Source organism: Rhizobium sp. 18065, assembly GCF_902706095.1.
In the GTDB taxonomy this organism is placed as follows: domain Bacteria; phylum Pseudomonadota; class Alphaproteobacteria; order Rhizobiales; family Rhizobiaceae; genus Allorhizobium.
Genome location: NZ_CACSJP010000010.1, coordinates 115,344 through 173,014, shown reverse-complemented (window position 1 = coordinate 173,014; position 57,671 = coordinate 115,344). Strand labels below are relative to the sequence as shown.

The window sequence follows — 57,671 nt, the reverse complement described above, 5'->3', positions numbered from 1 at the left end:
AAGCGCCAGGCGCGAGCTGGAAGCGATTGCATTCCATCTGGTTGCGCCCCTCGGCCAGAACCTGAATCGCGACACCGGACGAAGTAGCGGGCCAGGATGGCCACTTTCCTTCACGAATGAGCGACTCACCTCCCTGCCCCTGCTCCTGGCCACTCAGGGACGCGACCGTGGTTCCGAGACAACTGGCGACCTCGTGCAGGGCCGTAAAGGAAAGCCCCTGCGAGGTGCGCTCGAACGTCGAGAGCTGCGACACCGACACGCCGGTTTTCTGCGCCACCGCTTCCAATGTCTTGCCAGCCTCTCGGCGCAAGCGGCGGATCTTCAGACCGACGGGAAAACTGGCTGGATCGCCCATCTCTTCCGGCTCGAATGTTGCGATCTCAGGCTCTGCGGCGAGAAGCTCGCCTCGCAGGCTCTCCCGGATAGCCGCCGGGTTCAGTCCTTTTTCACTCCGCAACCAGGAAATCGTTTTCAACCGATCCACAAGTGCGCGATCATAAAGCCGCTGGCCCTTCGGCGTACGGATCGGCTGGATCAGATCCTGTGTTTCCCAAAGCCGCAATGTCGACGGCGAAACACCCGCCATCCTCGCGGCCTCGGCAATCTTGAAACGGATATCATCCATGAATTCAGGTCCTACCGCATAACATCATTGCGCCCGGTAATAATTGCGGGAAACCATATTGCAAGTCTACAGAAAAAATGTAGGAAATATGCCAGAGCAATGATCGGACCGAAGAACCGACGCCGATGGCCCATCTGGAGAGGACCTTTACGATGAAGAATTCCGAAATTTCAGCGCGCAAGAACGACGCCATCTCGCGCGGCGTCGGCATGACGACGCAGATTTACGCAGACAAGGCCGAGAATTCGGAAATCTGGGACGTTGAAGGCAATCGCTATATCGATTTCGCTGGCGGCATTGCCGTGCTCAACACCGGCCATCGCCATCCGAAGGTGATCGACGCGGTGAAGAAGCAGCTCGACCGCTTCACCCATACATGCCATCAGGTCGTGCCTTACGAAAACTACGTCGCGCTGGCCGAGCGCCTGAACGAGCTGACCCCCGGCAAGTTCGAAAAGAAAACGATCTTCGCCACCACCGGCGCCGAAGCTGTCGAAAATGCCATCAAGATCGCCCGTTGCGCCACCGGCCGCTCTGCCGTGATCGCTTTCACCGGCGGTTTCCACGGCCGTACCTTCCTCGGCATGTCGCTGACCGGCAAGGTGGTCCCATACAAAGTCGGTTTCGGCCCGATGATGGGCGACGTCTACCACGTTCCCTTCCCCGTTGAGATGCACGGCATCAATGTCGAAACCTCGCTCGATGTGCTCGACAAGCTGTTCAAAGCCGACGTCGATCCAAAGCGCGTTGCCGCGATCATTCTGGAACCGGTGCAGGGCGAAGGCGGCTTCTACGAAGTCCCGCGCGCGCTGATGAAGGCATTGCGCGAAATCTGCGACCAGCACGGCATCCTGCTGGTGGCTGACGAAGTGCAAACCGGTTTTGCGCGGACTGGCAAGATGTTCGCCATGGACCACTATGACGTGGTTCCGGACCTGACCACGATGGCGAAGAGCCTGGCCGGCGGCTTCCCGCTCTCGGCTGTCACCGGCCGCGCCGAGCTGATGGATGCGCCCGGCCCCGGCGGCCTTGGCGGCACCTATGCCGGCAACCCGCTGGCGGTCGCGGCTGCCCATGCCGTTCTGGACGTCATCGAGGAAGAAAAGCTCTGCGATCGCGCCAACCAGCTTGGCGGCCGCCTCAAGCAGCGCCTCGAAAGCCTGCGCGGAGACGTTCCGCAGATCATGGACATCCGCGGCCTCGGCTTCATGAATGCCGTCGAGTTCGGTCTGCCGAATTCGCACAAGCCGGACGCCGATTTCACCAATGCCGTTCGTCTGAAGGCGCTCGACAAGGGGCTGATCCTCTTGACCTGCGGAGTTTACAGCAACGTCGTGCGCTTCCTCGCGCCGATCACCATTCAGGATGAGGTCTTCAACGAAGCTCTCGACATCATCGAAGCATCGATCCGCGAAGTCGCAGTGGAGGCAAAGGCATGACCATTTCGAACCTGCTGACCTCGAAACTGAAAGATACGACCCTTGTCACCGACAAGGCGCTTGTCGGCGCCGAATGGGTCGCCAAGGCATCCGACGGCAAGACCTTTGACGTCACGAACCCGGCAACCGGCGAAATCGTCGCCACGCTGCCCAATCTCGGCAAGGCCGAGGTGGTGAAGGCCATTGATGCCGCCCATAGCGCCCAGAAGGCGTGGGCAAAGAAGACCGGCAAGGAACGCGCCACCGTCCTCAAGAAGCTCAACGACCTGATGGTCGCCAATGCCGATGACCTTGCCACCATCCTGACCATGGAAATGGGCAAGCCGTGGCCGGAAGCCCGAGGCGAGATCCTCTACGGCGCATCATATGTCGAATGGTTCGCCGAGGAAGCCAAGCGCGTCTATGGTGACGTGATCCCCGGCCACCAGCCCGACAAGCGCATTCTGGTCATCAAGCAGCCCGTCGGTGTCGTCGGCGCCATCACCCCGTGGAACTTCCCCAACGCGATGCTCGCCCGCAAGGTCGCCCCGGCGCTTGCCGTCGGCTGCGCCATGGTCTCCAAGCCCGCCGCCCAGACGCCGCTTTCGGCTTTGGCCATCGCCATTCTTGCCGAGCGCGCAGGCCTGCCGGGCGGCCTGTTCTCCGTCCTCACCTCGACGGATGCGGCCATGGTCGGCCAGGAATTCTGCGCCAACGACAAGGTCCGCAAGCTGACCTTCACCGGCTCGACCAATGTCGGCCGGATCCTGATGCGCCAGGGTGCGGACCAGATCATGAAGCTCGGCCTCGAACTCGGCGGCAATGCACCCTTCATCGTCTTCGACGACGCCGACCTCGATGCGGCCGTCGAAGGCGCGATGATTTCCAAATACCGTAATGCCGGCCAGACCTGCGTTTGCGCCAACCGTCTCTATGTGCAATCCGGCGTCTACGATGCCTTTGCCGCCAAGCTCGCGGAGAAGGTCAACCAGTTGAAGGTCGGTGACGGCTTTGCCGAAGGCGTGACGACAGGCCCGCTGATCGACAGCAATGCGATCAAGAAGGTCAAGGAACACGTCGCCGACGCCGTCTCCAAGGGTGCCAAGGTCGCGCTCGGCGGAAAAAGCTCGTCTGCAGGTGATCTTTTCTTCGAACCGACGATCCTGACCGGCGTCACGACCGACATGAAGGTCGCAACCGAGGAAACCTTCGGCCCTGTCGCACCGCTGTTCAGGTTCGACACCGAAGAGGAAGTCATCGAACTCGCGAATGCCACCGAGTTCGGCCTTGCCTCCTATTTCTATTCGAAGGACATGGCCAAGATCTTCCGCGTCGCCGAAGCCCTGGAATATGGCATGGTCGGCATCAATACCGGCCTGATCTCCACCGAGACAGCCCCCTTCGGCGGCATCAAGCAGTCCGGCCTTGGGCGCGAAGGCTCGAAATACGGCACCGATGACTATACCGAGATCAAGTACATGTGCCTCGGCGGCATCAACTAAAACGAAGAAGCCCGGCGTCGATGACGCCGGGCTTGTCAATTCAGGCTCGCCGAACCGAAATCAGTTCTTGGCACGCTCGACGTAGGAATTGTCTTCGGTCGCGATGACCACGCGGATGCCGGCGTCGACATGCGGCGGCACCATGGTGCGGATACCGTTCGACAGCATGGCCGGCTTGTAGGAAGACGACGCCGTCTGGCCCTTGACGACCGGCTCGGTCTCGGTGATTTCGAGCGTCACGTGGCGCGGCAGCTGCAGCGCAAGTGCTGTGCCTTCATACATGGACAGGATGCAGACCATGCCTTCCTGAAGATAGGCCTTCTGCTCGCCCATCGTGTCCACGTCGACCACGATCTGGTCGTAGTTTTCCGGGTTCATGAAGTGGAAGCCCTCACCGTCCTCATAGAGGAACTGGTGGTTGACGTCCTCGACGAAAGCGCGCTCGACCTGCTCGGTCGTGCGCCAGCGTTCCGACACCTTCACGCCATCGACGATGCGGCGCATGTTGACCTGGGTCACAGGCGTACCCTTGCCCGGATGGAAGTTTTCCGCCGTGAGGACGACGTAGAGCTTGCCGTCGACGTCGATGACATTGCCCTTGCGGACGGAAGAGGCGATAACCTTGACCATTGGAATTCCTTGTATCTGCGATAGACCCGTCGTAAAGGACGACCCGCCGTCCGTTGTGACGTCTTCGAATTTCTTGGGCGCACGTAACCTAAATTCGGCAAAATAGCCAGCCCACGTTGAGATAAGGACCGAGAAACCGGAATGACTGACCGTCGCCGTTCATCGCCTGCGTGGTGGACCCCTTCGGCCCATGCCGACAGGCGGCCCTTGCTGCTTGGCCGCAATCGGATCCAGGCCGCCTTCCGCAGTCATTTTGCCGACCGTGACTTCATCGAGGTCGACACGGCCACGCTGCAGGTCTCTCCCGGCAATGAAGCGCACCTGCATGCTTTCGCGACAAACGCGATCGGCAATGACGGCACGTCCGCACCTCTCTATCTGCACACATCGCCGGAGTTTGCCTGCAAGAAGTTGCTGGCCGCAGGCGAAACCCGCATAACCTGCTTCGCCCATGTCTACCGAAATCGGGAGCGCGGGCCACGCCACCACCCTGAATTCACCATGCTGGAATGGTACCGCGTTGGCGAAAGCTACGAGGCGCTGATGGCCGACTGCAGCAAACTTCTGGCACTCGCGGCCAAGACCGCTGGCACTACAAGCTTTACATATAACGGCATGAGCGTCGATCCTTTCGCTGAGCCCGAGCGTCTTTCGGTCGCCGATGCGTTCACCCGCCATGCCGCCATCGATCTGCTTGCCACCATATCGACGGCCGGGGAGACCAACCGGCAGGCTCTTGCGGATCAAATGCGCCTCGCTGGCATCCGCATTGCCGATGACGATACCTGGGCTGACCTGTTCAGCCGCGTGATCGTCGAGAAAATCGAACCCAGGCTCGGCATCGGCCGTGCCACCATTCTCGATCGATATCCGGTCGCCGAAGCGGCCCTTGCCCGCCCCTGCGCCGATGATGCGCGTGTAGCTGAGCGTTTCGAGCTCTATGCCTGCGGCGTCGAACTGGCCAATGCCTTTGGCGAATTGACCGATCCGGTCGAACAGCGTCGCCGCTTTGAAGCCGAAATGCTTGAGAAGCAGCGCGTTTACGGCGAAACCTATCCGCTGGACGAAGATTTTCTCGACGCATTGGCCATCATGCCGGAAGCCTGTGGCATCGCGCTCGGCTTCGATCGCCTCGTCATGCTGGCAACCGGCGCCTTGCGCATAGAGCAAGTCATCTGGGCGCCCGTCGCGGAGACCCACCTTGATTGAAACCTCGCTCCGCAGTGTCGAAGACCTGAAAGCGGCGGGCCTTGTTGCAGCCGGCGCAACGGATGCGCTCGATGAAGTCGCTGCGCGCTATGCCATCGCGCTGACGCCGACCGTCGCCAGTCTGATCAACCCGAACGATCCCAATGACCCGATTGCCGCACAATATGTTCCGCAACCCGCCGAACTGATCGAGACTGCAGGCGAACGCGCCGACCCTATCGGCGACCATACTCACTCGCCGGTCGAAGGCATCGTTCACCGCTATCCCGACCGGGTGCTGCTCAAGCTGGTGCATGTCTGTCCGGTCTATTGCCGTTTCTGCTTCCGCCGTGAGATGGTCGGGCCACAGGGCGACGGAAGCATGTCGCCTGAGCAGCTTTCCATCGCGTTCGACTACATCCGGTCGCATCCCGAAATCTGGGAGGTCATCTTGACCGGCGGTGACCCGCTGATCCTTTCGCCGCGTCGACTGCGGGATGTCATGCGCACACTTTCCACGATCGAACACGTCAAGATCGTCCGCATCCACACCCGGGTTCCCGCCGTCGATCCCGCCCGCGTCACCGCCGAACTGATCGACGCTTTGAATGCCAGCGAAAAGACCGTCTACGTCGCGCTGCACGCCAATCATCCGCGCGAAATGACCCCAGAGGTCCGCGCCGCTTGCGCGTGGCTGATCGATGCAGGCCTGACCATGGTCAGCCAGAGCGTGTTGCTCAAGGGTATCAACAACAATGCCGACACCTTGGCGGAACTGATGCGCGCCTTTGTCGAGACACGGATCAAGCCCTACTACCTGCATCATCCCGACATGGCGCCGGGCACAGGCCATTTTCGCCTGCCACTCTCGGAAGGCCAGGCGATCATGCGCGAACTGCGCTCCAAGGTTTCCGGCCTCTGTATTCCACATTACATCCTCGACCTGCCGGGCGGGTTCGGAAAGGTGTCCGTCGGTGAAAATGCGCTCAGCGAGACTGCACCAGAACGATACACTATCGTCGACCGCCACGGCGACGAGCACGCATATCCAGAGAATTAGCGCCCACAAACGTGCTGTATTGCTGATAGACCTGCATTTTCGCCGCTCAACCGTGGCAAGTAAGTCAAATTTTACTAAACCACTTAGCGAAACCTTCGTCTTTCCTCTGTAAGAAATCGCTCAATAGATTTGAGCATTCGTTATGGAGGAATTAGATGAACGAGACCATTCGCACGCTTCTGGCCAAGCTTGGTGGACTGCCTGTCGCCGTGGACACCATCGCGGACAATGCAGACCTCTACGCCGTCGGCCTCTCTTCTTTTGCCTCCGTACAGCTGATGCTCGGCCTCGAAGAATCCTTCGACATGGAATTCCCCGACCATCTCCTCAATAGAAAGTCCTTCGCCAGTATCGCGGCGATCGAGACCACGGTTCAATCGATCCTCGAGGATAGAAAGGTCGCCTGATGGACCTCTCCGCCAAGGTGGCAGACCAGAGTCTCAAGGCTCGCGCCACGCGTGTCGCAGCGATTGCCGCCGCCTATGCCGATGAAGTCGACAAGGCGGGACGCTTTCCAGGCGAAGCCATCGATGCACTGAAGTCCGAGCGGCTGATGGGCATCCAGATCCCGGTCGACTGTGGCGGCGAAGGCCGAAGCACGTCCGAGATCGCCGAACTCTGCACCATCATCGCCCAGTCATGCGCCGCCAGTGCGATGATCTTCGCCATGCACCAGATCAAGGTATCCAGCCTCGTCTCGCATGGCGTGGACGCCGGATGGCACCGCACATTCATGCAGAAGATCTGCACCGAACAACTGCTGCTCGGTTCGGCGACGACCGAAGGCGGGATCGGCGGAAATCTGCGCAATTCCATTTGCGCGATCGAAGTTGATGGCGATCGCTGTCGGCTGGAGAAGGATGCAACCGTCATTTCCTACGGCAAGCATGCCGATGCCATCCTGATTACCTCGCGCAGCCACAAGGATGCCCCGCCGACCGACCAGGTCATGACGGCCTTTCTGAAAGACCAGTATACGCTTGAGCAGACCCATGTCTGGGATACGCTCGGCATGCGCGGCACCTGCTCCGACGGCTTCCTCTTCAAGGGCGAGGCACCGGCAGAACAGATTCTGCCGAAACCCTTTGCGGAGATCGCCGCCCAATCGATGCTGGCAAGCTCGCATCTGCTGTGGAGCGCGCTCTGGTATGGCATCGCCGTCGATGCCTTTACCAAGGCCCAGACCTTCGTCCGCGCCGCCGCCCGCAAGGCGCCCGGCACAACACCTCCAGGTCTCGTACAGCTCGCAGAAATGTCGAGCCAGTTGCAGGTCATTCGCTCGAACATCAAAGCTGGCCTGGGCAACTATGAACAGGCGCTGAGTGATCCGGACCGGCTGTCCTCGATGGGCTTCGCCGTTGCGATGAACAACGTCAAGATCGCCTCGTCGGAGATGATCCTGCCGGTCATTCACCAGGCGCTCAGGATCTGCGGCATCATGGGCTACAAGAACGGCACGCCGTTCAGCCTCGGCCGCCATCTGCGCGATGCCCATTCGGCAGAACTGATGATTTCCAACGACCGCATCCTCGGCAATACGTCGACGATGCTTCTCGTCCACAAACAAGAAACCGGACTTTTGGGGTAACGGATATGGATATGCAGGTAAGCTTTCTGGACCGCCTCTTCGAGAGCGGCCTTCTGATCGAGACGGGTGTTGACGGGCTCTACGGCCGCAGCGGCCGATTTGAAGACGTGATCGCCGCCTTCGAGCGCCTGATCGACACATTCGGCGGCGCCGACGGCGCCGAGGCCATCCGCTTCCCGCCAGGCATGAACCGCGCCTATTTCGAAAAAAGCGGCTACATGAAGAGCTTCCCGCAGCTCGCCGGCACCGTGCATTCATTCTGCGGCAACGACCATGACCACCTGAGCCTGCTCCAGTGCATGGAAGAGGGCAAGGACTGGGCCAAGGATCAGAAGGCGACCGACATCGCACTGACCCCTGCCGCCTGCTATCCGCTTTATCCGACGGTTGCCAAGCGCGGTCCGCTCCCGGCAGAAGGCGGCCTCTACGACCTGCAGTCCTACTGCTTCCGCCATGAGCCGTCCAAGGATCCCGCCCGCCAGCAGTTGTTTCGCATGCGCGAATATGTCTGCATGGGCACGGAAGCCCATGTCACCACCTTCCGCCAGACCTGGATGGATCGAGGCGTCGAGATGATGAAGGCTGTCGGCCTGGACGTCGAACTGGACGTGGCCAACGACCCGTTCTTCGGTCGCGCCGGTCGCCTGCTCGCCAACAACCAGCGCGACCAGAACCTGAAGTTCGAACTGCTGATCCCCGTCACCTCGCAAACCAACAAGACCGCCTGCATGAGCTTCAACTATCATCAGGACGCGTTCGGCACGAAATGGGGTCTCAACCTCGCCGACGGCTCGGTTGCCCATACCGCCTGCGTTGGTTTTGGTCTGGAGCGAATCGCATTGGCACTCTTCGCGGCACATGGCCTGGACACGGATCAATGGCCGGAAAACGTCCGCAAGGCGCTCTGGGGCTGATCCATCGATGATAGCCGTCTTTCCCGGACTGGATCCGGCAAATTATGCACGACATGCGCTCCATTCCAGCGAGCGCATGTGGCCGGAAACCAATTGCTACGTCGACCTATGGATCGAAGTGCTCGCCTCGCAAGGGCTTGCACCGGAAGCGATGCTTGGCTTCACGCTGACGCAGGACTTCGAGGGCGACCAGTTCACCTTTTTCAAGGTGCCGCTGGAAGACCTCGAGGAGCTCTACGACATCCGCGTCACCGAGCTTGCCATCTTCGACAGCGTCGAGAGCCACGTTGCCGAACAGATCGGTCGCGGCCGTCTCTGCCTCGTCGAGATGGACAGCTATTTCATGCCCGACACGCAAGGGGTCGGCTATCGCAACGAGCATGGCAAGACGACTGTCGGTATCAACCGTCTGGATCTTGCAGCCCGGGTGATGGACTACTTCCACAATGGCGGCTTTTTCCGTCTGCAAGGCGACGATTTCGACGGTGTCTTCCAGCACGATCTGCCGGAAGGAGCTTTGCCATTCCTGCCCTACACCGAATTCGCCAAGTTCCCCAGGCAGGCAACCTCGAATGCCCATCAGCGCGAGGTCGCAAGCCGCTTGCTGAAACGCCACTTCATGCGTCGGCCGGATGCCAATCCGATTGCGGCCTTTGCTGCAGTCTTCCCGAGACAGGTCGAGGTCGTTGCCGAAAAGCCCTTCGGCTATTTCCACAAATACGCCTTCAACACACTGCGGCAGTTCGGTGCCAATTTCGAACTGCTTGCCAGCCATCTGGTATGGCTGGACGACGCCGGTTACGAAGCGTCGATCGTCGAGGCGCTGAAGATCAGCGAATGCGCCAAGACGGCGCAGTTCCAGCTTGCCCGCGCCATTGCCCGCAAGAAGTTCGAACCGCTGGCGACAGCCCTTGACCCTGCGATTGCAGCATGGGATCGGCTGATGGATGATCTGGGCGCAAGGCTCGGCTGAGGGGTAAGATATGGCGGCGGGCACGATCTATCTGGGAGCGGATATCCGCCCGCTGGAAATGGGCTGGACACTGCTCGTCACCGAAGCCGGCCGCCATGCCGATCCGACAACGATCCACCGTCCCGCCGCCCGCATTGCCGCCCCGGTTCCGGGAACCGTCGCTGGCGCCCTGGCCGATGCCGGTCTGTTCGATCGGGAACGTCCGCACGCCCTGCATGACAAGGATGCCTGGTACTTCCGCTCGCTCGAAGGCGAAGCGCCGGGGCCGGCGATCCTTCGTTTCGAAGGCTTGGCAACCATTGCCGAAGTCTACCTGAATGGTGAGCTTAAACTCTCCTCGGAGAGCATGTTTGAAGCCAATGATCTCGCCTTTGAGATCACCGGCCGCGATGATCTGGCGATCTGCTTTCGCGCTCTGACCCCGCATCTCGACAAACGTGGGCCTCGCGCCCGCTGGCGCCCGCAGATGATGGACCATCAGGGGCTGCGACTGACCCGGACGACAGTGCTGGGACATATGCCGGGCTGGTGCCCGGAGGTCCAACCCGTCGGTCCCTTCCGGCCGATTGCGCTGATCCGAACCGGCGAAAGAGAGATCTCCGACCTGCGCATCAATGCCGATCTCGACACCGACGGCAGCGGTCTGTTGACCACCAGTTTCCGTCTGCAGGGAGCGGCTGAAAAGGCCACCATCGAGTGCTGTGGCAAGCGTATTGAACTCGCCGTGTCTGCCGACGGCTCGATGACCGCCGCTCTGCGGATCCCGAATGTCGACGCCTGGTGGCCGCGAACCCATGGCCGCCCGGCCATGCACGATCTTCGCCTGCTCATCGATGGCAAGCCCCATTCCCTCGGTCTGGTCGGCTTTCGCCGCATCGAGATCGACAGAGGAGCAGACGGCAAGGGCTTCGGCTTGAAGGTCAACGGTCAGTCTGTCTTCTGCCGTGGCGCAGTCTGGACCAATGCCGATATCCTGCGCCTGCCGGGCACGGCGGAAGCCTACGCACCCTGGCTGATGAAGGCGGCCGAAGCGAACATGAACATGATCCGCATTGGCGGCACCATGACCTACGAGAGCGCCGATTTTTTCCGCCTCTGCGACCAGCTCGGCATCATGGTCTGGCAGGACCTGATGTTCGCCAATTATGACTATCCGGCCGCAGACGAGACTTTTTCGGCCCATGTCGAGCGGGAGGTCAAGCAGTTGCTGGAAGGCCTTCAGGGACATCCATCGTTGGCCGTCGTCTGCGGCGGTAGCGAAGTCTTCCAGCAGGGCGCCATGCTCGGCCTTCCCGAGCGGATCTGGAGCGGCGACCTCTTCAACGAGACGCTGGCAATCCTGACAGCTACGCTCAGACCGGACACCGCCTATGTCGCCAATTCGCCCTGTGGCGGTGCCATGCCTTTTTCGCCGAATGAAGGCGTCACCCACTATTACGGCGTCGGCGCCTATCAGAGACCTTTGGAAGACGCGCGCCGTGCCGAGGTCCGTTTCGCCGCCGAAAGCCTTGCCTTCGCCCATGTCCCGCAACAGCGTACCCTCGACAGCCATCTGCCGGTCTCACCTGTTCACGATCCGCGCTGGAAGGCCCGCGTGCCCCGCGATCGCGGTGCATCCTGGGATTTCGAAGATGTCCGCGACCACTATCTCCAGGATCTCTACGGCTTCGATCCGGCACGCCTGCGCCGTGAGGATGGCGGCCGCTATCTGAATTTCTCGCGCGCGGTGACCGCCGAAGTCGTGACCGAAACCTATGCCGAATGGCGCCGGGCATCATCGTCTTGCCGCGGCGCACTCACATGGACTTTTCAGGATCTCGCTGCCGGGCCGGGCTGGGGCGTGATCGATTCGACCGGCGAGCCAAAATCCGTTTGGTACGCCCTGAAGCGCGCCTTCCGTCCGCTACAGGTGACGCTGACGGACGAAGGCACCAATGGTCTCGATGTGCATGTCATCAACGAAAGCGGGCAGGACGAACCCGTCACACTGGAACTCGTGTGCCTGCGCGACGGACGGCAAGCCGTCGTCAGCGGCAGGCGCGACCTGACACTGGCAGCGCGCAGCAATCAGCGCATTCCGGCAACCGATCTTTTCGGTGCCTTCTTCGACACCACCTATGCCTTCCGCTTTGGCCCGCCATCGCATGACGTGACAGTGGCCCGGCTTCATTCCGCAAGCGGCGCCCTGTTGGCAGAGGCTTTCCATTTCCCGCTGGGCAGGACTGCCGCCCTGCATGCCGCAAACTTCGAACACAGGCTGCTGCAGGAAAACGGCACATGGCTGCTGGAATTGTCCTCTGGCGTTCTAGCTCAATCGCTTCATCTGGCCCTGGAACACCATCGTGCCGAGGATGACTGGTTCCACCTCGCGCCCGGCATGACGCGTCGGCTTAAGCTTTTGCCAAGAGACGGTGCCGACCCGGCAACAGCACCAAGCGGCACGATCAGCCAACTCGGCAGCGGTAACCTGTACCACTTCTCCTGACCGGGTCTCAGCAGGTCCACGTCAAACAACGACGGGGATGCGCTTGCCGAAGACGCAACGGGAACGGAATTTTCCTTCGCCTCGCATAAGCTTGCGACATCGAGGCGGGAAGACACGTGCCAGATGCGATCCACCGGACCTTTCCGGTGTGACACAACTGCGATAGACAACACGGCGCAGCCCGGGTCCAGGAGAAGAGAGCCTATGACGAGCCATGTATTGACCGTTTCCTGCCAGTCGACGCGCGGGATTGTCGCCGCGATTTCCGGCTATCTAGCCGGCAAAGGCTGCAACATCGTCGATTCATCGCAGTTCGATGATCTTGAAACCGGCATGTTTTTCATGCGCGTCTCCTTCATCTCGGAAGAAGGCACCAGCCGTGCCGAACTCGACCAGGGTTTTGCGCCTATCGCCGAGAAATTCGGCATGACCGCCGAGATGCATGACAGCACGCATCGCGTGAAGGTCATGCTGATGGTCTCGCGCTTCGGCCATTGTCTCAACGACCTGCTCTACCGCTGGAAGATCGGCGCCCTGCCGATCGAGATCGTCGGCGTCGTCTCCAACCATTTCGACTATCAAAAAGTGGTGGTCAATCACGACATTCCGTTTCACCACATTCCGGTGACCAAGGCCAACAAGCCGGAAGCCGAAGCCCGCATCATGGCCATCGTCGAGCAGAGCGGCACCGAATTGATCGTGCTGGCCCGCTACATGCAGATCCTGTCCGACCAGATGTGCCAGAAGATGTCCGGCAGGATCATCAACATCCACCACTCCTTCCTGCCGAGCTTCAAGGGTGCGAACCCCTACAAGCAGGCATTCGAACGCGGCGTGAAGCTGATCGGGGCCACGGCTCATTACGTCACCGCCGATCTCGACGAAGGTCCGATCATCGAGCAGGACGTTGCCCGCATTACCCATGCCCAGTCCTCGGAAGATTATGTCTCGATTGGCCGCGACGTCGAAAGCCAGGTTCTGGCACGCGCCATTCACGCCCATATCCATCACCGCACCTTCATCAACGGCAACCGCACCGTCGTCTTCCCGGCAAGCCCGGGCTCCTATGCTTCCGAGCGCATGGGCTGAGGCACGCTATCCAGGCAGGGGCCAATGTGCCTCTGCCGCCTTGCCGATCGTGCTCATATCCAGCACATGCAGCCACGGACGGCAGCCTCAATGAGCGGGATAGACGCAGGCACGCTCTCTGCTAATCTCTCGATTGTGATTCCGAGGGAAAACAAGCATGGCCGATTCCGCTCTCTTCCAGCGTGCAGAGCTTCCGCGTCCGAATTTTTCGGAAGCGGATGCGACCCGAATCCTGAGCGATATCTATGGCTTCAACGGCCCGATCCGCGAATTGGGCAGCCAGCAGGACCGCAACTATCTGATCGATACCGGTCCTGAGCGCTTCGTCCTCAAGATTTGCCGCGCGGAATATGCAGGCGACGAGCTTGAGGCGCAGAATGAAGCCATGCGCCATCTGGCCCAATGCGGTCTCGATCTGCGCGTTCCCGAGTTGATACCGGCACTCACCGGCGAGGAAATCCTCTCCGTGGAGGTCAACGGGGAGGACTACCGCGCCCGCGTGCTGACCTATCTCGATGGCGAACCCCTCACCCGCCACAAGCACTTGGCGCCGGAAGTCGTCGCGGCATTCGGCGATGTCGCGGCCTCCGTTGCACTCGGATTGCGAGATTTTTCGCATCCGGGCCTCGATCGCGATCTGCAATGGGATCTGCGGCGGGCCGGCCCTGTCGCCCTGCATCTGCTGAAATCGGTGACCGACCACCAGCGCCGCGATCAGATTGCCAAGGCGATGATCCTTGCGGTCAAGCATATCCAGCCACTGGCAGCCAGCCTGCGCATCCAGCCCATCCACCACGACATCACCGACGACAATGTGGTCACGCGCCGCAATGCCAATGGTCGCCTGATCCCCGATGGCGTCATCGATTTTGGCGACATCCTCAACGGCTGGCTGGTCGCGGACCTCGCCGTGACCTGCACGGCCCTTCTGCATCATGCCGATGGCGATCCCTTCTACATTCTCCCTGCCGTCACGGCCTTTCAGGAGCGCTACCCCCTGACCAAGGAAGAGTTGATGGCGCTCTGGCCGTTGATTGTCGCACGGTCCGGCGTTCTCGTCGCCAGCACCGAGCAGCAACTGGCCATCGATCCCGACAATGACTATGTGATCGGCAATGCGGCCCATGAACGGGAAATGTTCGAGGTCGCGACCTCCGCCCCGTTCTCATTGATGGAAACGGCTATCCTCAAGGCAGCCGGTTTCGAATTGACCGGCCCCGAACTCGTCTTTGCACATCCGCTGCTGCCGGGCATCACCCCTGACCAGATGCGCCTGACCGACCTCAGCGTGACAAGCCCCGATCTCGTGCGCGACAACTGGGCCGATCAGGAGATCGACTGGAAACTGTTGGCCCGCGCCGCCGCTGAGACTGGCATAGCCTCGACACGTTACGGCGAGTATCGCCTCTCCTATACCCGCACCCTGTCTGCCACAGCGCCGGCGACCTTCGCGCTTCACATCGACATCTGCCTGCCGGCTGCGACCGAAGCAGTCGCCCCTTTCGATGCGACGATCATTCGCGACGGCCACCATCTCATTCTGTCGAGCCAGAACGTATCCCTGCATCTCGATGGCATCGACTGCGCCCTGGACGACGGCACGGCTGTAAACGCCGGCGACAGCATCGGTGTCGTTGCAGGGGCTGAGGGCGGCATCGGCGGACTGCGCATCCAACTCTGCCGCGACCCCGACCTTGTTCCGCCGCTGTTTGCCAAACCGCACCAGAGCGACGTCTGGCGCAAGATCTGCCCATCACCCTCCCTGATGCTGGGCGTTGGGGTCGATGCGCCCGACCTGCAAAGCGAGACCTTGCTCGTGCGCCGGCAGAAAAGCTTCGCCAAGCCGCAGAAGAACTACTATGCCGAGCCGCCACAGATCGAACGTGGCTGGAAGGAGCATATGTTCGACGTAAAGGGCAGGTCCTATCTGGACATGGTCAACAACGTCACCATTCTCGGTCATGGTCACCCGAAGCTTGCCGCAGCCGCCGGCCGGCAATGGTCGATGCTCAACACCAATTCCCGTTTCCACTATGCGGCTGTTGCCGAATTTTCCGATCGCCTTGCCGCGCTCGCGCCCGATGGTCTGGACACCGTCTTCCTGGTCAACAGCGGTTCCGAAGCCGTGGATCTGGCCCTCCGGCTGGCCTGGGCGTATAGCGGCCACCGCAACATCGTCAGTCTTCTGGAAGCCTATCACGGCTGGACAGTCGCCAGCGACGCCGTCTCGACGTCGATTGCTGATAACCCACGCGCCCTGGAAACCCGTCCAGGCTGGGTACATCCGGTGCTCTCGCCCAACACATATCGCGGCAAATTCCGTGGCGAGAACGCAACGGAAGGCTATGTGACGGCGGTAGAAGAGAAACTCGCTGAAATCGGGGAAAGCGGTCAGGGTCTCGCCGGTTTCATCGCAGAAAGCGTCTATGGCAATGCTGGCGGCATTCCGCTACCTGCCGGCTATCTCCGGCAGGTCTATGCCAGCATCCGTGAACGCGGTGGCCTATGCATCGCCGACGAGGTGCAGGTCGGCTATGGCCGCCTGGGTCATCATTTCTGGGGTTTCGAACAGCAGGGCGTCGTTCCGGACATCATCACGACCGCCAAGGGCATGGGAAACGGCCAGCCACTCGGCGCGGTCATCACCCGGCGCGAGATTGCCGACAGCCTGGAGAAGGAAGGCTATTTCTTCTCCTCGTCGGGTGGCAGTCCGGTCAGTTGCGTCGTCGGCATGACCGTTCTCGACATCATGGCCGACGAAAAGCTGCAGCAAAATGCCCGCGACGTAGGCGACCATCTGAAGCGACGGCTGGAGGCACTTGGCCAGCGCTTCCCCCTTGTCGGCGCCGTCCACGGTATGGGCCTTTATCTCGGCCTCGAATTTGTCCGCGATCGCGAAACGCTCGAACCGGCGACCGACGAAACAGCGAACATATGCGACAGGTTGCTGAACCTGGGCGTCATCATGCAACCCACAGGCGACCATCTTAACGTTCTGAAAATAAAGCCGCCTCTTTGCCTCACGGCTGAAAGCGCCGACTTCTTCGCAGACATGCTGGAAAAAGTGCTTTCCGAGGGCTGGTGAGCCGGCAAGACAGTCCAACAAATGCTTCCAACCAGCTAACGCCGGTCAGCGAAATGCACTGGTCGGCGAAACAAAGCGAAAAGCTAGAACCAGACGAAACGAAAAGCGATCTTCACATCGCTTGAAACTGTGGTCTATCGTCATCTCCGACCGACATGGCGAAAGACACAGCATGCCCACCCTGCCCGAGCAAATATCGACCCACTGGATGATCTGGGGCCTCGTCCTGTTCCTCGTCAAACAATGGGTGGCTGACTTTCTGCTGCAGACGGCCTGGATGGCCAAAGGCAAGGAACGCTCGCAAGACTGGGTTTTGCCGCTGGCGATTCACGTCGCGATCCATGGGCTGGCAACACTGCTGATCACGCTGGCAATCGCGCCCGGCCTCGCCTGGCTTGCCCTTGTCGATATCGTCATTCACGGCCTGATCGATCGCGGCAAGGCCCGGATCCAGCTGCACATGACCATGACGCCTGACCGCTCCTGTTTCTGGTGGCTGCTCGGCATCGACCAGACGCTGCATCATCTGACCCATCTGGGCTTCGCCCTCTTGCTTGCTACCGCGAAGACCGCGAGCCTGGCCGCATAAAGCCCTCGCTCTATTGCGCCTCTATTGCGTGCCGGCCAGTTCCCGCACAATCCACTCGCGGAACGTGACCAGTGGCGGATACGCCGCCCGTTCCCGCGGAAACGCGAGATAGTAGCGTTGGGCACTCTGCATCGGGCGGTCCACCGCCGCCACCAGTTCTCCGCGCTTCAACTCCTCCTGGATCAGGAATGTCGGCAAAAGTGCAACGCCCAGTCCGCCGATCGCTGCCTGCGAGGCGGTTGCGAACTGATCGAACAGCATGCCATGCACACTGTCGAAACCGACGCCGTTTTCGGTGAACCAGCGCTCCCACGCATCCGGCCGGGTGGTCAGATGCAACAACGGCACCGACAAAAGATCCGCCGGCTCGGCAATGCCATGTGCTTGCCGGAATTGCGGACTGCAGGCCGGCAAGGTCTTTTCCTGCATCAGAAACGTCAGTTCAGCGCCCGGCCAGGCCGGATCGCCGAAATGAATGGCCGCATCGATCGAATCCAGCCGGAAGTCGAACGGCGATAACCGCGTGACCAGATTGATCGTGATGCCCGGATGGGCAGCCAGGAACTGTCCGAGGCGCGGAGCAAGCCAGCGCGCGCCGAAGGTCGGCAGAATCGCCAGGTTCAGCGTGCCTCCGTTTGGATTGGCGCGCAGGTTCAGCGAAGCGCTGGAAATGCGCCGCAGCGCCTCGCGGATCTCGCGCGCATAACTCTCGCCAGCCATCGTCAATCGTATGGTCTGGCGTTCGCGCAGAAAGAGTTCGACGCCGATCTGGTTTTCCAGCGCCTTGATCTGACGGCTGACCGCACTCTGGGTGAGGTCGAGCTCGCGCGCCGCCGCCGTGATACTGCCGGTACGGGCGGCGGCCTCGAACGCCGTAAGCAATGACAAAGACGGAAGAAAGCGCCGGGGCGACAGCATGGTTATGCCTTTTAGGAATGATCTCTTGAGTAATTATCGCTGGAACGCGTTAGTTTCCTCTTCTAGATATCTCAAGACTGTACGGATCGGAATGATGTCACCAAGAATCCGCAGGCGGATCTCGACATTTTCGACCCTGCTTTCTGCCTGAGACCGACACCACACCTGCTGACCCCAAGGCCCGCCATGCTGAATGATCCGCGATCCCACGGTCTTTGGGAAAAGACCGCTCCCGCCGCCCCGAAGACGACAAAGCTGGTGGGCGAGCACAAGGCCGACGTGGTCATCGTCGGCGGCGGCTATACCGGCCTGTCTGCCGCGCTGCATCTCGCTGAAAGCGGCACCAGCGTCATCCTGCTTGAAGGCAAGGAGATCGGTTTCGGCGGTGCGGGTCGCAATGTCGGATTGATCAATGCCGGCATGTGGGTCATGCCCGACGATCTGCCCGGCGAACTTGGCGCAATCCATGGCGAGCGCCTGCTGGATCTGCTGGGAAATGGTCCCGCCGCCGTGATGGACATTATCGACCGGCATGGCATTGCCTGCGAGTTGGAGCGCGCAGGCACCCTGCATTGTTCCGTTGGCGCCACAGGCCAAAAGGAAATCGAGGCACGTGCCGAACAGTGGCAGCGTCGCGGCGCGCCGGTGGAACTGCTGAGTGCTGGCGAAACGGAACGCAAGATCGGCACCGGCGTTTATGCCGGTTCACTGCTCGACAAACGGGCAGGCACCTTGCAACCCCTCGCCTATGCCCGCGGCCTGGCAACTGCCGCCATGAAAGCGGGCGCCACGCTGCACACGTCGAGCCCCGTCACGGGCTGCGACCGCCGTAGTGACACACACGGCAATGGCTGGCGCGTCGCAACCGCCGACGGCAGTGTCACGGCGCAATGGGTGATCGTTGCGACCGATGCCTACAGCGAAGGGCCGTTCAAGGCCGTGCGCGAAGAGCAGGTCCACCTGCCCTATTTCAATTTCGCCACCGTTCCGCTCAGCGACAACCTGCGCAAGACAATTCTTGCCGAGCGCCAGGGCTGCTGGGACACCAAGGACATCCTGTCCTCGTTTCGCATGGATCAGGCCGGACGACTGGTCTTCGGCAGTGTCGGCGCCTTGCGCGGCAGCGGACTGACCGTGCATAAATCCTGGGCCCACCGCGCTTTGAAGTCGATTTTCCCGCAAATCGGCGACATCGCCTTTGAATGCGAATGGTATGGCAAGATCGGCATGACCAGCAACGCCCTGCCGCGTTTCCACAAATTCGCTCCCGGCGTCATCGGATTTTCCGGCTACAACGGCCGCGGCATCGCGCCCGGGACAGTCTTCGGCAAAACGCTGGCAGGCCACATTCTCGGCCAGATCAGCGAAGAGCAATTGCCGCTGCCCCTGACCGATCCGCAAGCGCCTGCCTTCCGCACCCTGAAGGAAGCATGGTACGAAGCCGGCGCCCAGGTGGCGCATCTGGCCGGCGCACGATTTTGAACTCACTCGATCTGAAAAGACCTGACGGAAGGACCACCATGACCCTCGCAAACCTCAACCTTGCGGCAGAAACCGTCTCGCTGATGGCAACCTTTGGCGTCGACGCCAAGGCGCTCGAAGGCGGCACGCTCACCGTCCGCTCGCCGATCAATGGCGAAAAGCTCGCAGCCCTCGTCGAAATCTCCGCCGGCGACACGAAGACGGCCATCGACGCCGCGCATCAGGCATTCCTCGAATGGCGTCTGGTTCCTGCACCGCAGCGTGGCGAACTGATCCGCCTGCTCGGCGAGGAACTGCGCGCCGCCAAAGATGCCCTTGGCCGCCTCGTGTCGATCGAAGTCGGCAAGGTCACATCCGAGGGACTGGGCGAAGTCCAGGAAATGATCGACATCTGCGATTTCGCCGTCGGCCTGTCGCGCCAGCTCTACGGCCTGACCATCGCCACCGAGCGCTCCGAGCACCGGATGATGGAAACCTGGCACCCGCTTGGCGTTACCGGCATCATCTCGGCCTTCAATTTCCCGGTTGCCGTCTGGTCGTGGAACGCGGCGCTGGCGCTGGTTTGCGGCAATTCCACTGTCTGGAAGCCGTCGGAAAAGACCCCTCTCACCGCCATTGCCACCCAGGCAATCTTCGACAAGGCCGTCAAGCGCTATGTCGCCCAGGGCGGCAAGGCTCCGGCCAATCTCTCGACCCTGTTGATCGGCGGCCGTGACATCGGTGAAGTCCTCGTCGACAACCCGAAGGTTCCCCTCGTCTCCGCGACCGGCTCGACCGTCATGGGCCGCACCGTCGGTCCGCGCGTCGCGCAGCGTTTCGGCCGCAGCATTCTCGAACTCGGCGGCAACAATGCCGCGATCGTCGCCCCGAGCGCCGATCTCGACCTCACCCTGCGCGGCGTCGCCTTTGCCGCCATGGGCACCGCCGGTCAGCGTTGCACCTCGCTGCGCCGCCTCTTCGTCCACGAAAGCATTTACGACACGTTGGTCCCGCGCCTGATCAAGGCCTATGGATCGGTTACCATCGGCAACCCGCTGGAAGCCGGCAAGCTGGTCGGTCCGCTGATCGACAAGGGCGCCTATGAGCGCATGCAGAAGGCACTCGATGCGGCGAAAGCAGCTGGCGGCAAGGTATCCGGCGGTGAGCGCGCGCTCGCCGACGAGGCACAGGACGCCTACTACGTTCGCCCGTCGCTGGTCGAAATGCCGGAACAGACAGGTCCGGTCGTCGACGAAACCTTCGCCCCGATCCTCTATGTCATCAAATACAAGGACTTCGACGACGCGCTGGCTTTGAACAACGCCGTTCCGCAGGGCCTGTCCTCGTCGATCTTCACCAACGATATTCGCGAGGCCGAAGCCTTCGTTTCCGACCGTGGCTCCGATTGCGGTATTGCCAATGTCAATATCGGCCCGTCGGGTGCGGAAATCGGCGGCGCATTCGGCGGCGAGAAGGAAACCGGCGGTGGCCGCGAATCCGGCTCGGACAGCTGGAAGGCCTATATGCGCCGTGCGACGAACACCATCAACTACGGACGCACCCTGCCGCTCGCCCAGGGCGTCAAGTTCGATATCGAATAAGCTGAAATCGGTCCGGCGGCATCTCATTGCCGCCGGACCGATTTTTATCTGAACGACAGCCGCCGGACCCCGCTCTGGCCATCACCGCTGAAATCGGCGAAGCTCCTGCATCGGAATGCGCTTGCAGGTGAGCATATGGAAATCCAGGACCAATCGGCTGTCATTGCCTTTCTCAGCAAGCCGGAAACCTATGGTGCTTCGGATGCCGTCGAGATCATCGAGACGCACATCTCGATCGTCTTTCTGGTCGGCGACCGCGCCTTTAAGCTGAAGCGCGCCGTCAAACTGCCTTATGCCGATTTTTCGACCTGCGCCCTGCGTCACCATTTCTGTGAACGCGAGCTTGAGCTCAACGGCCGGGCAGCGCCGGAAATCTATCTTGGCGTTCGGACAATCAGACAAACTGCGGAAGGCACGTTGCATTTTGGCGGAGACGGCACGCCGCTCGACTATGTGGTCGAAATGACGCGATTTGCGCAGGACGACCTATTCGACCGCATGGCCGCTGGTGGACGACTGACGGCAGCGCTGCTGGAGGAAACCGCAGAACGCATCGCCGCCTTTCACAAGGATGCCCCGGTCAGTCATGCGGAACGTGGCGCGGCGAACATGGCCGGCGTGCTCGACATCAACGAGGCAGGCTTTGCCACCGGTACGATCTTCGAGCCTGCCGCGCTTGCAAGCCTGACATCGGCATTCCGGCATGCCTGGACCCAATACGCGGCCCTGCTGGATCAGCGGGAGAGACAGGGACAGGTCCGGCTCTGCCACGGTGACCTGCATCTGCGCAATCTCTTCCTTGGTCCCGAAGGTCCGCGCATGTTCGACTGCATCGACTTCAACGAAAAGATCGCCACCTGCGACGTGCTCTATGACCTCGCCTTCCTGTTGATGGATCTCTGGCACCGCGACTTTCCACACTTCGCCAATGTCGTCGTCAATCGCTACCTCGATCGCACCGGCGATGATGCCGGCTTTGCATTATTGCCCTTCTTCATGGCCGTGCGCGCCGCCGTTCGCGCCCATGTGACCGCCACCCAGATCGCCGAAATCGGTGATGCCTCAGGCGCAGCAAAGGCTAGCGCGCGCTCCTACTTCCACCTTGCGGAAAAACTGCTCGCAGACACCAGCCCCTGTCTCGTGGCGATCGGCGGCTTCAGCGGCTCGGGTAAGTCAACGCTCGCCGAAGCTCTGGCGCCGGTCTTCGGCGCACCGCCTGGCGCGCGCATCCTTGAAAGCGACCGGATCCGCAAGGCGATGTTTTCCACCAACCACAGCGAAACCCTTCCGCCCGAGGCCTATCGCCCGGAAATTTCCCGCAAGGTCTACGATCAGCTGAACGAAAAGGCGCGCGCCATCGTCTTGGCCGGGGGCAGCGTCCTGGTCAATGCCGTGTTTGATCGCCAATCCGATCGCCAGGCGATCGAAGCCATGGCCACCGAATGCAAGGTGCCGTTCATCGGTATCTGGCTCACGGCCGATGCAGAAATCCTGCGGGCACGGGTCGCGGCAAGGCCCAAGGGCGATTCCGATGCCACGCCCGATATTCTGGATCTGCAGTTAACCCATGACACCGGCGCCATCACCTGGCACCAGCTCGATGCAAAGCGCACGATCAACGCTCTCGTTGACGAGATCAAATCAAGGATCGACGCCCAGACTTTAAAGATTGGCTAAAAAGCCGTGCCGTCGGACAGCAGCCAGCGCAGCATCCGGGCCAGATCACGTGCCACCCAGCTGCCATTGCGCCCGCCGGAAGCACCGAGATCCATGTCATCGAAAAAACAGACAAGCCGGTGGCTGTCGACGGCATGAAGGCGCCAGCCAATCTCCGTCGCTCCGACAGTGGTCGCCGCCACCTTGTCTGCAAGGAATGTCTCCGGGACGGAAGAGCCGGCAATGACGACCACGGTGCAGCGCGTGGTATTGGCATGAACCAGTAACACTGCCTCTAAGCCGTCACCCTCAGTGATACGCCACCAGCGTTCGTCGCGCGAAACTGCCGTCACATGGCGTGGAGGAACATCGGGAGCAATTGCAAGTCTGGCATCGGCGCAGGCCCTTGGAAAGACTTCATCCAGCCAGCTTTCGATCAGCGCATAGTCGGCTTCATACGCCTGCAGCAAATTCATTCAGACCTCGCCCACATTCCCTGATCCCGTTAAATTGGATGAACAGGAAAGCCGGCACAAGTCAGCAAATATAAATTTAGCGAATATTGAAACGCACAGGAGCCGTGATCGTCTTGTTCACACCGGCCGGCGGTGCCGGAACCGGGGAGGCGTTCTGGACCATGGCCAGGACAGCATTGTCGAGCGACGGATAACCGGACGAACGCGACAGGGAGACGGAGAGCACATTGCCGGAATCATCGATGCGGAAGCGCACATAGACCGTGCCTTCTTCTCGATTGCTGCGCGCTTCCGACGGATATTTTTTCCGCCGTTCAAGATGCGACATCAGACGTGACTGCCATTTGGCCGGCGTTACGCTGCGTCCGGCACCGCTGCTGACCGCCTTCGCCGCATTGCGGTTGGACTGTGTAACATCCGCCTTGGCTTGCCGCGCAGCTTGAGAGGCAGGCGGCGTCTGCTGCTTCTTCACCACCTTCTTCGGCTTGGCTTCCTGCTTCTTTTCTACCGGCGGCTCTGGCACGGGTGGCCGCACCATGGGGATCGGCACTTCGACATTGTCGAGTTGCGCCATCACCATCTGGTCAATCGGGTCTATTTCCTCGACGGGCTCAGGCAGCGGCTCGGGCATGACAGGCGGCGGCTCGACAATCTGCTCGACCACCTCTTCCTCGACGACAGGTTCAGGCGGCGGCGGCTCCGGCAAGGGCTGGACCGGCGGCTCTTCCACGGGTTCAGGCAAAGGTTCGTTGGACGCCGTCTTGATTTCCTCGGCATCGACCGTCTCGCTCGACACCTCGGTTTCCTCGGTGATCACGGCTTCCGGTTCCGGCGCCAGTTCGATCATGATGGCGGCCGGCGGGGCTCCATCGGCAAGCTCGATCGGCGGCTCGCGCAGCATCAGCGCCACAGCGCCGGCATGGGCCGCAAGAACCGTCAGTCCCGCCGTCGTCCACAGCAGCCATTCGCCGATCACTCGTCCGCGAGATCTGGGCTCGCCATTGATGTTCATGGCTGCGGCTCCGCCGTTGGCGCGCCCTCGTCTGCGCTCTGCGGCGTGGGCAGGGTCTCGAGCCCGACCAGGGCGATCTTGAGGTAGCCCGAGTCCCTCAGCAGGTTCATCACTTCCATGAAGTTGCCGTAGTCGACCGTCTTGTCGGCACGCAGGAAAATCCGCGCATCCTTGTTGCCGGTCGTCAGGCGGTCGAGAGCGCCGCCAAGCGCTTCCCGCGTCACCACGTCATTGCCGAGCGCCAGGCTCATGTCGCTTTTCAGGGTGACATAGACCGGTTCATCCGGGCGTTGCGCCGGCTTGGCCGTCGAGGCAGGCAGATCGACATTGACATCGACGGTCGAGAGCGGTGCCGCCACCATGAAGATGATCAGCAGAACCAGCATGACATCGATGAACGGCGTGACGTTGATCTCATGATTTTCGCTGAGATCGTCACCCGAATTGTTATCGCGAATCCCGCCAGCCATGACCTTACTCCGCAGCCAGCGTCATCTTGTCGGAACGCGTATCCCGCAACGCCGTCTTGCGGAAATCCAGATCGCGGCTGATCAGCCGCTCGATTCCGGCTGACGCGTCGGAGAGCAACTGGCGATAGCCGGTGACCGAGCGGGCAAAGACGTTGTAGATGATGACCGCCGGAATGGCCGCAACCAGACCGACTGCGGTCGCAAGCAGGGCTTCCGCGATACCGGGTGCAACGACCGCGAGATTGGTCGTCTGCGTCTCGGCAATGCCGATGAACGAATTCATGATACCCCAGACGGTCCCGAACAGGCCAACGAAGGGCGCTGTCGATCCGATGCTGGCGAGCACGCCCGTACCCTTGGCCATCTGCCGCCCGGCGCGGGCTTCGATCCGACCCAGCGCCGACGACACGCGCTCCTTCACGCCGGCACCACCGGCATGATCGATCGCAGCGTCCGAAAGAGACATTTCATGCTTTGCCGCGCGGACCATGGTGGCAACGACACCGCCACGGCGCTCGAGCGCAATCAGGGCATCCTGCAGCGAGCTGGCCTTGACCACGGCCTTCAGTCCACGATTGGCGCGCTGCCTTGCGCCGAACAGCTGCAGGGTCTTGGCAACCCAGACGGTCCAGGTGACGAGCGAGGCGAAAGCCAGCGAAAGCATGACCGCCTTGACCACCCAGTCCGCCGCCATGAACATGCCATAGGGCGACAAGTCGTGCGGCAGGATCGCCGCTGCCGACACATCCGAAGGCGCGACAGCATCGACCGGGGTCGTTTCGGCAGATTGAGACTGTGCAGGCGCATCCGAAGCGGCAGGCTCGCTTGAAACTAGCGCTGGCGTTTGTGCATTGGCTGCGGGCTCGACAATCGGAGAACTGGTTACTGGCGCGGCCGTTGCCGCAGATTCAGGTGCCTCTGCCGGTGCGTTGACTGCCGGTGTCGCCATTGACGGCGCACTGACTGCCGGCGCCTGGACCGGAGAAACAACATCAGTTGAAGGAGTGGCGATACCCGGCTCGGCAACTTGTGCGGCGGAAGGTACGGTGGGCGTGACCGGAGAATTCTGCACAGCTGGAGCAGATGGCGTTACAGCCTGTGCGCCGTTTTCCTGGGAGAGAACAGCCGTATGGGCCGCGAGGCCGACCAGCATGGTCAGGCCGATCATTCTGATCGAAGGTCCCGAATGAGTGAGAGGCATTGGGAGCTCCCTATATGTAACTCGGTGCTAAAAGGACCGGCAACGTTCGAGCCGCGCCGGTTGCGCTGCCTCTCCTTAATAAACCTGACTACTTGTGACAAGTAATAATGGTGTCCGCCAATCAAAAAAGCGGATAGTTGCGCACAAGTTAGAAGTCGGTTTAAATCTTACTGGCGCGCAAGGAGATCGATGACATCCTGACGACGGCAAAGCTCGGTGCCGGCCGTCATCACGGCAGCGGCGCCCGCCGCCTGCCCAAAGCGGAATGCCGCGTCGATGCCATGCCCCTCGGCCAGCGACCAGGTCATGCCGGCGACGAAACTGTCCCCGGCCCCGACAGCCGATTGGACCGGAACGGCGATGGCAGGCACCCGGATGATCTGATCTGCGGAAACCAGTATGGCACCATCGGCCCCGAGCGTAACCGCGATATACTGCGCGCATCCCTTGCGGACATAGTCCTGCGCTGCCGGCCCGACACTGTCATGATCGAGCGTCCGGCCCAGAAAGGCTTCGAACTCTCGAAGGCTCGGCTTGACCAGAAACATGCGCGCCCGCGCAAGCGCTGCCGCCAAAGCCGGGCCGGAGGTATCGAGCACGAACCGCGCACCATTGGCCGCAGCAAGTTCGGCCAGCCGCACATAGCAGTCATCCGGCACTCCACGGGGAAGGCTGCCGCTGGCAACGATGTACTTGGCATCCGACGTGGCGACGGCCTCGAATACAGGCTCGAGTTCCGCTTCGCTGACCAGCGGCCCTTCCGGCACGAAGCGGTATTCCTGATTGGTCGACAGTTCATGCACCGCATAGGCGACCCGCACCGGATCGTGGATCGGAAAGGCGCGTCCGGCAATCGCCAGCGGCAGCAACATCGTTTCCAGCAATTGCCCGGTGGCGCCACCGGACAGGAACATCAATTCGCACGTGCCGCCGAGTTCACTGATCACCCTTGCAACATTGACGCCGCCGCCGCCCGGAAACTGCTGCTGGTTGAACGTCCGCGTCTTGTGGGTATGGCGTACCACGTCGGCATCGCTGGAAATATCGATGGCGGGATTGAGGGCAATGCAGAGAATTTTCGTCATGGCGCAATCAACAGCTTTTCGAAACAGGAGAAACTTCGCATACGATCTATATCGCCTGGCATTTGATCGCAGCAACCCGGGCGAAAGACGGATGCCCACACCACTCCGCGTCACTGCGTGCCACGGTGTTTCGACAAATGTATCCCGATTGCTGAACACTGAGATCGGAAAACGGGGATTGTCTTTGCGCGAAGAGACATTACGTTCCGCACAATCGCCGAAGGAAAGACACCCATGTATACCGGTATCGTTCAAACCGTGGCCCCGGTCACCAACATCGTTCGTCATGACGGCTACACGCAGTTCCATGTGGAATTGCCAGAGCGGCTGATGGCAGACCTGCAGATCGGCGCAAGCGTCTCGATCGAAGGCGTCTGTCTTTCAGTCACCACCATTACCGACAACCGCGTCACCTTCGACGCCATGGATGCGACGCTTGATCGGACCAATCTGGGCATCCTGAGCATTGGCGACGGCGTCAACGTCGAGCGCTCAGCCAAGCCGACTGACGAGAATGGCGGGCACAACATTGCCGGCCATATCGCCTCGACGGCGGAACTCGTAGCCTCGAAGATGAACATGCCCGGCGCCTTCATCCGCTTCCGCATTCCGGAGGAATGGGCGAAATACGTCTTCAAACGCGGCTATCTTGCGGTGAATGGAGCAAGCCTGACCGTCGCGGAGGCCGAGGGGGACACGTTCACGATCAACCTCATTCCCGAGACACTGCGCCAGACGACATTCCCGCGCTACAAGCCGGGTGACGCGCTGAACATCGAAATCGACCACCAGACAATGGTGATGGTTGATGTTGTCGAGCGCACGCTGGAAAGACTGGCGGCCAAGGCTCGATAATCAAGCCCTAGTGATGCCCCTTCATTTGCCCTGATGGACCATCGCCCATCAGGGCCGTAAGAACCTTGCCATAGTCCGCTGGTTTCGACGCAATGAGGGACTTGGGAATGCCGTTTTTCTCAATCACCCCAATGGCAGAACCGGACACTATGCGGAACGGAATCCCCTGACGGAGCAAGCGCTGCACCAGTGGCGTCACAGCACCATCGCGGACCTGGAAGTCGAGGATAGCCCCCGAGATATGTTCATGCTCGAGAATGTCGAGCGCGTCGCTGACGCTCTCTGTCGTGATCACATTGACACCTGCGCGCGCAACGGCATCGGCAGCATCCATGGAAATGAAGACATCGTCCTCGACAATGAGGATTGTATCGATCGCTAAGGCTTGTCCTGCTGGCATCACTGATCTCCTTCGACAACACAACGTGCTGTCGAAGGCTTTGTTCAGATTTTCTTAAAATGCCAAATGACATGGTAAACAAGGCCTTAAGGCCTTTGGCGTCGAAGCACCTCGGCAACGGTATCAGATGCGATCGAAATGACCGATGGAACTACCGGGCATAGTCTGCGTTTTTCTCCCACGTTTTGCCACGTAGTGTAAAAGGAGATCAGCCATGCAGATCATTGAAACCCAGGTTCGCGAAGGAAATGGTGTGAAGGCGGGCTTCACAGTCGATTTCATTGGCGATGGAAACGAGCGAATTTCGGTCGCGATGGCGCAAACCGAAAACAATCCCTTGACCCGCGACAATGCCGTGCAGAAGGCCCGAGTCATCCTGCTTCAGGCGGGTTCCTTCAACCCGACGGAGAAAGGCGCCGAGGGCAAAGGGGACCGCGATGGTTCGTCCGAAGCCAGCGAGGCCGTCAAAAGCCTGAACCAGGAGCGCAAGGACGACAATCGCAGCGGCAGTGCGCTCGAGGAAGGTCTCGAGGACAGCTTTCCGGCAAGCGATCCTGTTTCGGCGACCTATACGTCGACAGCAGCGACCGAACACAACCACTGAAACAGACAGGGCAGCGATCAGTGCAGATCGCTGCCCATTTTTGATTGAGGCGCCATGCCAAACGAACTTTTGTCCTTCGGGACCGAGACCAGTCTTCCTCTGTCGTCCATCGTCCTGCGCCTGTTCATCGCCATGATCTGCGGCGGCGCAATCGGATTTGAGCGGGAGTGGCGAAGCCGTGCCGCCGGTCTTCGCACGCACATTCTTGTCTGCCTTTCAGCCGCAATCGTCGCCCTTCTCACCATTGAGATCGTGCACTACGATGTCTTCCAGGGCGACGGTGTCAGAATGGATCCGCTGCGCCTGATTGAAGCGGTCACCGCCGGGGTTGCGTTTCTCGCCGCCGGAATGATCGTCTACTCCAAAGGCGAGGTTCAGGGCCTGACGACGGGCGCCGGCTTGTGGTTCGCCGGGTCGATCGGACTGGCTTGCGGTCTCGGTTTCTGGCAGATCGGCCTGATCGCCAGCACTTTCGCACTGATTGTTCTCTGGCTGCTGCACTTCGTTGGCGACAGACTGCCGAAAGGCGACGATACGTGAATTCCCATCAGCGAAGCAGGCTCTGCCCGCCATCGATCCAGATCGGCGTGCCGGTCACGTGACGGGCACGGTCGGAGGCCAGAAAGGCGACAGCTTCCGCGACATCCTCAATCGTGCCGGCTTTGCCACCAGTGAGTGGTATATCCCCGTCCGGAAAAACCACTGGCACTTCCGTCTGCTTGCGCTTGCGCATCTCGGTGTTGTCATCGATTTCCGTCTCGATAGAACCGGGACATACAGCATTGATCCTGATCCCGTGCCGTCCGAGTTCGAGCGAAAGTTGCTGAACCATCGCAAGCTGGGCTGCCTTCGTCGCCGAGTAGGCTGTCGCCCCTGGCGTGGTGAACGACCGGGTGCCATTGATCGATGAAATGACGATGATCGAACCCCCGCTCTTTTTCATGCGCGCCACGCCGTAATGCAGTGTCAGGTAGGTCCCGCGCAGATTGATCGCGATCGTCTGGTCGAACTCTGCGGGCTTCATGTCATCGATCGGAGCCCAGATCCCATTGATGCCTGCGTTGGCGACGATGATATCAAGCCTACCGGTTGCCTCGAACAGCTTGCCCACCGCCTTGGCCATCTCAGCGTCGACACTGACATCAGCCACGAGCAGCATGCCCTGGCCGCCTGCCGCCTCAATTTCCCGCAACACCGACAACAGTTCGTCCTCTGTGCGTCCCAGCAACCCGATAAAGGCGCCATCTCGGGCGAGTTTGAGAGCAGCCCCCATGCCGATGCCCGATCCGGCGCCGGTTACAAGCGCGGTCCGCTGCGCGAATTCCCTCTTTTCCGCTGCCATCAACGACCACCAACATGCTCGGGTTTGCCCTTGCGCTTGGTCGACGCCAGATCCGTCAGTTCTTTTTCGGTCATGCTCTCAGCCATGTCACGAGAAGCGCCTTTGAGATCGGATTTGCGCATGTCTCCTCGTTTGGCGGCCAATGCAGCGCCCGCTGCCTTCTGCTGTGCTTTCGACTTTGCTGGCATGATGTCACTCCGAAAATGAGGCAAGAACAGCGCCCGATTGGCATGAGCACAAAACCGGCAAGCGTATTGAATGTTCCGCCCCGAGGCGGAGCTTCGGGAACAAAAACCGAGATTGGCGCTTTAAGCAGCGCACCTCCCAGCCACTTGAGGAATTTTAATGGACGCCAGCAGCAAGCATTTTCCCGTCCAGGCCGGCGATTGGCAGCAACTCGGCGCATGTTATGATGGGGAAGGGACCAATTTCGCGCTGTTCTCCGCCCATGCAGAACGCGTCGAACTCTGCCTTTTCGATGAAACCGGCAGCGCCGAGATCGCGCGGATCGAGCTTCCCGAATACACCAACGAAATCTGGCACGGCTATTTGCCCGGTGTCGGTCCGGGAATGCTGTATGGCTTCCGGGTTCACGGCCCGCATGATCCAGCCAACGGTCATCGCTTCAATGCCAACAAGCTGCTGCTCGATCCTTACGCGCGCGAAATTGTAGGCGAGTTCGCCTGGTCCGAGGCGCATTTCGGATATGACATGGGCAGCGATGAGAAGGATCTGTCCTTCGACACCCTCGATAGCGCATCGGTGATGCCGAAATGCCGGGTGATCGACCCGAGTGCCAGCCGCGTGAGCAATGGCTTCAACAGGATCCCCTGGGCAGACACGATCGTCTACGAAACGCATGTGAAAGGCTTCACCCAACTGAACAAAGCCATTCCCGAACATCTGCGTGGAACGTTCGAAGGCCTGGGGCACAAGGCAGCAGTCGACTATGTCAAAAGCCTTGGCATCACCTCGATCGAGCTACTGCCGATTCACGCCTTCCCCGACGACAGCCACCTTCTCGATCGAGATCTGCGCAATTACTGGGGCTACAACACGATCGGCTTCTTCTCGCCGGCAAGTCGCTACTACGGCCCGAATGGCCTCACTGGCTTCCGCGACATGGTGCGGGCCTTCCATGACGGCGGCATCGAAGTCATCCTCGATGTCGTTTACAACCACACCGCCGAAGGCAATGAACTCGGCCCGACACTGTCCTTCAAGGGCATAGACAATTTCTCATACTACCGGACCCTGCCTGACAATCACCGCTACTACATCAACGATACCGGCACCGGAAACACCGTCAACACATCGCATCCGCGGGTGCTGCAGATGGTCATGGACAGCCTGCGGTACTGGTCGGAAGAGATGCATGTTGACGGTTTCCGCTTCGATCTCGGCACTATCCTGGGTCGCGAGCCAGAAGGCTTCGACCAGCGCGGCGGATTCTTCGATGCGATCAGCCAGGATCCCGTGCTGTCCAAGGTCAAGCTGATCGGCGAACCGTGGGATATTGGCCCGGGTGGTTATCAGGTCGGCGGCTTCCCGCCCGGATGGGCGGAGTGGAACGACAAGTATCGTGACTCAACCCGCGACTATTGGCTGAACGGCGACAATTGCGCGCCCGACTTTGCCGCACGCCTGCTCGGCTCCGGCGATATTTACGATCTTCGCGGTCGTCGCCCCTGGGCAAGTGTCAATTTCATCACCGCGCACGACGGCTTCACGCTGAATGATCTCGTCTCGTATGATGGCAAACACAACGAGGCGAATGGCGAAGACAACAACGATGGCCACAACGACAACCGCAGCCACAACTACGGCGCCGAGGGACCGACAGACGACGAGGGCATCATCGCGCTGCGTGAACGGCAGAAGCGCAATTTCCTGGCGACACTGTTCTTCTCCCACGGCACCCCAATGCTTCTGGCCGGCGACGAGTTCGGCCGTTCGCAGATGGGCAACAACAACGGCTATTGCCAGGACAGCGAGATCAGTTGGCTGCATTGGGAGAACCTACCGCCCACCTGCGACGAGCTGCGCGATTTCACCAGCCGCCTGATCGCCCTTCGGAAGGCTCAGCCGCTGCTGCGCCGTGCCAATTGGCGCGACGGGACCGTCATCGACTGGTACAACGTCACCGGCGGTGTCCAGCGGCCGGAGCACTGGCTTGATGGCAATCCCCTCGCCCTGAAGCTCATGCGGGAGGATCTCGCCGACCAGGGCGATGTCTGGCCGGAAATCCTGCTGCTGTTCAATCCGGTCGACCACGACATCGACTTCACCCTGCCGAAGACCGCCGGTCGCGACTGGCGCCTGGAAATGACGACCTTCGATCCGAACCGCGCCGGAGACGTCGCCCGCGAAGGCCAGCCGTTCCTTCTCCAGGCTCGATCACTGGCACTCTTGCGCAGAGCATGACGAAACCGGGTGGCAGACGCTTAGGCCTCCGCCACCCGGGTCAAAACCTCGAAGTCGTAAAATTGGCCTGCAATGAACAACCGCCGTGCAGATATCTGCACCGGAACAATCTCGCCCGCCGCATTACGAATATCGGCAATCTGCCCTTCATAACCACCGTCACGATCGAGCAGCATCAGCCGGTGCACTCGCGATTCGCTTCCCTCCACAACACCGGAAGCAACCATTTCATGACCGCGAATATTGTCCCAGCTATGGCCGACGAGGTCGAGATAGGCCTTGTTGACCGTGATATAGCGGGAGGTATTCTGCCCGATGGTCGAGATCGAAAACGCAACCGGAGACAGATCAAACAGAGCCTGAATGACCGGGTCGGACATCGCAGCCGATTCCGCCTGTTCCATGTCCGCCGGAGAAAACCCATCCACGTCATCGCGCTGTGCGAGATCATAATCTGCGGGAAGGGACAACTCGTCGCGCAGGACGGCCACAAGCCGCCAGAGATCCACCTCAAGAAACAGCGGTTTATGGCTTTCGTCGACTGCACTCAGGCTGTCCGGCACTTGAGAGATCAGCTTTTGCAAGCGCGCCGCTTTATGCTTTGCGGAATCGGCTTGAATTAGAATGTTGAACTGCTCAACCGCGATCTGGCGTGTAAGCCGATAGGCGGCTTCCAGCTTCAGCCTACGCTGCTCTTCGACGTCTTCGATCGGTGTGACGCCGTCGGATATCGGCAGATTTTCGAGCACGGACCAGACACGTGCTTCCTCGGGTGAATTTTCCATCTTCGAGCCGACCTGTGGCGCAAAGCGGATCAATGCCAGGATGGTCTCGACACCGAATGCATCGACATTGGCCGCATACCTTGCGCCAAGCGCATCCTGCGTGAACGCAGTCAACCGGGTTGGGGCCCGGTTGTCGTCCAGAAACAGGCTGACTTCACAGATATCTTCCGCAAAGCCGAGCCAGGGATATTCACTGCGAAAAGCCGCTAACGCATCACTATTGAGAACCGCAACGGCAAACATGCCATCTCCTATGCAATCGCCTGACGATGAAGCGGAGATGGCTCTGTTGGAGAAATTTGCGGATCGCCGCAATGCGATCCGGGAAATCCCGCGTGCTCAAGTCTCGGACAAACCCACTCTGCCCCAAGGTTATGCCAAGCATTTCGCATTAATTCCAAGCGCGCGACCGCGTAGAATGAAGAAATTTATATATATATTTACGCTGATAGACGCAAGAATGTTACACATCGGCACCAGAACCCCTTAAAAGAAACTGGTGCCGAAAAAGCAACAAATTCAATCCGGGCCTTAGAAGAACGCCTGGATCCCCGTCTGGGCGCGACCGAGAATCAGCGCATGCACATCATGTGTTCCCTCGTAGGTGTTCACCGTCTCGAGATTCTGAGCGTGACGCATGACGTGATACTCGATCTGGATGCCGTTGCCGCCATGCATGTCGCGCGACATGCGGGCAATATCGAGAGCCTTGCCGCAGTTGTTGCGCTTGACGATCGAGATCATTTCCGGGGCGAACTTGTGTTCGTCGATCAGCCGCCCGACGCGAAGGGATGCGAGCAGGCCGAGCGAGATTTCCGTCTGCATGTCAGCGAGCTTCTTCTGGAAAAGCTGTGTGCCGGCCAGCGGCTTGCCGAACTGCTTGCGATCAAGGCCATACTGGCGGGAACGATGCCAGCAATCCTCGGCAGCGCCAAGTACGCCCCAGGAAATGCCGTAGCGGGCGCGGTTGAGGCAGCCGAATGGACCCTTCAGGCCGGACACATTCGGCAGCAGCGCATCTTCGCCGACTTCGACGCTATCCATTACGATTTCACCGGTCACCGAAGCGCGCAGCGACAGTTTGCCGCCGATTTTCGGTGCTGACAGGCCCTTCATGCCCTTTTCCAGCACAAAGCCCCGAATTTCTCCGCCATGCGCTTCCGACTTTGCCCAGACAACGAAGACATCGGCAATCGGTGCGTTCGAGATCCACATCTTCGAACCCTTGAGGCGATAACCGCCTTCGATCTTCTCGGCACGTGTCTTCATGCCACCCGGATCGGAGCCGGCATCCGGTTCGGTCAAGCCGAAGCAGCCGATCAGCTCGCCTGAGACGAGGCCCGGCAGATACTTGTCCTTCTGCTCTTCCGAGCCATAGGCATAGATCGGGTAGATCACCAGCGAGGATTGCACGCTCATCATCGAGCGATAGCCGGAATCCACCCGTTCGATCTCGCGCGCCACGAGGCCGTAGGACACGTAATTGGCATCCGCCGCGCCGTATTTTTCCGGCAGTGTCACGCCGAGCAAACCCGCCTGCCCCATCAGCTTGAACAGCTCGGGCTCTACGGTTTCCCCAAGATAGGCGTCGCTGACGCGCGGCGCGAGTTCCGCCTTGGCGAAAGCGGCGGCTGCATCCTGGATCATCCGCTCGTCTTCATTGAGCAGATCGGACATCAGGAAGGGATCACTCCAGGAAAAGGGCTGCATCTCGCTCATGGCTTGGTATCCTTATTCGGTTTTACAGAATTTTGCTCATAGCTAGCGCAAAAACAAGCCATGTTTACTCATGCAGCTATTAGGTCTAATCATGACGAATGCTCACACATCAACGCCGCTTCCTGCCATCGACCAGCGCGCTTGCCGCCTTCGATTCCGTTGCAAAGCTCGGCAGCTTCTCCGCCGCCGCTAGCGAACTCGCCCTGACCCAAGGCGCGATCAGCCGCCAGATCGGTTTGCTGGAGGACCAGCTCGGCGTCAAGTTGTTCGAGCGCACCAATCGCGGTGTCGAGTTGACCGCCATTGGCCGCAACTATGCCAAGGGCATTGGCGATGCGCTGGCGACCATCCGCACCCTGTCGCTGGAAGCCATGGCCACCCGCGACGATACCCATCTCAGGCTCGCCATCCTGCCGACCTTCGGCACCCGTTGGCTGATGCCGCGCATTCCCGACTTCCTGCAGCGCAATCCCGCCGTCATCATCGACTTCGCCACCCGCATCGGCCAGTTCGAATTCGAGGGTTCCGGCCTCGACGCCGCCATCCATATCGGAGAACCGAATTGGCCGGGTACCGATTGCCAATTCCTGATGCAGGAAATGGTCGCCCCTGTCTGCAGTCCGGCCTTTCTGGAACACAACCCGGTAAAGCGCCCGGAAGACCTGCTGGGTAAACCGCTCTTCGACATGGCCTCGCGCCCGCGCGCCTGGCAACAATGGTTCGCAAGCCTCGACATCGCTGACGGACGAGGCGGCGGCATGCGTTTCGAGCAGTTTTCCAATGTGGTTCAGGCCTGCCTGGCCGGCCTTGGCATCGCCCTTGTCCCAACCTTCCTGATCGAGCCCGAATTGGCCAGCGGCCAACTGGTCCGCGCCTGGAAACACGAAGTCAAAAGCGCCAGCGCCTACTATCTCGTCCGGCCGTTGTCGAAGATGGCCTACGCACCGGCAAGCGCCTTCTCGGCCTGGATTCTTGAACAGGCAAGGGAGTTTAGCGCAACGCGCAACGAGGCGCGGAAGATCTAGGAACCTTTGCAGGTAGGATCGCCGAGCTGTAGCCTGTGCCGATTGACAAGCCACTGACATGGACCAAGAGTACTTTCGAATAGGCTCGCACAAGCCTTCGGGAGAGAACCATGTTGAAGCACCTTGCAAAGGCTACCCTCGCGCTCGCATTGGGTATGATGATCCTTGCACCAACCGCAGGCGCCCAGGATAGCCGTCGCATAGAAACCGTTCAGGACGGCGACTATTTCGGCTTCGATCTTCGCACGGAAAAGAACGTTTCCCTGGACGAGTGCGAAGCAAGCTGCATCGCCGACGGCTCATGCCGCGCCTTTACCTACAATCCTAAGGTCCAGTGGTGCTTTCTGAAATCTGATTATGACCAGCTGAACACGTTCGTCGGCGCCGTCGCCGGTCGCATCGTCGAAAACGCGGAGGAAGCCGATATCGGCGCGCCGCCGCGCCTGCCGTTCCTCTCGGAACAGCTTTTGACCGATGCACGCGACCAGCGGGCCAACCTGACACTGTCCGACGAGCAGAACGGCCTCGGCCGTGAAAACCTGATCGACACGGCGCGTGCAGCTTTCACCAGCGGCAATCTCGACGCAGCCCTTGTTGCCCTGAAAGGCGCGCTGTCGATCGATGCCGACGATGCTGCCACCTGGCTCGAACTGGCCCGCTTCGCCAATTCCGTCACCGGCAACACCAGCTATGCCAGCGAGGCCGTGATGGCATCGATCAACGGTTACCAGCTGACCCGTGGCGCATCCACTCGCGCCGAAGCCTTGGCGTCGATGGCCAGAGGCCTCGACAACTCGGAAAATTACCGCGCCGCGATCAACGCTTACAAGGCCAGCCTCGAACTGGCATCAAGCCCGGCAATCCAGGCGGAACTCGGCGAGCTGCGCGCACGCAAAGGGTTTCGCGTCGTTGGCAATACGGTCGATTCCGACAGTGCCAATCCACGTGTCTGCGTCGAGTTCTCGGAACAACTGGTCAAGCGCGGCGTCGATTACACGCCGTTCGTGACACTGGACGGCAAGGCGCCGAAAGCCCTGGAAGCGAAGAACAGCCAGATCTGCGTCGAAGGCCTTGAACATGGCGGTCGCTACAAGCTCGCCCTGCGCGCCGGCCTGCCCTCCTCCGTCGATGAAAGCCTCGATGCGCCCGTCGAACTGGACCTCTATGTCCGCGACCGCACATCCACCGTGCGCTTCACAGGCGACAGCTTCGTCTTGCCATCGACCGCCCGTCGCGGCATTCCGCTGGTGTCGGTCAACAGCGACAGCGCCAAGCTCGAACTCTACCGCATCGGCGACCGCAACATCGCCCCGCTTCTGGCCGCTTCGCAGTTCCTCACCCAGCTCGACGGCTATGGCGCAAGCCGCGTGCGTGATGAGACAGGCGAACTCGTCTGGCAGGGCACGATCGACATCACCAACGACATCAACAAGGAGGTCGTCACCAGCATTCCGGTTGATGAGGCGCTGCCGACCCGCAAGCCCGGCATCTATGTGCTGACCGCCGTCTCGCCAACCTCGACCAGCGAGGACTGGGACAGCCGCGCCACCCAGTGGTTCGTTATCTCCGACATTGGCCTCTCGACCTTTGCCGGTACCGACGCCCTGCATGTCTTTGCCCGCTCGCTGGCATCCGCCGCTCCGCTAGAAGGCGTTGAACTGCAACTGATCGCCAAGAACAACGAGATTTTGGCAACGGCGACGACAGATGCCGAAGGCAAGGCCCAGTTCGATGCCGGCCTGATGCGCGCAGGCGCCGCCCTTGCTCCGGCCGTGATTGCCGCCCGCAAGGGCGACGACGACAACGTCTTCCTCGACATGACCCGCGCCGGCTTCGATCTTTCCGATCGTGGCGTCACCGGCCGCCCGGCACCGGGCCCAATCGATATCCTGTCTTGGACCGAGCGTGGCATCTATCGCCCAGGCGAAACCGTGCATGCGGCAGCCCTTGCCCGCGATACCGAAGCCGATGCGATCGGTGGACTGCCGCTCACCTTCATCTTCGCCCGTCCCGATGGCGTCGAATTCCGCCGCATGGCGGTGACCAGCGAGACCCTGGGCGGCTATGCCGTGGACCTGCCGCTGCTCGCCAATTCCATGCGCGGCACCTGGACGGTCGCGATCCACACCGATCCGAAGAAGGCTGCGATCGCGCAATCGTCGTTCCTGGTCGATGATTTTGTCCCCGATCGCCTCGATTTCGACATGACCAGCGAAGCCAAGAGCGTTGCGCCGGATGAGACATTCACTGTCGCCGTCGACGGTCGATATCTCTACGGCGCTCCGGCGGCCGGCCTCAGCCTGGAAGGCGAAGTCAACATCCGCCCGACCAGCAGCAACCCGGCCTATGAGCGCTACGTCTTCGGCCTGTCCGATGAGGAAGAGGCGGAGGATGTCCGCATCCCGCTGGAACAGCTGGAGCCGCTGGACGACGATGGCAAGACCGCCATCGATGTAACCGTGTCCGACCTGCCGTCGACCACCAGGATGCTCAACGCCGAAGTGGTTCTGCGCCTGCGCGAAGGCGGCGGCCGGGCGGTCGAACGCAAACTGACCGTGCCGGTCCAGTCGGAGACCGCCCTGATCGGCATCAAGCCGGAATTCACCGGCGAGCTTGCCGAAAACTCCAACGCCCAGTTCAATCTGATCGCGGTGGGCCCAGACGGCCAGAAACAGGCCATGCCTGGAGCACGCTGGAAGCTGGTCAAGCTCGAACAGAACTACCAATGGTATCGCGAAGGCTCGTCATGGCGCTACGAACCGATCACCACGACAACGCAGGTAGCCGACGGCACAATCGACATCGCCGCTGAGGGCACAGCGCTTTCCGTTCCCGTCGCCTGGGGTCGCCACCGCCTCGAGATCGAGCAAGCGGGCGCCAATGGCGCGGCCTCCAGTACCGAATTCGATGCCGGCTGGTTCGTCTCTGCAAGCTCGACGGAAACCCCGGATGCGCTGGAAGTTGGCCTCGACAAGAAAAACTATGCAATCGGCGACACAGCCCGGCTGAAGATCTCGCCGCGTTTTGCCGGCCAGGTTCTGGTCACCATCGGCACCGACAGCCTCGTCACATCACAGACGGCAGACGTTCCGGCCGGCGGCACGGAAATCGAGATCCCGGTCACAGCCGACTTTGGCGCCGGCTCCTATGTCACCGCCACGCTGTTCCGTCCCGGCGACGCCGAGGAAAGCCGTATGCCCGCCCGCGCCATCGGCATCACCTGGCTCAGCGTCGATCCCGGCGCCGACAAGCTGGCGGTCAAACTGACACCGCCAGAAAAAACCCTCCCCCGCCAGCCGCTGGACATCCCGATCGAGGTTGCAGGTGCAGGCATCGGCGAGGAAGCCTATGTCATGGTCGCCGCTGTCGATGTCGGCATTCTCAACCTGACCGGCTACAAGGCACCCGATCCGGAAACCTATTATTTCGGCCAGCGCCGCCTCGGCCTCGAACTGCGCGACCTCTATGGCCGCCTGATCGACGGCTCGCTTGGCGCAACAGGACGGTTGCGTACAGGCGGCGACGGCGGACAGGTTGCCTTGTCCGGCAATCCGCCGCGTGAAAAGCTGGTCGCTTTCTTCTCTGGCCCGGTAAAGCTCGATGCCGACGGCAAGGCAATCGTCTCCTTCGACATCCCGCAGTTTAACGGCACAGCCCGTGTCATGGCAGTCGCCTGGTCGAAGGCTGGCGTCGGCCACGCCGAAACCGATGTCGTCATCCGCGATCCGGTCGTCGTCACCGCCAGCATGCCGAAATTCCTAGCACCCGGCGACAGCGCCAACCTGCGCCTCGACATCGCCGCAACCGATGCGCCGACCGGCGACTATACACTGGCCGTCAGCAGCAACGAGCCCGTTGATGTCGATCCGTCGGGAGCGACGCAGCAGGTTGCGCTGACGGCCGGCAAGACCACCACCGTGACCATCCCGCTGACAGCAGGAACGCCAGGCCTGGGCGCGATCGATATCGCGTTGTCCGGTGCTGATGGTATTGCCGTCAGCCAGTCGCTTGACCTGACCGTGCGCCCCTCGACCCTGCCGATCACCGAGCGTCAGGTCGTGGCACTTGCCCCCGGCCAGAGCCTGACAGTCAGCGGCGATCTGCTCGCCGACAGCATCCTGCAGGACGCGTCCGTCAGCCTCAACGTTTCTCGCGCCAGTTTCGACGTGCCGGCACTCTTGATGGCACTCGACCGCTATCCCTATGGCTGCGCCGAACAGACGACCAGCCGCGCCCTGCCGCTGCTCTATTTCGACGAACTCGCCAAGCTTTCCGGCCTGCCGGAAGACGAGGCGATCAACAAGCGTGTGCAGGAAGCGGTCTTCCGCGTGCTGTCCTACCAGTCGTCCAGCGGCTCCTTCGGACTCTGGGCTCCCGGTTCGGAAAGCCTCTGGCTCGACGCCTATGTCACCGACTTCCTCAGCCGTGCCCGCGAAAAGAAGTTCGACGTGCCAGAAGAGGCGCTGGTCCAGGCGCTGCAGAACCTGCAGAACCGCATCGCCTATGACACCGACATCAAGAGCCGCGGCAATGAGATCTCCTATTCGCTCTATGTGCTGGCCCGCAACCGCAAGGCATCGCTGAGCGATCTGCGTTATTATGCAGACACGATGCTGCAGGACTTCCCGACACCCTTATCCAAAGCCCATCTGGCCGCGGCACTTTCGCTCTATGGCGATGCGGAACGCTCCAACAGCACCTTCCTCGATGCCGTCGGCATGTCGGAACAGGCGCGCATCTCAAAGGTCAGTTTCGTCCGCTCGGACTACGGCTCGCAGCTGCGCGACAGCGCCGGTGTTTTGGCCCTTGCCGCCGAAAGCCGCCCCGTTCCGCCGGTTGTCCCGATCCTTGCCAAGCTCGTTGCTGATGAATGGAACGAAAAGCAGGTGCTCAGCACGCAGGAGCAGACCTGGATGTTGCTTGCGGCCCGCGCGCTGCAGCAGGACGACGCAGGTCTGAAACTTGAGGTCAACGGCGGTGTCCGCGATGGTGCCTATGCGGCGACAATGCCGGGTGAAGCGCTTCTGCAATCGCCGGTGACACTGACCAACCGCAGCAATGATCCAGTCAGTGCCGCAATCACCACGGTCGCGGCTCCGGTGGAGGCACCTGCCGCCGGCGGCGATGGCTTCGCCATTACGCGCACCTACTACACGCTGGATGGCGAGGAAGCCAACATCACCGAAGCGCAGCAGAACGAACGCTATGTCGTTGTCCTGAGCGTGACCGAGTCCGATGACTGGCCGGCCCAACTGATGGTCACCGACTTGCTGCCGGCAGGCTTCGAGATCGACAATCCAAGCCTCGTAGACAGCGCAACACTCGCCAATTTCGACTGGATCGGACAAACCCAGGCAGCCCATCTGGAATTCCGCAGCGATCGTTTTGTCGCCGCACTCGACCGCCAGGCCGACGACAACAGCGAGATTACCTTGGCTTACGTCGTGCGCGCCGTATCGCCCGGCACATTCGCCCTGCCGGCGGCATCGGTCGAGGATATGTATCGTCCCCAGTTGTCGGCACGCACGGCGGCCGGCAACATGAGCGTATCCGTGGCCGAGTGATGCCGACCTGGCGCGCCTTGACTGTAGGATCGGCCATGACCGTCAGCGTGACGGTCATGGCCCTCTTTGCGCTCGACACCGCCGACCGTCTTTATCCGCCACCGATCGGTCAGGCCCGTCTGGTGTCCACCGAAATCCTCGATCGCAACGGCGAATTGCTGCGTGCCTTTGCCACCAGCGATGGCCTATGGCGACTGAAGACGACAACCGAAGACGTCGATCCGGCTCTGATCCGCATGCTCCTCGCCTATGAGGATCGGCGTTTCGAGCGCCATGTCGGTGTCGATCCGTTGGCGCTCGGCCGCGCCGCCTGGCAATTGCTGACCAATGGTCGGATTGTCTCCGGTGCCTCGACGCTGTCCATGCAGGTCGCACGCCTGATAGAGCCCCGGCGCGAACGCTCGCTGACGGCAAAGGTGATCCAGATTGCCCGTGCCCTGCAACTGGAACGCCGTCTGTCGAAACAGCAGATCCTCGATCTGTACCTGACCCACGCGCCCTATGGCGGCAATCTCGAGGGTGTGCGCGCCGCAAGCCTCGCCTGGTTCGGCAAGGAGCCGAAACGGTTGACGACAGCGCAAGCGGCTCTTCTCGTCGCCCTGCCTCAGCTTCCCGAACGCCGTCGGCCGGATCGTTTCCCCGATCAGGCCTTGCAGGCCCGCGCACGCGTCCTCGATCGAGCAGCCGAGGCGAAGGTGCTCGAGCAGAGCGAAGTAGCCCTCGCCGCAGGCGCCGAACTGCCGCGACAGCGCCGGCAATTGCCAGCCTTTGCAGCTCATCTCGCCGAAGCCGCGCGCCGCAAGGCTCCGCTTGCCGAAGCGCACCAGACGACGATCCTGCGCCCGGTCCAGGCCAGGCTTGAGCAGGTGGCGGTCGAGGCTGTCCGCGAGCTCGACCCGAAGGTCTCGCTCGCCTTGCTCATGGCAGATGCCACGACCGGCGAGATTGTCGCCGAAGTCGGCGCCGCCAGCTATTTCGACGCCAGCCGCTCCGGCTGGATCGACATGACCCGCGCCCAGCGCTCGCCTGGCTCGACACTGAAACCCTTCATCTACGGCCTCGCCTTTGAACAGGGGCTGGTGGCACAGGAAACCATTGTCGAGGACCGCCCGGCGGATTTCTTCGGCTATCGCCCAAAGAACTTCGACATGCACTATCAGGGCGATGTCAGCATAAGGCAGGCTCTGCAACTGTCGCTGAACGTGCCGGCCGTGCGCCTGCTCGACGGTATCGGCCCGTCGCGGCTGATGGTCCGCATGCGCCGCGCGGAAGTCAGGCCGGTGTTGCCGCCAAATGAGGCGCCGGGCCTGGCGATCGCGCTTGGCGGCGTCGGTATCACCTTGAAGGACCTCGTCCAGCTTTACGCCGGCCTCGTCAATCGCGACCAGCCTGTGCAACTGGGCGACGGTATCCGCGAGCAAGCCGCCCTTCTCGATGAACAACCTCTCTTCGAACCCATGGCTGCGTGGAATATCGCCGATATCCTCGGTGCCGTCCTGCCGCCGGCCGGAAGTCCACCGGCCGGCATCGCCTACAAAACCGGCACCAGCTACGGCTACCGTGACGCCTGGTCGGTCGGCTATGACGGAAAATACGTCCTGGGCGTCTGGATCGGGCGCCCCGACAATGCCGCCGTCCCCGGGATTTCCGGCTATGCCACTGCCGCACCGGTTCTCTTCGAAGCCTTTGCCAAGTCGGGCCTCGCCGGGACGCCCCTTCCCCGCGCACCGGGCGGTGCTGCACGTCTTGCCCAATCCGACTTGCCGGTCAGCCTGCGCCGCTTCTCGACCGGGACGAACGGGCTCGTTGCCACCTCGACCCGCGAGCGACCGCCCCAGATCGTCTACCCCCCGGAAGGAGCCCAGATCGAACTCGGCAAGGACGCAAGTGGAGCCTTCCTTCCGCTGATCGTCAAAATGCAGGCCGGGCGCGCGCCTTTTCGCTGGCTGGCCAATGGCAAGCCGATGGAAACATCGACGCGCCGCCGCACCGGGGAATGGCAACCGGAGGGAACCGGACAATCCACCCTGACCGTCATCGATGCTGATGGTCGAGCAGCCAGCGTCAATATCTTCATTCGCTCATAGGCGACTGATCCATTCTCCCGATGCAAGCGTAACGGTTTCAGGCAGCCGGTTCGGACGGGAGATCATCAGATGCAAGGCACGATCTGCACAACCATCATGGCAATCGCAATGCTGACGCTTGGCACCTCCAGCGCCTTGGCCAACGAGCGCTTTACCGCAGCCGATATCCGCGACGATATCATCGGCAAGCGTATCTATCTCGCCGTGCCGATGGGCGGCGAGTTTCCACTCAACTACCGCCCCAATGGACAGGTTGACGGGACGGGCGAAGCCCTGGGCCTTGGCCGCTTCGCCAAGCCGAAAGACACCGGGAAATGGTGGATCGATGGCGACCGCCTCTGTCAGCAGTTCACCAGCTGGTACAAGGGTGCGCCCATGTGCTTCGAACTGCAGCGGATCGATGATACGCAGCTGAAGTGGACGAGAGACAACGGCGAGACCGGAACAGCCAGGATCGGCAACAACATCTAGAATAACCCGGCTAACCGCATCCACGTTTTGACATCGGCTCCTGGCATTCTATCCTTCCGTCGCAATGGAACTCGGAGTGATCACGTGCCAGGACTGAAGACGCGACCTGTCGGCGCAACGGCAACACTTGGGCACACCGGTTTCCCGCATGTCCTATCCGAGACAGGTGGAGCCATCGACATAGCCACGGGGGCATCCCAACCGGGCTTTAATCCCATTGACCTGTTACACGCCGCCCTGGCCGCATGTCTGACCATGAGCGCACGCATTGCAGCGCGGGAGTTCGGTCTGGCGGATAGCCTGAGTGAAGTTGTGGCCAGGGTAACGGGGGACAAGGCAACCGATGGTCCGTCCCGTATTGCCCGCTTTCACGTCGTCATGCGTTTCAGAGGCAATCTCACGCCACAACAACAGTTACTTGTAATCCACCGGGCCGAAGAGATCTGTACCGTCAGCAACAGTCTTGCCTCAAAACCGGTGATCGAGATCGGCACATTCTAAAGCGACAGGATTTCCAGCGTACGATGATCGAGCCTGCCACCGCAATACCGATCCAGAGCCTGGCGAAATATCGCACCACGTTCGTCCGGAGCCGCAAGAGAGAACAGGGTCATGCAGGACTGGAACTTGCGATCATCCGGAGAGCCGAAAATCTGGCCCAACGAACGGCCCTCGATCGACAGCAGCAGCCTCGTGCAATCAACCAGCCGCGGCCCGAGCTGGGCATGACCCAGATAGTTCTGAGCCTCGGCGACAGAGGCCAGACTGTAGTGCAGCGACGTTGGTGAAAGTCCAAGTCCCCGCAATTGCGGAAAGACGAACCACATCCAGTGACTTTGTTTTCGTCCGGCACTGAGTTCAGCCATGACGGTTTCCAATACCGGCGTCTGGGCGTCGAGGAACCGAGTACTGTCAAACATCTTCGGATCATCCATCTGAATCCTCCAACCTCAGCGAGAAAAGCACAGTCCATGTGTATCAGATCGCGCTCGATATTGTTCATCGTTAGCGATCAGCGCCAATGTCTGAACATACGCGCTACCGCCGCAGCACTTGACGTTTAATACATATTCGCAGACAAGTGGCATCGCGCGACGAGGCCTAAGGCTCGTCGCCGTCGAACCTGGTGCCGGGCCCCTCTGGCGAGAGTTTTACGGCGCTCTCGTGATGTCGGTACCGCCAGCAAGACAAGCCGGCGGATTCAAAACAAATGAACACTTGGATCATGCTCTTTGCGTGTGCGCGAACTGCGTTGCGCGACGTCCACTCCCCCCATTCCTGCACGTCTCTCTCTCTTGCGAAGGAGATCCGTGCATGAACGCTCCCCTCTCACTCAAAAGCGGCACCAGCACCCTGGGTTACTTCCGCTGGGCCTTCATCGTCACCTTCCTCGGCCTCGTCCTTGGTGGCGTACTGGGCTGGCAATCGACCGGTACGATCGGCGGTATGGCGACTGTCTTCTTTATCTGCGCGGTGCTCGCCGTTCTGGAAATCTCGCTGTCTTTCGACAACGCGATCGTCAATGCCAACAAGCTGAAAGACATGACGCCCGTCTGGCAGCATCGCTTCCTGACCTGGGGCATCATTATCGCCGTCTTCGGCATGCGCATCGTGTTTCCGCTGCTCATCGTCGTGATCGCGGCGAAGATCGGACCGATCGAGGCTGTGATCCTGGCAGCCCGCGAGCCGGCCGAATATGCCCGCATCATGAACGACGCCCATCTCCCGATCGCGGCCTTCGGCGGCACCTTCCTGATGATGGTCGGCCTGACCTACTTCTTCAATCACGAGAAGGACGTGCACTGGATCGAGGTCATCGAAAAGCACATGGCGCGCTCGGCCTCGATCAAGGGCATCGAGATCGCCTTTGTCCTGATCCTGATCCTGATCTTCTCCAACCTTCTGGAAGGTGAAGAGGCGACCACCTTTGTCTACTCGGCCATCTATGGCCTGGTGACATTCCTTGCGGTCGAAGTGCTGGGCGGGCTCCTGGATGCCTCGCAAAAGGCGATGAGTGAAGCGGCCAAGGGTGGCCTCGGCGCCTTCATCTATCTGGAAGTGCTCGATGCCAGCTTCTCCTTCGACGGCGTGATCGGCGCCTTCGCCCTGACGCAGAACCTCTTCGTCATCGCGATCGGCCTTGGTATCGGCGCGATGTATGTGCGCTCGATGACCATCATGCTGGTGGAAAAGGGCACGCTGGCGGAATATCGCTATCTGGAACACGGCGCGTTCTACGCCATCCTGATCCTCTCGGTGATCATGTATTTCCAGACGCTGGCACACATCCCCGAAGTGATTACCGGCTTGGGCGGCGCAGGCCTGATCGGTGTCTCGCTCTGGTCCTCGATCCGCTACAACAGGCGGGAACGCGAGGAAGAGGCGCGGATGGCCCATGAAGCGGTTGCCGACAATATCTGATTGTTAAAAGACCCGGACTCAATCAGGCCGGCGGTCACCCGCCGGCCTGACTTTATAACCCGATTTCGGCAGGAAATTCCGATCAATCGGGACCGACATCCACCTCGCGCGTGTCGGAATCGGGCAGTGCTCCCGTTCCTGGCGTCTTCATGTCGTCCTGCAAATCCTTGCGCGCATGCGGTCCTGCCACCGGCCCGCTGCTTTTCGTCCGCTTTTCATCCTCGACGATTGCCCCTTTCCGCTCCCCTGAAGGCTTGCGTTCGGCTGGGGTCTTTTCGCCCTGTTCCGCGCGGTGCGCCTGCGGGCCGGCAACCGGACCGCTTGTCGTCGGCGCTTGGCTGTTGTGATGTCTTGCTGCTTCAACGTCGCCCATGTTCGATATCTCCTCTGTTGTCATGGAGGAACAACACAGCGACCGCCAAAGAGTTCCCTTAGGGTTCAACTGGCCTGACATGGGTTCCGGCGATAGGCGAAGCGGCAGCCATCCCCAGGGTGCAACGGCAACCAACCTGCCCCGCCTTGTGCTGACGCCAGCCGATCCTACATGTCCCCCCGCGAAACGAGCAGGAAATGAGATGAGCGACCCAGACATGTCACCGAACAATGACCGAAAGCCCGGCGTCGCCTCTTTGCGGCTGGCGATGCTGGTGACCCACGCGGACACCGCAGGATCGGTCAGCCTTGACGAATTGCTGGCAGCCATGGGCCGGACCAGTATTGCCTTCGCCATCCTGATCTTGTCTTTGCCCGCGCTGACCCCGATACCCGGTCCCTTCGGCATGGTCTTTGGCACCTGCCTTGCCATCATCGCGGTGCAGATCATGGCCGGTTTCCAGCGCATATGGCTACCCCGCTTCCTCGGCCGGCGGCGCATTTCGGCAAATGTGATTAGCCTCGTGGTCCGTTACACCGGCCCTCTGGTCTCCCGTGTTGAAACGATACTGCGCCGCAACCGCATGCGCCATTTTGCCGGCCGCACAGCGCAGTCGCTGCTTGGCATTCCGGTTTTTCTGCTGGCGATTGCCGTCGCCCTGCCCATTCCTTTCGGCAACTTCCTGCCGGTGGCAGCTCTGGTGATGATCGCCCTTGGTCTGATGGAGCGCGACGGCTTGATCGTCATGCTCGGGGTCGCGCTTGCCGTCGTTGCACTGGCAACCTCCGGCGGCCTGATCTATGGCGCATTGCGCAGCCTTGGCTGGGCAATCGGCTGACAAGCGAACGCTCCGAAATATTTTTATCACCAGGGAATAAACATCGTCAGGGGTTCGTATACTGAGGCATGAAACCCGGAACGCACCCTTTCAACGTGATTGGACAGCTCGCAGCCTTGCGACGCTATGCACGATCCCTGGCGCGCGATCCGGATGAAGCCGAAGATCTGGTGCACGACACGCTGGTGCGCGCGCTTGAAAAGCAATCGACCTTCCGCACCGGCGCCAATATCCGCAACTGGCTGCTTTCTGTCCTGCACAACACCCATATCGACCGCTTGCGCTACAAGCGCGCCAGTGTGAGACGCGATGCGGCAACGCTGGATCTGGCGCCGCAGTCGATACCGGCCGACCAGGAACATTCGGTTCGGCTTAAACAGGTTCGAAACGCGTTTCTGGCTCTGCCGGAAGACCAACGCGAAGCGCTGCATCTCGTCGCCATGGAGGAGCTTTCCTATCAGGAAGCCGCAAACGTGCTCGGCATTCCCGTCGGAACGCTGATGTCGCGCATTTCTCGGGCCAGAGCGCGGCTTCGCGCAATTGAAGACAAGGAAGGGACCGCTCAGGTGACCCACCTACGCATCGTTGGAGGCACCCCCGATGACCAGCAATGATCCCATAATCGAAGCAGACCTGCATGCCTATGTCGACGATCAGCTTGATGTCGGACGCCGCATCGAGGTGGAAGCCTATCTGTCGGAGCGGCCGGAAGTGGCCGCCCAGGTGATGGCGGACTTGCGCGTGCGCGACGAACTGCGGCTATCGCTTGCCGGCCTGCTAAGCGTCAGCAAGATCGAGACCCGCGACGCGGCACGAACGCTTGAAAGAGCGTTCAGCCGTCGCCGGACCTTCGACCTGTTTCGCCGTGCCGCGATGATAACGCTCTTCGTCGGCGCCGGCTGGGCCGCCCACGGCTGGATCGCGCCGCTGGGTGTCGGCGAGGTCGTCGCATCGGTGCCGCCGCCCGCTTTCGTTGAAGAAGCCATTCGCGCCCACCAGACGGCGGAACTGCGTGAACAAATGCCGTCGCAGTCCGAAGTCAGCACCTTCGACGCCGCCGACATTCGCTCCGCGACCGCGATCGTGTTACCGGAAATGCCGGCGCAATGGGTGGTAAATGACGCACAGATCTTCCCCTCGGCTTTTGGCCCGAGCGTCGAACTCGCTGTTTCCCCCGGCAAAGGCAAACGTCTGTCGCTCTTCGCCGTCCGTCCGGGAACCTTCACGGTGCAGCAAGTCCTGATCAAGCAGGATGGAACAACGCAGGCCGCATACTGGCAGATCGGTGAAGTCGCCTATGCACTGATTTCCGAAACCGAAAATCCCGAAATGCTGGCTGAACAGGCCCGCAAACTCGCACGCACCCTTTATTGAACTCACCAAGGAGGTACTTGACGATGGATCCTATCCAGAACCGCTTCGGCTACGGTAGCCAGGCACAGTCCGCAGCCCTTTTCGACGAGGGCCTACGCCAGCACATGCTGCGCGTATACAACTACATGGGCCTCGGCCTGGCCATCACCGGCCTGGTCGCCTACTTTGTCGGCTCGACGCCCGCCCTTTATGTGCCGATCTTCTCGTCCCCGTTGAAATGGGTCGTGATGCTGGCACCGCTCGCCTTCGTCTTCTTCTTCTCGTTCCGCATCCAGACCATGTCGGCCTCGACCGCACAGATGACATTCTGGGCATTCTGCGCCGTGATGGGTCTCTCGCTCGCCTCGGTCTTCCTGGTCTTCACCGGAGCATCGATCGCGCGCACCTTCTTCATCACCGCCACCATGTTCGGTGCGACCAGCCTTTATGGCTATACCACCAAGCGTGACCTGGCGAAGATGGGCTCGTTCCTGATGATGGGCCTGATCGGCATCGTCATCGCCTCGGTCGTCAACATCTTCCTCGGCTCGAGCGCCCTGCAGTTCGCAGTCTCGGTCATCGGCGTAGTCGTCTTCGTTGGCCTGACCGCCTACGACACGCAGAACATCAAGGAACAGTATGCCGAGAACGTCGACCAGGAAAGCCAGCAGAAGCTTGCCGTCTTCGGTGCGCTCTCGCTCTACCTGAACTTCGTCAACCTGTTCCAGATGCTGCTGAGCCTTACCGGCCAGCGCGAAGAATAAAAGAAACGCGAAAAATCGCGTCGGGAGAAACACCCAAAGAGAGACGCCCGGACCTTGCGGTCCGGGCGTTTTCATTTGTTGGAATAAATGGGATCGCTCAGACGATACCGCCCGAGCCGCCCTTCACCGCAGGACGTTCGGCCGCCACCTTGGCGCGGTAACCGCTGGCGCGATAGGCGGCGATTGGATCGATCGCGCCACCGGTGCGACGACGGGCCTCGGCAAGGATCGCCTCGACATCGGTGCGATAGGCGCGCTTCAGGGTTTCCGTCGCCATCAGCGCATCATTGCCGTCCTGATAGCCGCCAAGCGCTGCACGATCGACCAGCAGCGCCTGCGCATAGGCGCGGCGGATTTCGTTGGCGCTCGAGATCAGGCTTTCGATCGGATCGGTCACGTTATGCGACTGGTCGATCATATGCGCCGGATGGAAACCCTTTACGCCGCGATATTCTGCGTCGACCAGTTCGTTGAACACCAGGAACAGTCGGTAAGGTTCGACAGAACCGGCATCCAGATCGTCGTCGCCATACTTGGAATCGTTAAAGTGGAAACCACCGAGCTTGCCGAACTGGATCAGCCGGGCAACGATCATCTCGATATTGGTATTGGGCGCATGATGCCCGAGGTCGACAAGGCATTGCGCCTTCGGGCCCAGCGTCTGGGCGATCAGATAGCTCGTTCCCCAATCCTGCACGACGGTCGAATAGAAGGCCGGCTCGTACATCTTGTGTTCGGAAAACAGCCGCCAGTCATCCGGCAGTGCCTTGTAGATATCCGCCATCGCCGCGAGATAACGCTCGAACTGGCGGGTAAAGTTCGTCTGGCCGGGGAAGTTCGAGCCATCACCAACCCACACCGTCAGCGCCTTCGAGCCGATAGCATTGCCGATCTCGATGCATTCGATGTTGTGTTCGACCGCCTGTGCGCGGGTTGCCGCATCCACATGGCTGAGCGAGCCGTATTTGTAGGAATTCGCCTGATCCGGCGCGTCGGAGAACGTATTCGAATTCATCGCGTCGAAGCCGAGACCGAGCTGATCGCCCTTGGCCTTCAATTCCTTCGGATCGGTCTTGTCCCACGGAATATGCAGCGAAACTGTCGGCGTCGCGCGGGTCAGTTCATTGATGACCGAACAATCCTCGAGCTTGTCGAAAATGTTGCGCGGCTCGCCGAGACCCGGGAAACGGGCAAAGCGCGTGCCACCGGTCCCGACACCCCAGGACGGGACGGCGACGAAGAATTCGGCGACCTTGGCGGTCACCGCATCGATATCGACATTGCTGCGGGCGAGCTTTTCGCCGAGCGCAGCATAATCGGATTTGAGCGCGGCTGCGCGCTTGTCATTGTCGGCGGCGATGAAATCGGCCGAAATCTTGCTGTCCGTCATTATTTCCTCCTCCTCACGCGAACGATTTTGTTCCATCCGCGTTTAACTGAACCAATCCAGAGAACCGGAGTCATCATGGACGTTCTACGCATTCTGCTTGCCATTATCCTGCCGCCCGTCGGCGTTTTCCTGCAGGTCGGCATCGGCCTTCAATTCTGGCTGAATATCCTGCTGACACTCTGCGGCTATGTGCCGGGTATCATCCATGCAATCTGGGTTATTCTCAGAAAGTAAGGGAAGTCCCGCCGCGGCATTTGCGCCGCCGCGGGACCCGGGAGGATAGCTTATCGGGTAAAGCTCTGGGCGTTGCCGGCATCGACATTGATGATGTTGCCGGTCGATTTTGCCGAAAGATCGGACGCGAGGAAGTAGATCGCCTCGGCAATATCTTCCGGGAAGACGTTCAGCTTCAGCATCGAACGCTTGCGGTAATGTTCCTCGAGATCGTCCACTTCGATCTTCGAGGACGCTGCACGCTGTTCGCGCCATTCGCCGTTCCAGATCTTCGATCCACGCAGAACCGCATCCGGGTTCACCGTGTTGACGCGAATGCCGGCATCTGCGCCTTCCAGCGCCAGGCAACGGGCCAGATGGATTTCGGCAGCCTTGGCCGTGCAATAGGCCGATGCATTCGGCGAGGAGGCAAGACCGTTCTTCGACGCGACGAAGACGACATTGCCGCCAAGCGCCTGACGGCGGAACAGGCGGAACGCTTCGCGCGACACGAGGAAATAGCCGGTCGCGAGAATGTCGATATTCTTGTTCCACATCGCCAGCGTCGTGTCTTCGACCGGCGCCGAAGACGCGATACCGGCATTCGACACCAGTATGTCGACGCCACCGAATTCGACCGAAGCCTCGATGAACGACTGCAGGACGGCGTCTTCCTTGGTCACGTCAAGCTGCACCGAGCGCACGACGTCACCGCCATGACGCTTGGAGAAATCGGCCGTGGTCTCGGCAAGTGTCTTGGCGTCGATATCGGCCAGAACCACGCACGCACCTTCGGAAACCAGACGCTCGGCGGTGGCACGGCCAATGCCGCCGGCACCACCGGTGACGAAGGCGACCTTGCCGGCCAGGCTCTTCGGCTTCGGCATGCGCTGAAGCTTGGCTTCTTCGAGCAGCCAGTATTCGATATCGAAGGCTTCCTGTTCCGGCAGGCCCTGATATTCGGAAACCGTGGAGGCGCCCTTCATCACGTTGATCGCGTTGACATAGAACTCACCGGCGATACGGGCGGTCGCCTTGTCCTTGGCGAAAGAGAACATGCCGACGCCCGGCACCAGGAAGATGACCGGATTGGGATCACGGATCTTCGGCGAGTTGTCGTGCTTGCAGCTCTCATAGTAGCGCGTGTAATCGGCGCGGTAGGCTTCAAGCGCCTTGTCGAGACCGCCGAGAACCGCGTCGACATCCGGCTTTGCCGGGTCGAAATCGACGATCAGCGGGCGGATCTTGGTGCGCAGGAAATGGTCCGGGCAGGATGTGCCGAGTGCGCCAAGCGGCTGAAGCTGCTTGGAATTGACGAATTCGAGCACGGCGTCCTGGTCGTCGAAATGACCGAGCTTGCGCTCTGCCTTGCCGATCCGGCCACGGATTTCCGGCATCAGTCTTGCAGCAATCGCACGACGATCTGAAGCCGGCAGGCTCTTGGAAACAGAACCGCCGAAAATCGTCTTGCCTTCGGTCTGCTTGGCAAACCACTCGATCGCCTTGTTGATGATCTCGAGCGTCAGCAGGTAGCAATCCTTGGCATCATTGTCCCAGGTGAACAGGCCATGGCTTTCGAGCACGACACCCTTGGCTGTCGGGTTCGCCTTGACGAAGGCTTCCAGATCGAGGCCAAGCTGGAAACCGGGACGGCGCCAGGGCAGCCAGCCAATGTCGGCACCGAAGATCTGCTGCGTCAGTTCCTTGGAATTCTTCGACGCGGCAATCGCGATGATCGCATCCGGATGCATGTGATCGACATGCGTGAACGGCACGAAACCGTGCAGCGGCGTGTCGATCGAGGCAGCACGCGGGTTCAGGTTGAAGGTGCAATGCGGCAGGAAGCCGACCATGCGGTCTTCGTCGGCAACGCCCTTGTAGATGCCTTTCAGGGCATCGAGCTTGTCCTGATACAACGTCGAGAAACCGTCGAGCTTGATCGTGCCGACGTCGCCTCCAGAGCCCTTGACCCAGAGAACCTGAACTTTTTCGCCGGTCAGCGGATCGGTTTCCATGACCTTGGCCGAGGTATTGCCACCGCCGTAATTGGTGATGCGCTTGTCCGCGCCGAGCAGGTTCGAACGATAAAGCAGCTTGCCCGGCTCATCGAGCTTGGCAGCGTAGGCATCATCCCAACGATTATCGAGAAGGCGGGTTTGGCCCGTCATGACATCCTCCCAGGTAGTTGTTCATGGGCCGAAATGCACGGACCCATCTCCTTCTTGCCGAAGGGTATCGCGCATTGAATCCGCTATTGTCAATCAGTTTCGATCATTTCTTTTCATTGTGCGCTGCAATATTATCTTTTTTGATCGTTTCTGATTGACAGGTTAAAAACAATCCGAATAAATCAGGATCAGGAGGAGCCCCATGCACGAACGCGAACGCCATCGCATCATACTTAGCGCGATCCAGGAAAAGCCGGTTGTCACCGTGCAGGACATCGCTGAATTGACCGAGGCATCAGAAGCCACGATCAGACGGGACATCGCCTCTCTGCATGTGCAGGGAAAGCTTCGTCGTGTCCGCGGCGGCGCCGAGGCCGTGCATCCGCCGCAGCTGGGAAATCTGGCCGCGCGCCCCTTCCGGGTGTCCGAATCGATCAACATCGACAAGAAACGCGCAATTGCGCGCGCCGCCGTCGACTTGTGCGAGGAAGGCGATTCGATCATCATCAATGGCGGCACCACGACATTTCAGATGGTGCACTTCATGTCTGCCCGCCGCCTGCAGGTCATGACCAATTCCTTCGCTATTGCCGAACATCTGGTGAAACATTCCAAATGCAATGTCTCGGTTCCGGGTGGCGCGGTCTACCGCGACCAGAGCCTGATCCTGTCGCCATTCGACAATGACGCGATCCGCAATTTTTACGCCCGCCGCATCTTCATCGGCGCACAAGGCATCAATGCCCTCGGCGTGATGGAATCCGATGCCCTGGTCATCCAGAGCGAACAGAAGCTGGTGCGCCAGGCCGAAGAACTGATTGTCATGATCGACAGCAGCAAGTTCGCCAAGCGCTCGAGCATGATCCTGTGCTCGCTCGACAAGGTTTCGACCATCATTACCGACGACAGAATTTCCGACGAAGCGGCCAATATGGTCACCGACGCCGGCATCAAGCTGATTATGGTGAGGCCAGCGGCTTCATCGGAAAAGGAGGATACCACGTCAGTCGCCTGATTGAATTCGGGGCTGACGAGGGGGAGTTCAGCAGTTCATCAACCTGGGAGGAAAATATGAAACTGAATAAGACACTACTGGCCGGCGTGGTATTTGCCATCGCATCAATGGGTTCGGCAGTACAGGCCGCCGACATGAAGATCGCACTGGTCGTCAAGTCGCTCGGCAACGGCTTCTTCGAAGCGGCCAACAGGGGCGCAGAAGAAGCCGCCAAGGAACTCGGCGGCGTCGAGATCATCTATACCGGCCCGACCTCGACCACGGCCGAAGGCCAGATCGAAGTCATCAACTCGCTGATCGCCCAGGGTGTCGATGCCATCGCCATCTCCGCCAACGATCCGGACGCTGTCGTTCCGGCTCTCAAGAAGGCGACCCAGCGCGGCATCAAGGTCATCTCGTGGGATAGTGGCGTTGCCGCCGAAGGCCGCATCATGCATCTGAACCCGTCGTCCAACGAACTGATCGGCAAGATGTGCCTGCAGCTCGCCGCGAACCATCTCGAAGGCGGCAAGGGCGACTTCGCCATCCTGTCGGCCACCACGACGTCGACCAACCAGAACATCTGGATCGAGGAGATGAAGAAGCAGTTGAAGGACTTCAATGGCCTCAACCTGGTCACCACCGTCTATGGCGACGACCTTGCCGACAAGAGCTACCGCGAAGCCCAGGGCCTCCTGACCTCGCAGCCGAGCGTCAAGGTCATCGTTGCTCCGACAACGGTCGGTGTTCTCGCAGCCTCGCAGGCTGTCAAGGATGCCGGCAAGATCGGCCAGGTCTACGTGACCGGCCTCGGCCTGCCATCCGAAATGGCAGGTGCCATCAAGTCCGGCGCGACCAAGGAATTCGCTATCTGGAACCCGATCGACCTCGGTTACTCGGCAACCCAGATCGCCTATCGCCTGGTCAAGGGTGAAACAGACGGCGCTCCGGGCTCGGAAGTCGAAGCCGGCCGCATGGGCAAGATCAAGATCGGCGATAACGGCGAAGCCGCCATGGCCGATCCCTTCGTCTATGATGCATCGAACATCGACGAATTCTCGAAGATTTTCTGATCCTCGGAACGCAGATAACCCGGCGGCCAAAGCCGCCGGGACCTTCCCCCATTTTCTGGTGCACGGAATGATGACCGTTCAAGCGACTAAAATCGGCACGAATGCCGAACCTGCCGACACGCCCATTCTCGAGATGCGCGGCATCTCGCAGATATTTCCGGGTGTGAAGGCGCTCGACGGCGTCAACATCGCGCTCTATCCCGGCAAGGTCACCGCCCTGATCGGCGAGAACGGTGCCGGAAAGTCGACGCTGGTCAAGATCCTGACCGGTATCTATCGCCCCAACGAAGGCGAGATCCTGATCGATGGCAAGCCGACAACCTTTGCCAATGCCCAGGATGCGATCGATGCCGGCGTGACCGCCATTCACCAGGAAACCGTCTTGTTTGACGAATTGACCGTTGGTGAAAACATCTTCCTCGGCCATGCGCCGAAAACACGGCTAGGCCTGATCGACTGGCGCCAGATCAACGAACGCTCCCGCACGCTGATGCAGGCGCTCGAAAGCGACATCGATCCGACGACCAAGCTCAAGGATTTCTCGATCGCCCAGCGCCATCTGGTCGCGATCGCCCGCGCTCTTTCCGTCGAAGCCCGCATCGTCATCATGGACGAGCCGACCGCCGCTCTTTCCCGCAAGGAAATCGACGACCTCTTCCGCATCGTCGAGGGTCTGAAACGCCAGGGCAAGGCCATCCTGTTCATCAGCCACAAGTTCGATGAAGTCTACGAGATCGCCGACAACTATGCCGTCTTCCGTGATGGCCGCATGGTTGGGTCAGGCGTTTTGAAGTCTACCCCACAGGACGAGATCGTCCGCCTGATGGTCGGTCGCGATGTGCATGACGTCTTCCCCAAGACGCCGGCGGTCATCGGCGCCTCCGTACTGTCCGTCCAGGGATACAGCCACGAAACCGAATTCCGCAACATCTCCTTTGACCTGAAGAAGGGCGAGATCCTCGGCGTCTATGGCCTGATCGGTGCCGGTCGTTCCGAACTCTGTCAGTCCCTCTTCGGCATCACGCGTCCGGCAGCGGGATCGCTGACACTGGAAGGCAAGCCGATCACGATCAGCTCACCAGCCGACGCGATCGCCGCCGGCATCGTCTATGTGCCGGAAGAGCGCGGTCGCCATGGCCTGGCGCTCGACATGCCGATCTACCAGAATATGTCGCTGCCATCCCTGATCCGCACCTCGGTATCCGGCTTCCTGAAGGCCGCGAATGAACTGAAGCTCGCCCGCAAATATGCAGAGCGCCTCGATCTGCGCGCAGCCGCTCTCTCGGTCCCGGTCGGCACGCTGTCAGGCGGAAACCAGCAGAAGGTGGTCATCGGCAAGTGGCTGGCGACCGCACCCAAGGTCATCATCCTCGACGAACCAACCAAGGGCATCGACATCGGCTCCAAGGCTGCCGTCCACGGCTTCATCTCAGAACTCGCCGGCGAAGGCCTGTCGATCATCATGATCTCGTCCGAACTGCCGGAAATCCTTGGCATGTCGGACCGTGTCCTGGTGATGCGCGAAGGCCTGTCCGCCGGCATCTATGAACGCGACGGACTGTCGGCCGAAACGCTGGTGCGTGCCGCGACTGGCAATGCGTAAGGATCACATCATGCAAAATCTGCTGAAAAACCGCGAACTGCTACTGGGTCTGATTATCATCGGGATGATCCTCGGTTTCTCGACCCGCGCCCAGAATTTCGCCACCCCCGGCAACCTTGCCAATATCTTCAACGATACCTCGATCCTGATCATCCTGGCGCTCGGCCAGATGGTGGTTA

At 60.6% G+C, this 57,671-nt stretch carries 51 protein-coding genes (2 of these 51 cut by a window edge); 34 read left to right on the top strand and 17 right to left on the bottom strand.

The genetic code is table 11. From position 1 onward, the window contains the following. Positions 1-625 carry the 5' portion of a MerR family transcriptional regulator gene (locus GVK95_RS20775; RefSeq protein ID WP_159952601.1) on the bottom strand. Its footprint begins 206 nt before the window's first position, so 625 of the gene's 831 nt are visible here — the first part of the coding sequence; its start codon is at positions 623-625; the stop codon falls past the left edge of the window. Between the two features lie 152 nt (positions 626-777). Here GVK95_RS20775 and GVK95_RS20770 point away from each other — a divergent pair, with 152 nt between their 5' ends. Then, positions 778-2,064, top strand: a complete 1,287-nt coding sequence (locus GVK95_RS20770; RefSeq protein ID WP_159952600.1) for a 4-aminobutyrate--2-oxoglutarate transaminase — start codon at positions 778-780, stop codon at positions 2,062-2,064. Then, positions 2,061-3,545, top strand: coding sequence for an NAD-dependent succinate-semialdehyde dehydrogenase (locus tag GVK95_RS20765; RefSeq protein WP_159952599.1), 1,485 nt, complete (start codon positions 2,061-2,063; stop codon positions 3,543-3,545). The genes GVK95_RS20770 and GVK95_RS20765 overlap by 4 nt, the downstream gene beginning before the upstream one ends. A gap of 60 nt (positions 3,546-3,605) precedes the next feature. Here GVK95_RS20765 and efp read toward each other — a convergent pair whose 3' ends face one another. Further along, a complete protein-coding gene (gene efp / locus GVK95_RS20760) occupies positions 3,606-4,175 on the bottom strand; it encodes an elongation factor P (protein WP_159952598.1) in 570 nt (189 codons plus the stop codon). A gap of 141 nt (positions 4,176-4,316) precedes the next feature. Here efp and epmA point away from each other — a divergent pair, with 141 nt between their 5' ends. The 10 genes from epmA (at position 4,317) to GVK95_RS20710 (ending at position 17,146) form a co-directional block, all read left to right on the top strand. Next, complete coding sequence (gene epmA / locus GVK95_RS20755) at positions 4,317-5,384, top strand: EF-P lysine aminoacylase EpmA (RefSeq protein ID WP_159952597.1); 1,068 nt, start codon at positions 4,317-4,319, stop codon at positions 5,382-5,384. Continuing rightward, a complete protein-coding gene (locus tag GVK95_RS20750; RefSeq protein ID WP_159952596.1) occupies positions 5,377-6,423 on the top strand; it encodes a lysine-2,3-aminomutase-like protein in 1,047 nt (348 codons plus the stop codon). The genes epmA and GVK95_RS20750 overlap by 8 nt, the downstream gene beginning before the upstream one ends. Before the next feature lie 155 nt (positions 6,424-6,578). Beyond that, the gene (locus GVK95_RS20745) at positions 6,579-6,830 is read left to right on the top strand and encodes an acyl carrier protein (protein ID WP_159952595.1); all 252 of its coding nucleotides are present in this window, start codon (positions 6,579-6,581) and stop codon (positions 6,828-6,830) included. Beyond that, entirely contained in the window at positions 6,830-8,011 is a 1,182-nt protein-coding gene (locus GVK95_RS20740) for an acyl-CoA dehydrogenase family protein (protein WP_159952594.1), read from the top strand. The genes GVK95_RS20745 and GVK95_RS20740 overlap by 1 nt, the downstream gene beginning before the upstream one ends. Before the next feature lie 5 nt (positions 8,012-8,016). Further along, the gene (locus GVK95_RS20735) at positions 8,017-8,925 is read left to right on the top strand and encodes an amino acid--[acyl-carrier-protein] ligase (protein ID WP_159952593.1); all 909 of its coding nucleotides are present in this window, start codon (positions 8,017-8,019) and stop codon (positions 8,923-8,925) included. A gap of 7 nt (positions 8,926-8,932) precedes the next feature. Next, entirely contained in the window at positions 8,933-9,898 is a 966-nt protein-coding gene (locus GVK95_RS20730) for a DUF1839 family protein (RefSeq protein ID WP_159952592.1), read from the top strand. A gap of 10 nt (positions 9,899-9,908) precedes the next feature. Beyond that, positions 9,909-12,383 carry a glycoside hydrolase family 2 protein gene (locus GVK95_RS20725; RefSeq protein ID WP_159952591.1) on the top strand — a complete coding sequence of 825 codons (2,475 nt, stop codon included), beginning with the start codon at positions 9,909-9,911 and terminating at the stop codon, positions 12,381-12,383. A 204-nt stretch (positions 12,384-12,587) separates the two neighbouring features. After that, positions 12,588-13,472, top strand: a complete 885-nt coding sequence (gene purU / locus GVK95_RS20720) for a formyltetrahydrofolate deformylase (protein ID WP_159952590.1) — start codon at positions 12,588-12,590, stop codon at positions 13,470-13,472. Positions 13,473-13,629: 157 nt separating this feature from the next. Further along, positions 13,630-16,557, top strand: coding sequence for an aminotransferase (locus GVK95_RS20715; RefSeq protein ID WP_159952589.1), 2,928 nt, complete (start codon positions 13,630-13,632; stop codon positions 16,555-16,557). A gap of 172 nt (positions 16,558-16,729) precedes the next feature. Next, positions 16,730-17,146 (top strand): DUF3307 domain-containing protein, encoded by a 417-nt coding sequence (locus tag GVK95_RS20710; protein ID WP_159952588.1) that lies wholly within the window; start codon positions 16,730-16,732, stop codon positions 17,144-17,146. Positions 17,147-17,167: 21 nt separating this feature from the next. On the opposite strand, the gene GVK95_RS20705 is transcribed toward GVK95_RS20710, so the two are convergent. Then, positions 17,168-18,064: a LysR family transcriptional regulator gene (locus tag GVK95_RS20705; protein ID WP_159952587.1), complete on the bottom strand. Its 897-nt coding sequence runs from the start codon at positions 18,062-18,064 to the stop codon at positions 17,168-17,170. A 186-nt stretch (positions 18,065-18,250) separates the two neighbouring features. On the opposite strand from GVK95_RS20705, the gene GVK95_RS20700 reads away from it, so the two are divergent. The 3 genes from GVK95_RS20700 to GVK95_RS20690 all read left to right on the top strand — a co-directional run bounded on the left by GVK95_RS20700 (position 18,251) and on the right by GVK95_RS20690 (position 22,803). After that, positions 18,251-19,546 (top strand): FAD-binding oxidoreductase, encoded by a 1,296-nt coding sequence (locus tag GVK95_RS20700; protein ID WP_159952586.1) that lies wholly within the window; start codon positions 18,251-18,253, stop codon positions 19,544-19,546. A gap of 38 nt (positions 19,547-19,584) precedes the next feature. Beyond that, the gene (locus tag GVK95_RS20695) at positions 19,585-21,126 is read left to right on the top strand and encodes an aldehyde dehydrogenase family protein (RefSeq protein ID WP_159952585.1); all 1,542 of its coding nucleotides are present in this window, start codon (positions 19,585-19,587) and stop codon (positions 21,124-21,126) included. Between the two features lie 135 nt (positions 21,127-21,261). After that, positions 21,262-22,803, top strand: coding sequence for a bifunctional aminoglycoside phosphotransferase/ATP-binding protein (locus GVK95_RS20690; protein ID WP_159952584.1), 1,542 nt, complete (start codon positions 21,262-21,264; stop codon positions 22,801-22,803). Here GVK95_RS20690 and GVK95_RS20685 read toward each other — a convergent pair. The 5 genes from GVK95_RS20685 to GVK95_RS20665 form a co-directional block, all read right to left on the bottom strand. Next, on the bottom strand, positions 22,800-23,258 hold the full coding sequence (locus GVK95_RS20685) for a hypothetical protein (protein WP_159952583.1): 459 nt from the start codon (positions 23,256-23,258) through the stop codon (positions 22,800-22,802). The genes GVK95_RS20690 and GVK95_RS20685 overlap by 4 nt on opposite strands. A 76-nt stretch (positions 23,259-23,334) precedes the next feature. After that, positions 23,335-24,270, bottom strand: coding sequence for an energy transducer TonB (locus tag GVK95_RS20680; protein ID WP_159952582.1), 936 nt, complete (start codon positions 24,268-24,270; stop codon positions 23,335-23,337). Then, positions 24,267-24,740 carry a TonB system transport protein ExbD gene (gene exbD, locus GVK95_RS20675; protein ID WP_159952581.1) on the bottom strand — a complete coding sequence of 158 codons (474 nt, stop codon included), beginning with the start codon at positions 24,738-24,740 and terminating at the stop codon, positions 24,267-24,269. The genes GVK95_RS20680 and exbD overlap by 4 nt, the downstream gene beginning before the upstream one ends. Before the next feature lie 4 nt (positions 24,741-24,744). Continuing rightward, positions 24,745-25,941: a tonB-system energizer ExbB gene (exbB, locus tag GVK95_RS20670; RefSeq protein WP_159952580.1), complete on the bottom strand. Its 1,197-nt coding sequence runs from the start codon at positions 25,939-25,941 to the stop codon at positions 24,745-24,747. 167 nt (positions 25,942-26,108) lie between these two features. Then, entirely contained in the window at positions 26,109-27,026 is a 918-nt protein-coding gene (locus tag GVK95_RS20665; RefSeq protein ID WP_159952579.1) for a hexose kinase, read from the bottom strand. Positions 27,027-27,260: 234 nt separating this feature from the next. Between GVK95_RS20665 and GVK95_RS20660 the strand changes: the two genes are divergently transcribed. Next, the gene (locus GVK95_RS20660; RefSeq protein WP_159952578.1) at positions 27,261-27,881 is read left to right on the top strand and encodes a riboflavin synthase subunit alpha; all 621 of its coding nucleotides are present in this window, start codon (positions 27,261-27,263) and stop codon (positions 27,879-27,881) included. 7 nt (positions 27,882-27,888) lie between these two features. Here GVK95_RS20660 and GVK95_RS20655 read toward each other — a convergent pair whose 3' ends face one another. Beyond that, entirely contained in the window at positions 27,889-28,281 is a 393-nt protein-coding gene (locus GVK95_RS20655) for a response regulator (protein ID WP_159952577.1), read from the bottom strand. 214 nt (positions 28,282-28,495) lie between these two features. On the opposite strand from GVK95_RS20655, the gene GVK95_RS20650 reads away from it, so the two are divergent. Both GVK95_RS20650 and GVK95_RS20645 read left to right on the top strand, forming a co-directional pair. After that, positions 28,496-28,885 carry a hypothetical protein gene (locus tag GVK95_RS20650; protein ID WP_159952576.1) on the top strand — a complete coding sequence of 130 codons (390 nt, stop codon included), beginning with the start codon at positions 28,496-28,498 and terminating at the stop codon, positions 28,883-28,885. A gap of 54 nt (positions 28,886-28,939) precedes the next feature. Then, positions 28,940-29,425: an MgtC/SapB family protein gene (locus tag GVK95_RS20645; protein WP_159952575.1), complete on the top strand. Its 486-nt coding sequence runs from the start codon at positions 28,940-28,942 to the stop codon at positions 29,423-29,425. A 7-nt stretch (positions 29,426-29,432) separates the two neighbouring features. Here GVK95_RS20645 and GVK95_RS20640 read toward each other — a convergent pair whose 3' ends face one another. After that, positions 29,433-30,227 carry an SDR family NAD(P)-dependent oxidoreductase gene (locus GVK95_RS20640; protein WP_159952574.1) on the bottom strand — a complete coding sequence of 265 codons (795 nt, stop codon included), beginning with the start codon at positions 30,225-30,227 and terminating at the stop codon, positions 29,433-29,435. Next, positions 30,227-30,415, bottom strand: coding sequence for a DUF3008 family protein (locus GVK95_RS20635; RefSeq protein ID WP_159952573.1), 189 nt, complete (start codon positions 30,413-30,415; stop codon positions 30,227-30,229). Before GVK95_RS20635 ends, GVK95_RS20640 begins: the two co-directional genes overlap by 1 nt. A gap of 157 nt (positions 30,416-30,572) precedes the next feature. Between GVK95_RS20635 and glgX the strand changes: the two genes are divergently transcribed. After that, positions 30,573-32,651, top strand: a complete 2,079-nt coding sequence (gene glgX, locus GVK95_RS20630) for a glycogen debranching protein GlgX (protein WP_159952572.1) — start codon at positions 30,573-30,575, stop codon at positions 32,649-32,651. A gap of 20 nt (positions 32,652-32,671) precedes the next feature. On the opposite strand, the gene GVK95_RS20625 is transcribed toward glgX, so the two are convergent. Next, complete coding sequence (locus GVK95_RS20625; protein ID WP_159952571.1) at positions 32,672-33,679, bottom strand: PAS domain-containing protein; 1,008 nt, start codon at positions 33,677-33,679, stop codon at positions 32,672-32,674. 288 nt (positions 33,680-33,967) lie between these two features. Further along, positions 33,968-35,155 (bottom strand): acyl-CoA dehydrogenase, encoded by a 1,188-nt coding sequence (locus GVK95_RS20620; protein WP_159952570.1) that lies wholly within the window; start codon positions 35,153-35,155, stop codon positions 33,968-33,970. Positions 35,156-35,253: 98 nt separating this feature from the next. Here GVK95_RS20620 and GVK95_RS20615 point away from each other — a divergent pair, with 98 nt between their 5' ends. The 5 genes from GVK95_RS20615 (at position 35,254) to GVK95_RS20595 (ending at position 44,803) form a co-directional block, all read left to right on the top strand. After that, positions 35,254-36,180: a LysR family transcriptional regulator gene (locus GVK95_RS20615; RefSeq protein WP_159952569.1), complete on the top strand. Its 927-nt coding sequence runs from the start codon at positions 35,254-35,256 to the stop codon at positions 36,178-36,180. Between the two features lie 110 nt (positions 36,181-36,290). Continuing rightward, on the top strand, positions 36,291-41,744 hold the full coding sequence (locus GVK95_RS20610) for an alpha-2-macroglobulin family protein (RefSeq protein WP_159952568.1): 5,454 nt from the start codon (positions 36,291-36,293) through the stop codon (positions 41,742-41,744). Then, a complete protein-coding gene (pbpC, locus tag GVK95_RS20605) occupies positions 41,744-43,831 on the top strand; it encodes a penicillin-binding protein 1C (protein WP_200844345.1) in 2,088 nt (695 codons plus the stop codon). Before GVK95_RS20610 ends, pbpC begins: the two co-directional genes overlap by 1 nt. Before the next feature lie 69 nt (positions 43,832-43,900). Then, entirely contained in the window at positions 43,901-44,302 is a 402-nt protein-coding gene (locus tag GVK95_RS20600; protein ID WP_159952566.1) for a hypothetical protein, read from the top strand. A gap of 84 nt (positions 44,303-44,386) precedes the next feature. Next, entirely contained in the window at positions 44,387-44,803 is a 417-nt protein-coding gene (locus GVK95_RS20595) for an OsmC family protein (protein WP_159952565.1), read from the top strand. Here GVK95_RS20595 and GVK95_RS20590 read toward each other — a convergent pair. Further along, positions 44,800-45,237, bottom strand: a complete 438-nt coding sequence (locus tag GVK95_RS20590; RefSeq protein WP_159952564.1) for a DUF1810 domain-containing protein — start codon at positions 45,235-45,237, stop codon at positions 44,800-44,802. The two genes, GVK95_RS20595 and GVK95_RS20590, sit on opposite strands and share 4 nt — an antisense overlap. Positions 45,238-45,616: 379 nt before the next feature. Here GVK95_RS20590 and GVK95_RS20580 point away from each other — a divergent pair, with 379 nt between their 5' ends. Further along, the gene (locus GVK95_RS20580) at positions 45,617-46,723 is read left to right on the top strand and encodes a DUF475 domain-containing protein (protein WP_159952563.1); all 1,107 of its coding nucleotides are present in this window, start codon (positions 45,617-45,619) and stop codon (positions 46,721-46,723) included. A gap of 82 nt (positions 46,724-46,805) precedes the next feature. Here the strand turns inward: GVK95_RS20580 and GVK95_RS20575 are convergent, their stop codons facing one another. Further along, positions 46,806-47,096, bottom strand: a complete 291-nt coding sequence (locus GVK95_RS20575; protein WP_159952562.1) for a hypothetical protein — start codon at positions 47,094-47,096, stop codon at positions 46,806-46,808. A 202-nt stretch (positions 47,097-47,298) separates the two neighbouring features. Between GVK95_RS20575 and GVK95_RS20570 the strand changes: the two genes are divergently transcribed. The 4 genes from GVK95_RS20570 (at position 47,299) to GVK95_RS20555 (ending at position 50,051) form a co-directional block, all read left to right on the top strand. Further along, positions 47,299-47,934: an exopolysaccharide biosynthesis protein gene (locus GVK95_RS20570; protein WP_159952561.1), complete on the top strand. Its 636-nt coding sequence runs from the start codon at positions 47,299-47,301 to the stop codon at positions 47,932-47,934. 68 nt (positions 47,935-48,002) lie between these two features. After that, positions 48,003-48,548, top strand: a complete 546-nt coding sequence (locus GVK95_RS20565) for a sigma-70 family RNA polymerase sigma factor (RefSeq protein WP_159952560.1) — start codon at positions 48,003-48,005, stop codon at positions 48,546-48,548. Continuing rightward, positions 48,535-49,308: an anti-sigma factor gene (locus tag GVK95_RS20560; protein ID WP_159952559.1), complete on the top strand. Its 774-nt coding sequence runs from the start codon at positions 48,535-48,537 to the stop codon at positions 49,306-49,308. Before GVK95_RS20565 ends, GVK95_RS20560 begins: the two co-directional genes overlap by 14 nt. 23 nt (positions 49,309-49,331) lie before the next feature. Further along, positions 49,332-50,051, top strand: coding sequence for a Bax inhibitor-1/YccA family protein (locus tag GVK95_RS20555; protein ID WP_159952558.1), 720 nt, complete (start codon positions 49,332-49,334; stop codon positions 50,049-50,051). A gap of 97 nt (positions 50,052-50,148) precedes the next feature. Here the strand turns inward: GVK95_RS20555 and rhaI are convergent, their stop codons facing one another. Continuing rightward, positions 50,149-51,441 carry an L-rhamnose catabolism isomerase gene (gene rhaI / locus GVK95_RS20550; RefSeq protein WP_159952557.1) on the bottom strand — a complete coding sequence of 431 codons (1,293 nt, stop codon included), beginning with the start codon at positions 51,439-51,441 and terminating at the stop codon, positions 50,149-50,151. Positions 51,442-51,516: 75 nt separating this feature from the next. Between rhaI and GVK95_RS20545 the strand changes: the two genes are divergently transcribed. Continuing rightward, the gene (locus GVK95_RS20545) at positions 51,517-51,675 is read left to right on the top strand and encodes a YqaE/Pmp3 family membrane protein (protein ID WP_037072161.1); all 159 of its coding nucleotides are present in this window, start codon (positions 51,517-51,519) and stop codon (positions 51,673-51,675) included. 50 nt (positions 51,676-51,725) lie between these two features. Here GVK95_RS20545 and GVK95_RS20540 read toward each other — a convergent pair whose 3' ends face one another. Then, positions 51,726-53,822 (bottom strand): bifunctional rhamnulose-1-phosphate aldolase/short-chain dehydrogenase, encoded by a 2,097-nt coding sequence (locus GVK95_RS20540; protein WP_159952556.1) that lies wholly within the window; start codon positions 53,820-53,822, stop codon positions 51,726-51,728. 202 nt (positions 53,823-54,024) lie between these two features. On the opposite strand from GVK95_RS20540, the gene GVK95_RS20535 reads away from it, so the two are divergent. From GVK95_RS20535 to GVK95_RS20520, 4 genes are all read left to right on the top strand, one after another. Further along, a complete protein-coding gene (locus tag GVK95_RS20535; RefSeq protein WP_159952555.1) occupies positions 54,025-54,837 on the top strand; it encodes a DeoR/GlpR family DNA-binding transcription regulator in 813 nt (270 codons plus the stop codon). 107 nt (positions 54,838-54,944) lie between these two features. Continuing rightward, positions 54,945-55,889: a rhamnose ABC transporter substrate-binding protein gene (gene rhaS / locus GVK95_RS20530; RefSeq protein WP_244618844.1), complete on the top strand. Its 945-nt coding sequence runs from the start codon at positions 54,945-54,947 to the stop codon at positions 55,887-55,889. Between the two features lie 67 nt (positions 55,890-55,956). Further along, entirely contained in the window at positions 55,957-57,492 is a 1,536-nt protein-coding gene (locus tag GVK95_RS20525; protein WP_159952553.1) for a sugar ABC transporter ATP-binding protein, read from the top strand. A gap of 10 nt (positions 57,493-57,502) precedes the next feature. Next, positions 57,503-57,671 carry the 5' end (the start) of an ABC transporter permease gene (locus tag GVK95_RS20520; protein WP_159952552.1) on the top strand. It continues 824 nt past the right edge of the window, so only the first 169 of its 993 coding nucleotides appear in the window; the start codon lies at positions 57,503-57,505; the stop codon falls past the right edge of the window.

Excerpts from the sequence above, each read along its gene's own strand:
- GVK95_RS20725 (WP_159952591.1), top strand. The coding sequence starts at position 9,909 with ATGGCGGCGGGCACGATCTATCTGGGAGCGGATATCCGCCCGCTGGAA.
- GVK95_RS20575 (WP_159952562.1), bottom strand. The coding sequence starts at position 47,096 with ATGGGCGACGTTGAAGCAGCAAGACATCACAACAGCCAAGCGCCGACG.
- GVK95_RS20615 (WP_159952569.1), top strand. The coding sequence starts at position 35,254 with ATGCTCACACATCAACGCCGCTTCCTGCCATCGACCAGCGCGCTTGCC.
- GVK95_RS20545 (WP_037072161.1), top strand. The coding sequence starts at position 51,517 with ATGGACGTTCTACGCATTCTGCTTGCCATTATCCTGCCGCCCGTCGGC.
- GVK95_RS20645 (WP_159952575.1), top strand. The coding sequence starts at position 28,940 with ATGCCAAACGAACTTTTGTCCTTCGGGACCGAGACCAGTCTTCCTCTG.
- GVK95_RS20705 (WP_159952587.1), bottom strand. The coding sequence starts at position 18,064 with ATGCTGTCGCCCCGGCGCTTTCTTCCGTCTTTGTCATTGCTTACGGCG.
- epmA (WP_159952597.1), top strand. The coding sequence starts at position 4,317 with ATGACTGACCGTCGCCGTTCATCGCCTGCGTGGTGGACCCCTTCGGCC.
- GVK95_RS20715 (WP_159952589.1), top strand. The coding sequence starts at position 13,630 with ATGGCCGATTCCGCTCTCTTCCAGCGTGCAGAGCTTCCGCGTCCGAAT.
- exbB (WP_159952580.1), bottom strand. The coding sequence starts at position 25,941 with ATGCCTCTCACTCATTCGGGACCTTCGATCAGAATGATCGGCCTGACC.
- GVK95_RS20740 (WP_159952594.1), top strand. The coding sequence starts at position 6,830 with ATGGACCTCTCCGCCAAGGTGGCAGACCAGAGTCTCAAGGCTCGCGCC.
- efp (WP_159952598.1), bottom strand. The coding sequence starts at position 4,175 with ATGGTCAAGGTTATCGCCTCTTCCGTCCGCAAGGGCAATGTCATCGAC.
- GVK95_RS20600 (WP_159952566.1), top strand. The coding sequence starts at position 43,901 with ATGCAAGGCACGATCTGCACAACCATCATGGCAATCGCAATGCTGACG.
- GVK95_RS20555 (WP_159952558.1), top strand. The coding sequence starts at position 49,332 with ATGGATCCTATCCAGAACCGCTTCGGCTACGGTAGCCAGGCACAGTCC.
- GVK95_RS20765 (WP_159952599.1), top strand. The coding sequence starts at position 2,061 with ATGACCATTTCGAACCTGCTGACCTCGAAACTGAAAGATACGACCCTT.
- glgX (WP_159952572.1), top strand. The coding sequence starts at position 30,573 with ATGGACGCCAGCAGCAAGCATTTTCCCGTCCAGGCCGGCGATTGGCAG.
- GVK95_RS20695 (WP_159952585.1), top strand. The coding sequence starts at position 19,585 with ATGACCCTCGCAAACCTCAACCTTGCGGCAGAAACCGTCTCGCTGATG.
- GVK95_RS20535 (WP_159952555.1), top strand. The coding sequence starts at position 54,025 with ATGCACGAACGCGAACGCCATCGCATCATACTTAGCGCGATCCAGGAA.
- rhaS (WP_244618844.1), top strand. The coding sequence starts at position 54,945 with ATGGGTTCGGCAGTACAGGCCGCCGACATGAAGATCGCACTGGTCGTC.
- GVK95_RS20610 (WP_159952568.1), top strand. The coding sequence starts at position 36,291 with ATGTTGAAGCACCTTGCAAAGGCTACCCTCGCGCTCGCATTGGGTATG.
- GVK95_RS20745 (WP_159952595.1), top strand. The coding sequence starts at position 6,579 with ATGAACGAGACCATTCGCACGCTTCTGGCCAAGCTTGGTGGACTGCCT.
- GVK95_RS20640 (WP_159952574.1), bottom strand. The coding sequence starts at position 30,227 with ATGGCAGCGGAAAAGAGGGAATTCGCGCAGCGGACCGCGCTTGTAACC.
- GVK95_RS20565 (WP_159952560.1), top strand. The coding sequence starts at position 48,003 with ATGAAACCCGGAACGCACCCTTTCAACGTGATTGGACAGCTCGCAGCC.
- GVK95_RS20620 (WP_159952570.1), bottom strand. The coding sequence starts at position 35,155 with ATGAGCGAGATGCAGCCCTTTTCCTGGAGTGATCCCTTCCTGATGTCC.
- GVK95_RS20540 (WP_159952556.1), bottom strand. The coding sequence starts at position 53,822 with ATGACGGGCCAAACCCGCCTTCTCGATAATCGTTGGGATGATGCCTAC.
- GVK95_RS20680 (WP_159952582.1), bottom strand. The coding sequence starts at position 24,270 with ATGAACATCAATGGCGAGCCCAGATCTCGCGGACGAGTGATCGGCGAA.
- GVK95_RS20700 (WP_159952586.1), top strand. The coding sequence starts at position 18,251 with ATGCTGAATGATCCGCGATCCCACGGTCTTTGGGAAAAGACCGCTCCC.
- GVK95_RS20590 (WP_159952564.1), bottom strand. The coding sequence starts at position 45,237 with ATGGATGATCCGAAGATGTTTGACAGTACTCGGTTCCTCGACGCCCAG.
- GVK95_RS20660 (WP_159952578.1), top strand. The coding sequence starts at position 27,261 with ATGTATACCGGTATCGTTCAAACCGTGGCCCCGGTCACCAACATCGTT.
- GVK95_RS20560 (WP_159952559.1), top strand. The coding sequence starts at position 48,535 with ATGACCAGCAATGATCCCATAATCGAAGCAGACCTGCATGCCTATGTC.
- GVK95_RS20735 (WP_159952593.1), top strand. The coding sequence starts at position 8,017 with ATGGATATGCAGGTAAGCTTTCTGGACCGCCTCTTCGAGAGCGGCCTT.
- GVK95_RS20690 (WP_159952584.1), top strand. The coding sequence starts at position 21,262 with ATGGAAATCCAGGACCAATCGGCTGTCATTGCCTTTCTCAGCAAGCCG.
- GVK95_RS20665 (WP_159952579.1), bottom strand. The coding sequence starts at position 27,026 with ATGACGAAAATTCTCTGCATTGCCCTCAATCCCGCCATCGATATTTCC.
- GVK95_RS20625 (WP_159952571.1), bottom strand. The coding sequence starts at position 33,679 with ATGTTTGCCGTTGCGGTTCTCAATAGTGATGCGTTAGCGGCTTTTCGC.
- GVK95_RS20635 (WP_159952573.1), bottom strand. The coding sequence starts at position 30,415 with ATGCCAGCAAAGTCGAAAGCACAGCAGAAGGCAGCGGGCGCTGCATTG.
- GVK95_RS20710 (WP_159952588.1), top strand. The coding sequence starts at position 16,730 with ATGCCCACCCTGCCCGAGCAAATATCGACCCACTGGATGATCTGGGGC.
- purU (WP_159952590.1), top strand. The coding sequence starts at position 12,588 with ATGACGAGCCATGTATTGACCGTTTCCTGCCAGTCGACGCGCGGGATT.
- GVK95_RS20730 (WP_159952592.1), top strand. The coding sequence starts at position 8,933 with ATGATAGCCGTCTTTCCCGGACTGGATCCGGCAAATTATGCACGACAT.
- GVK95_RS20580 (WP_159952563.1), top strand. The coding sequence starts at position 45,617 with ATGAACGCTCCCCTCTCACTCAAAAGCGGCACCAGCACCCTGGGTTAC.
- GVK95_RS20570 (WP_159952561.1), top strand. The coding sequence starts at position 47,299 with ATGAGCGACCCAGACATGTCACCGAACAATGACCGAAAGCCCGGCGTC.
- GVK95_RS20655 (WP_159952577.1), bottom strand. The coding sequence starts at position 28,281 with ATGCCAGCAGGACAAGCCTTAGCGATCGATACAATCCTCATTGTCGAG.
- rhaI (WP_159952557.1), bottom strand. The coding sequence starts at position 51,441 with ATGACGGACAGCAAGATTTCGGCCGATTTCATCGCCGCCGACAATGAC.
- GVK95_RS20685 (WP_159952583.1), bottom strand. The coding sequence starts at position 23,258 with ATGAATTTGCTGCAGGCGTATGAAGCCGACTATGCGCTGATCGAAAGC.
- GVK95_RS20770 (WP_159952600.1), top strand. The coding sequence starts at position 778 with ATGAAGAATTCCGAAATTTCAGCGCGCAAGAACGACGCCATCTCGCGC.
- GVK95_RS20525 (WP_159952553.1), top strand. The coding sequence starts at position 55,957 with ATGATGACCGTTCAAGCGACTAAAATCGGCACGAATGCCGAACCTGCC.
- GVK95_RS20650 (WP_159952576.1), top strand. The coding sequence starts at position 28,496 with ATGCAGATCATTGAAACCCAGGTTCGCGAAGGAAATGGTGTGAAGGCG.
- pbpC (WP_200844345.1), top strand. The coding sequence starts at position 41,744 with ATGCCGACCTGGCGCGCCTTGACTGTAGGATCGGCCATGACCGTCAGC.
- exbD (WP_159952581.1), bottom strand. The coding sequence starts at position 24,740 with ATGGCTGGCGGGATTCGCGATAACAATTCGGGTGACGATCTCAGCGAA.